The following is a 57,671-nucleotide window of genomic DNA, read 5'->3' as shown; positions in this document are numbered from 1 at the left end:
GTCAGCATTAAACGTGATATCCACAGTATTGTTGCTCAATGCCATATTTTTAAATTGTAAAATATCAGCACTTAGTGGCATGGCTGGCGATTTACCAGTGAGCTTAATCGAACCGTTTTCTAAGGTGATTTTTTGTAGATGAGAAGGTGTGGTAAAAAATTGCCAATTCAATCTAATTTGCGCTGATTTTGCCGATACTGTGGCTTTATCTTGTTTAGGATTAACGAGGAGATCATGAACAATGACTTGTTCGGGTTGCATAAGATCATGCTCAATACCTGAGAAGCGAATATCATAGTCAGTGTATTGTGTCAGCCATTCACTGGTTTTTTGCGCGCCCCACTGAGTCTGAATAAAAGCGTAAATTATAATAATAAATAAAATAACGATAAGTATCAGAGATACCAAACTTTTCATCAGCCAGCGCATAACCTTTCTCCTGTTTTATACTCCATCAAAACAGTATACAGTTATGCCTGAAAACTAAGCGATGCTCAAGTATTCGTCACTATATAAAGCAAGATTATTTAACTGCTTATGCATTTATTATAGTGGATATCTTGTTCCTCAATTCGATAGTGGGTTGAGTATTTTGCTTTTGTAAATAGGTTTCAATATTACTCAATATATCGTTTATATAATTCTTATCCAATTGTTTTTTATCATTTAATTCTTCTTTTATTAACTTATTGCCATAGTTAATAAGTTGAGAAATAAGTTCATTAGGTTCAAGGCTGCCGGAATGATAAGTATCGTAAAAATTAGGGAGAATACCCGCTTGCGTTGGTAAATATTGAAACTGATACGTTAGAAATCCCTCTTTATCTTTATCTTGCTGATTATTAAGGCAAGGATTTTGTAAAAATGTCACTAAGTCTTCTTTAATATGTTCTAAGTTAAACTCAGGAATAGACTTATTTCCTAAATATGTAAACTTATGATTTGTATTAAATAACGATAAAATAGAATCTTTTAAATAAGTTAAAAATTGTCCTATTGTTTTTATATGATAACTTTCAGTTGATGGATGATTTTTAAGATATTGAAGTGCTTTATTATTAACAATATTAAGTGGCGTTGGCATAGTCGCTCTCTTTTGTAGATAACATGAGTAAACATATTAATTATCGCAATTTGAAGAGGAATGCTTGTGTAAAAAGACCCTGTTTTAGCGTAAAAATAAAGCGCTATTTTTTATTATGAAGATAGCGCTTTATTATTATGTTGCTAATTAATGATTATTTTTCTGGTGGAAAAATAAGATTTAAAATAATGGCAGTTAAACCACCAGCAGCAATACCTGAGGACAGCAATGTTTTTAGCCAATCAGGTGCAAACTGCAAGATTTGAGGTTGCTGTGAAACGCCCAATCCTACTGCAAGTGAAATCGCAAGGATCATGATGGCTCGGCGGTTTAGTGCTTCTTTGGAAACAATACGTACACCAGATGCAGCTATCGTACCGAACATAACTAATGTGGCTCCACCTAATACGGGTTCAGGAATTCTTTGCACAAATTCTGCAACGAATGGAAATAAGCCTAAGATAACGAGCATTGCGGCAACAACATAACCTACATAGCGACTTGCAACGCCTGTTAATTGAATAACGCCATTATTTTGACCAAAACAAGAATTTGGGAAGGTATTGAAAAATGCCGAAACCATAGAGTTAATTCCATTAGCCAATACGCCCCCTTTAATACGTTTCATATACAAAGGACCACTAACGGGTTGCTCTGAAACATCTGAAGTTGCTGTAATATCCCCAATGGTTTCTAGTGATGTGATCATAAACACCAGCATTAAAGGAATAAGTAAATGCCAGTCAAATGACAACCCATAATAAAAGGGTTCAGGAATAGTCATAAAAGGTGTTTCTTGATGTTCTGCTGGTGTGGGCAACATATCTAAAGCCCAAGCAAGAACATAACCCACAGCCATTGCAATGACCAAAGAAGCAACGCGTAAATAAGGATTTTTTTGTCGATTAAGTAAAATAATAACAATAAGTACAGAGCCTGCTAATAACAGGTTTTGTGGTGCACCGAAGGTATTATTTTCAATGGCTGAATAACCACCACCAATAGAGGTTAATCCAACTTGAATTAAAGAGAGACCGATTATCATCACTACGACACCAGAAACTAAAGGTGTAATGATGCGCCTTGCTAAATGAAGTACACGAGAAAGGATGATTTCGGTTAATGAGGCGACCATTAATGTACCAAAAAGTGCCGCCATCATCGTTGGAATATCCGCCCCTCCATTTTTTAGCGCTAATCCGCCCATAATCAAAGGTGCGACAAAATTAAAGCTAGTACCTTGAATTGATAACAATCCTGAACCTATTGGTCCCCATGCCCGAATTTGAATAAGAGAGGCAATGCCTGATGCAAATAAAGACATGCTGATAATGCGTTGAGTATCGTGTGCAGGTAATCCTAATGCTTGGCAAATGAGGATCGCAGGTGTGATAACCGCAACAAACATGGCTAAGAGATGTTGGCAAGCAGCAAAAAGTGTTTGTGGTAATGGCGGTTTCTCTTCTAAAGCAAAAAGAAGTTCGCTATTTTTTTTAATTGAAACGTCACTATTTTTAGGCAAATTTTGATTTTCTGAAGTAACCATGGTGTGAATTTCTTATTCGACAAAAACGGTATTTTAATGATCTGCGCCACAAAAGCAATCGTTTGCGTAAAAATGATGTTATCAAAATGCATAAGAGGCGCTCACATTTTTATATGTTTTAACTTGTGTTTGTCTCCGTTTTTTTTTCTAATCGGGGATACCTGCTTTTGGCGTTGTTTATGGATGAACTTAGCGTCGTAGTATTTTTATATAAAATTAACAAATAAGACGGGGTACATAAATGTATCATCTTGATGTTTATGGCACGCTGGTTGCGGCCACTTTGGTTCTCTTGATCGGACGTAAGTTAGTGAAATCTGTTCCTTTTTTAGAACGGTATACGATCCCAGAACCCGTTGCAGGTGGGCTACTTGTTGCAGTTCTTCTATTAGCATTCAAATCTTTTATGGATTGGGAAGTAAGTTTTGACCTCTCATTAAAAGATCCATTAATGCTGGCATTCTTTGCAACAATTGGTTTAAACGCAAACCTCGCAAGCTTAAAAGCGGGAGGAAAAGCGCTTTTTATTTTCATCTTTGTTGTTGTTGGACTGTTGTTAGTACAAAACACAGTCGGTATTGCATTAGCAGAAATGTTAGGTCTTGATCCATTAATGGGATTACTTGCTGGCTCGATTACATTATCGGGTGGTCATGGTACAGGGGCTGCTTGGGGTAAAACCTTTGTTGAAAATTATGGTTTTATGAGCGCGTCTGAAGTGGCGATGGCTTGTGCTACTTTTGGTTTAGTGTTAGGTGGATTGATTGGTGGCCCAGTTGCACGCTACTTAATCAAAAATATCCCAACGCCAGGATTAGGCGCCGATGACCATGAAATGCCAACAGCGTTTGAGAAGCCGACAACAGGCCGAATGATCACTTCAATGGTTTTATTAGAAACTATTGCGATGATCTCTATCTGTTTAATGGCAGGTACGTTCCTTTCTCAACTGTTAGAAGGTACAGCATTCTCATTACCGACCTTTGTGTGCGTTCTGTTTATTGGCGTTATTTTAAGTAATAGCCTTTCAATGCTTGGGTTCTACCGTGTTTTTGATAGAGCGGTATCAGTCTTAGGTAACGTGAGTTTATCGTTATTCTTAGCGATGGCATTAATGAGCTTGAAATTATGGGAGCTTGCATCACTGGCGATACCAATGTTGGTTATCCTTGGTGTTCAAGCAGGTGTAATGGCACTGTATGCCATTTTTGTCACTTTCCGTGTCATGGGTAAAAACTACGATGCGGCGATTTTAGCAGCAGGTCACTGTGGTTTTGGTTTAGGTGCTACACCAACGGCGATTGCAAATATGCAAGCTGTAACAGACCGTTTTGGACCGTCTCATCTTGCGTTCTTGGTCGTACCTATGGTCGGTGCATTCTTTATTGATATTGTGAATGCAATAGTGATTAAACTGTATCTGATGCTACCGTTTTTTACGCCTATAGTTGCAGGGTAGTTTGGTTGCTATAAATTAAAAGAGTTTCAAAAACGTTAAAGAGCACCTCAATGTTGAATATCGACATTGAGGTGTTTTTCTATATGTATTTAACTTACGAATATTTCAAGATCAACCCAAAGCGAGATTAAACGCACGCTAAGCCATGCAAAAAAGTAACCTTAAGCTTGGCTATATTGTGTCTTGGCAGGCAGCCAGCGTTCGATTAAGGCTTGAGAATGCTTAGGGTAGTGTTGATGTAGATAACGAGCGATACGCTGAACTTCAGGAATAAGTCCTTGGTCGCGTAACAAATCAGCGACTTTAAATTGTGCATTACCCGTTTGCTTAGTGCCTAAAAGCTCACCGGGGCCACGGATTTCGAGATCTTTTTGTGCAATCACAAAACCGTCATTGCTATCTCTTAATACTTGCAATCGCAAACGTGCTGTTTGTGTGAGTGGTGTTTTATATAACAAGACACAATGAGAGGCGACAGCGCCTCGGCCTACCCGTCCACGTAATTGATGTAACTGTGCGAGTCCCAGTCGTTCTGGATTATCAATGATCATTAAACTTGCATTAGGTACATCAACACCGACTTCAATCACTGTTGTCGCAACTAAAAGTTGAAGCTCATTTTCTTTAAATGCAGCCATTACTGCCTGTTTTTCTACGGGTTTCATTCGCCCGTGTACCAATCCCACTTTGATTTCAGGCAGTGCAATTGTAAGTTCATCATAGATAACTTGAGCCGCTTGCGCTTCCAGAACATCAGAATCTTCAATTAAGGTACATACCCAATAGGCTTGTCGATTTTCTTCTGTGCAAGATAGCCTGATGCGTTCAATAATGTCATTACGGCGAGTATCAGGGATAGCGACAGTGGTAACAGGTGTGCGCCCAGGCGGTAATTCGTCGATGATAGACGTGTCCATATCAGCGTAGGCTGTCATCGCTAATGTTCGAGGGATCGGCGTTGCTGTCATCACCAATTGATGAGGATGAAAGCCTTGCTCTTCACCCTTTTTCCATAAGGCGAGGCGTTGATGTACACCAAATCGGTGTTGTTCATCAATAATCACTAAGGCTAGAGAGTGAAATTTAACTTGTTCTTGGAAAATAGCATGCGTTCCAATAATGATGGAAACGTCACCATTAGCAATGGCGTTTTGCTGTGTTTCACGCGCTTTTCCTTTCTGTTTTCCTGCTAACCAACCCACTTGAATACCAAAAGGCTCAAACCATTTTTTAAAGGTTAATGCGTGTTGCTCTGCCAACAATTCTGTTGGTGCCATTAAAGCCACTTGTTTGCCATTAGCAACAGCACGCAATGCACTTAGTGCAGCAACTAAAGTCTTACCTGAACCTACATCTCCTTGGATCAATCGCATCATCGGATAGTCTTTTTCTAAATCTGTTTCTATTTCATGGACGACACGTTGTTGTGCATTCGTAGGGGTAAAGGGGAGTGACGATAGAAATTGTTGGCGTAACGTAGAGGTACTTGGCATAAACAATGGCTCTGCGCGATAAGATTGTGCGCCAGCTCTTGCATTGAGCATACCTAGATTGTGGGCGAGTAATTCTTCAATAATTAGCCTTTTTTGCGCAGGGTGCTGTCCTTTCTCAAGCTCCACAAAAGCGATATCAGGTGGAGGATTATGCAGAGTACGTAATGCCGTGGCTAACGGAGGTAAACCATGAATAAATTGTTCGGGCAATAATTCGTTAATAGTACAGGTATCGAGTAATTCTAAGGCTTGCTCTATTAATTTGCGTAGTGATGTTTGGCGTAAGCCTTCTGTTGTTGAATAGATGGGAGTGAGCGTTTCTTGCAGTTTAACTTCCGAACCTGCAACTTTGATTTTGTATTCAGGGTGAATAATTTCTGGGCCACGGCTTCCCCGTTTAACTTCTCCATAAGCAGTGACTTGTTTACCTTGAGCAAGGTTATTTTTCATTGCGGCAGTAAAGTTAAAAAAGCGAAGGGTTAAAATGCCAGAGCCATCAGAAATTTGGCAGGTCATCATTTTTCGTCGACCAAAAGTGACTTCGGTTCTTAGAATTTCACCTGAAACAGTGGCTGGAATGCCGGGAAGCAGATCGCTGATAGCATAGAGGTGTGTTTGATCTTCATAACGTAAAGGAAGGTGGAGTAACAAATCCTCAATAGTCACAAGCCCTATTTTTGCCAGCTTGTCTGCCTGACTTGCACCTACGCCGTGAAGAGTGGTTAAGGGGATTGCATCAAGCAGTTTTCCTTTCATGGGATCAATACTCCGTCTTTTTTAATTTCCTAAGTTGTTTTTGCGTCATTTGCATTTCTGCCCACCATGACTCAGGTGCTTCAATCTCACCGCTACCATTAATATAAGGGCGAGGCAGTCCTTTTCGACGAGAAACTTCTGCCAATACTGGGTATCCGCCTTCAAAGAGAAGAATTTGTTGTTCTTCTTCTGTTAAGGTGCTTTCTGTTCGATTATACATACCCGCAGCCTGACGTTGGCGTTGTGCTTCATATAAAATTAGCGCACTGGCGACAGAAACATTTAGGGATTGTACCATTCCCATCATCGGCACAATAATATCTTGATCTGCAAGCGCGATAGCATCTTGTGAGATGCCCGTTTTTTCTTGCCCCATAATAATACAAGTTGGGCGTGTGTAATCAATCTCGCGGAAATCAACCGCTTTATCTGAGAGATGAGTCGCAAGAACTTGCATACCTTGGGCGCGAAAGGCGCTAACTGCATCTGTAATAGTAGGATGAGTTTCTACATTGACCCAACTGTTACTCCCAGCCGCAGGTGAAACTAACATCCGCATTTTTTCTTCAGGCCAAATAGCATGAATTTTAGGAATACCTACAGCATCAGCTGTTCTTATAACAGCAGCAACATTATGGGATTTATGCACTTCTTCAAGGCAAACGGTAAGATCAGGTTGCCGCATCGCCATCATTTGGCAGATGCGGGCATATCGAATTGAATTCATGACTAGTTTTTATTACGGCTAACGCGCAGAACGTCTGGCATGATGCGAAGTTTACGCATGATATTGGCTAATTGAATTCTGTCTTTCGCGGTTAAGCGAATAAAAGCACAATACACGCGACCATCTTTCTCTTCTGTATTCATACTTTGAATACTCGAGTTTGCATCATTAATAGCTGCGGTTAAGTTTGCTAAAGCGCCTTGGTGGTTAATCATATCAACTTTAATTTCAGTGATGAAATCACTGTTGATCTCTTTATCCCACTCGACAGGCATGAATTTTTCAGGCTCTTTTTGGTAACCACGAATATTACGACAAGATTCATGGTGAATAACCAAACCTTTACCTGGGCTAATATGTGCAATGATAGGATCACCCGGAATAGGGCGACAACACTTAGCGAAAGAGATCAATACACCATCAGCACCTTTAATTGGGAGTTTAGGTGTTTCATCATTAGATGTTTCTGTTGGTGCGTTTTCATCTTGATTTTGACTATCAATCAATAAATTACGCGCAACAACAACGCTCATAGTATTACCTAAACCAATTTCAGCCATTAAGTCGTCGATTGAATGAAGCTTCATACGCTTCAACTCGCGCTCAATATTTTCAGCTGAAATATCAGTAAGCTTGTGCTCACCTAATGCGTGATTGAGTAAACGACGACCTAAATTAATAGAGTCTTCACGTTTTAGGTTTTTCAGAAGTTGTCGGATTTTAGAGCGAGCTCTTGAACTGACGACAAAGTTTAGCCACGCTGCATTTGGTCTTGCACCTGGTGCGGTAATAATTTCAACCGTTTGTCCAGTACGTAGCGATTGTGAAAGTGGATAAGGTTGTCTATCAACCCTAGCACCCACACAGGCATGACCGATATCTGTGTGTACGGCATAAGCAAAATCGACAGGAGTTGCACTTGTTGGTAATTCAACAATGCGACCTTCTGGCGTGAAAACGTAGATTTCATCAGGAAAGAGATCTGATTTTACGTTCTCAATAAATTCAAATGAGCTACCTGCGCTTTGTTGCAATTCAAGTAAACTTTGCATCCAGCGTTGGGCTCTAACTTGTGCAGTTGTGCCCGGTTGTTCACCTTGCTCTTTATAAGCCCAATGTGCTGCAACCCCCATTTCTGCCATTTGATCCATATCTTCAGTACGAATTTGTACTTCAACTGGCACTCCATGAGGACCAATTAGTGAGGTATGAAGAGATTGATAGCCGTTGGCTTTTGGGATTGCAATATAGTCTTTAACTCGACCGGGACGAGGCTTATAAAGACTGTGCATTTGACCTAAAACGCGATAACAGGTATCGACTTCTTTCACGATAACGCGAAAGGCGTAAATATCCATGATCGAGTGAAAACGTTGCTCTTTTAACAACATTTTCCGATAGATAGAGTAAAGGTGTTTTTCGCGACCGTTAACTTTGCATTCGATATGCGCTTCTGTCAGGCGACCTTCAATTTCAGAGAGGATTTTATTAATCATCTCTTTACGGTTGCCTCGAGCTGCTTTAACGACTTCTTTGATTACACGGTAGCGATTAGGATGTAGCGCCTCGAAACCCAGCTCTTCAAGCTCTGTTTTGATATGGTGTATACCTAAACGGTGTGCAAGAGGGCTGTAAATTTCGAGTGTTTCTCGAGCAATACGGCGACGTTTATCTGGGCGTAATGATCCCAGTGTGCGCATATTGTGAGTTCGGTCTGCCAGCTTGATCAAAATGACGCGGATATCTTTTACCATCGCCATAATCATCTTACGGAAGTTTTCAGCCTGAGCCTCTTTTTTATCTCTAAACTTCAATTTATCAAGTTTAGAGACTCCTTCAACAAGATCGGCGACCGTACTACCAAAGAGGCTTTCGATATCTTGGAAGGTTGCAGGTGTATCTTCGATAACATCATGCAACAGCGCCGCCATCAGCGTTTGGTGGTCTAATCGCATATCTGCAAGAATACACGCAACCGCAACAGGGTGAGTAATATAAGGCTCACCACTTGAACGAGTTTGCCCCTCGTGGGCATTTCGGGCGACGATAAAGGCTTTTTTAAGTTGTTCGACTTGCTCCGATGGCAAGTATTTTTGAACGATTTGATTCAGGCTTTCAAACAGGTACAAGGCAGACCTACCCCTATTTTATAAAACGATTAACGACGACCTTCCGCAATCGCTGAAACAGCTTGTAATTCTGCTGCTTCTTGCTCTTGCTGCTCTTGACGTTCACGAGCATCAAGAATTTTACCGTTAATCAGGCCTTCTTCGATTTCACGTAGCGCGACAACAGTCATTTTATCATTTTCTTCTGGAACTAAAGGATCTTTAGCGCCAACTTGTAACTGACGCGCACGACGTGCTGCGACCAGAACGAGGTCAAAACGGTTACCAATTTTCTCTACAGCGTCTTGAACGGTTACGCGTGCCATATTTGTGTTACTCCACCATTAACGAAATGACTGGGCATAATACTGAAAGTTAACTCAGTCTGCCAATAATTTGCTGATTAAATCACCATGTCGTAGCGTTTGACGATCAAGGCGTAATTTTTCTGAACGAATAATTGATTGTAAATCAGCAAGCGCGGTATTGAAATCATCATTAATCAGCAAATAATCATACTCATTAAAATGTTCCATTTCCGATACAGCTTGTGACATACGTTTTGTAATCACTTCTTCGCTATCTTGCCCACGTCCACGAAGTCGGCGGTAAAGCTCTTCTTTTGACGGTGGCAGAATAAAAATACTGCGAGCTTCAGGCATCGCTTTACGCACTTGCTGTGCGCCTTGCCAGTCAATATCTAAAAAGACATCGACACCACTGGCTAAGATTTCTTTGATAACTTTGCCGGAAGTTCCGTAATAATTACCAAAAACACAAGCATGTTCGAGGAAATCCCCGCTGTCTATCATGCTTTTAAATTCTTCTTCAGTAACAAAGAAGTAATGTTCACCATGGCTCTCTCCCGGTCGCATTGGGCGGGTTGTATGAGAGACAGAAACCTGCGTGTCATATAAAGGCTGTGTTTTTAACAGCGCTTGAATAAGACTTGATTTACCCGCACCGCTTGGAGCGGAAACAATATAAAGTGTTCCTTGGATCATGATGACTTTCTGAATTTGACTGGAGAATTAAGTATAAATACATGTTTAGGGAGCAAATCCCCTATATAGTATACACATACAATGAATGACATACAGTGCCCATGTTTAATACAGGGCCATTTTTTTCTTATTACATTCTATTTTCTTATATAGAAACAAGAGAAAAATTAAACTATGTCAATATTAACATACAATTAAAGGCTCAGTGATAGGAATTACCTTTTATCACAATAGCGAAAAGAGATTATATTTTGAGATACCCCACAGAATCAAAAAGAACCGCTGTCGTTAAAACAGCGATTCGTTAATCTTGATTCTCGTAATTAAAGACAGGTAAGCCCAATTTATAACGAATAGCGAGAAGTCGAGCTGTTAACCCAGCAATTAGGGTAATGATGATAATGACGTCTCTTGGTAACGGTGTATAAAACAGTAATCCCATATAAAGCCACGCAGCACCAAAAGCGATACCGGCATAAATCTCTTTTTGGAAAACCAGAGGAATGGTATTACAAAGCATATCTCTTAATACACCACCAAAAGCACCTGTAATCACCGCGGCAATAGCAGCAATAATTGGACCATAGTCCATATCGAGTGCGATTTGTGCGCCGATAATAGAGAAAACCATTAGGCCAATGGCATCTAAGATAAGAAAGAGTCGCTGTAAGTGTTTCATCATAGGTGCAACCCACATGGTGATAACAGCAGCACATGCAACAGTGACGATATATTCGGGGTGTTTTACCCAACCCAGCGGGTAATGGCCGAGTAGAATGTCTCTGACAGATCCACCACCAATAGCAGTTGCAGAGGCAATAATAATTACGCCAAAAACATCCATTTTACGACGACCAGCAGCGAGTGCACCCGTCATAGCTTCTGCTGTAATACCAATAATATAGAGAACACTAAGTAACATGATTTTCTAATTTTCTGACTATTTAGTGAGGATAGAATAATTACCTTGCGAAAAAGTCTCGACTGAATTTTTTTAGTGCCAGGTAAAATTAATTAGTTTTTATAATGTGGAAATTTATTTCCCGATAAGGATAAATATGTCTTTTCAGGAACATCAGATTACGTTTGATAGCCGTCATCATCAGCTAACTAATATAAATGTTTGGACGCCAGATAGCCAGTGGTTAGTCTATGATGTACGTCCCAATGGGGGATCTTTTACAGGTCTAACCATAGAAAAAATTCATGCGAAAACAAAACAGCAACAGATCATTTACACAGCAACACAAGGGGCACATGCAGGGGTTGCGACAGTAAGCCCAACAGAACCCGTACGTTATGCTTTTATTCATGGGCCAGAAAATCCAGATAATGAATGGCATTATGACTTTCATCATCGTCGTGGTGTGATTGTTGATGAGTCAGAAAATAATCGTGCATTTAATATTGATGCGTGTTCATTGACTTCACCTTATCAAGCGGGTGCATTGCGTGGCGGTACGCATGTTCATGTTTTTAGCCCTGATGGCACTCGTTTAAGTTTTACTTACAATGATCATATTATGCACGAACTTGGTGGCGAATATGATCAACGTAATGTGGCTGTCGCTGTACCTCTCAAAGCGGTTAATGTCACCAAGAAACACCCTCGTGAATATGATGGTGAATACTTCTGTACAGTGATAAGCCAAACCGTGGCGCATCCACAAAAGGGAAGCGACGAAATTAATAAAGCTTATGAAGAGTGTTGGATTGGTACTCAAGGTTATACAAAAGCGGATGGTTCACAACAACGTTGGGCTATTGCATTTATCGGCGATACCGTGAGTGAAAATGGTGATAAAGTTTCTGATATTTTCTTAGTGGATTTACCTGATGATAATCATGCTTTTAGTATTGAAGGTGATAAACCACTAGCAGGAACCGACACAACAATGCCAGCAGTGGCTAAAGATATTTACCAAGTTCGCCTAACAAATACAGCAAATAGAAAATATGCAGGTGTTTTAAATCAGCCTCGTCACTGGTTAAGAAGCTCGCCACAAGGCGATGCGATTGCTTTTTTAATGAAAGATGATAACGGTATTGTGCAGTTATATACTGTTTCGCCAAGTACTAAGGAAGTGAAACAAATCACCTCACAACCATGGGATATTCAGTCTGCCTTTACGTGGAATAGTAACGGACAATATCTCACCTTTATTTGTGATAATAGCGTGATGCTATGTAATGCGAAAACGGGTGAGTTAACTCGATTAACAGAAAAAACAGCACAAGCACCGAGTAGTGACGCTGTCGTATTCTCTCCAAATGACCACTATATTGCATTTATGCGTGATGTTGACAGTTATCGTCAGATATTTACAGTAGAGACTGGGTTGTAAAACTTTACAATATATTGAGAAGGTATCTTAAATAATAAGATACCTTCGTATTTAATAAAAAACTAATAATTTAAACATGAATTAAAATATTTATTTGTTTTGATTTATTTTATTGTTTTTCCTATTTTTATTTGTTGTGCTAAGTTAATAAACTTTAGTGAGATAATAACTAGTAATATTTAAAAGTAATTTATTATTAATGGAATGATATATAAAATGGAATTGAATTTATGCTGGTGGAATATGGGATTATCTCCACCAATAAGATCAAGTAAGAAAATAAATATAGAAGATATTGGATTAGCAAAACAATATCTTGGGAAAATGATAAAAAAAGAGCACTGGATATAGTTGCACTTTGTGAGATTTCTAAAAAAGAAAACCTAGATTTTAAACAATTAGCATGTGAATTAAATATGGAATACATTGATTTATCAGGAAGAATAGGGCGTATATTTATTGATATATCTATAATGTATAAGATGAGTAAATTAGAGTTTATCTCAAGTAAATTTTTAACTAAGCTTCAACCTGATAATAGAACAATAAGAGTCGGTGTAAGTGTTGTATTTAAAGAGATTGAAAATCAAAAAATAATCACATTCTTTTTATCTCACTGGCCATCAGTACTCAGTGCTGATGATAAAATCAGACGTATAGCCGCCCAAGAGTTGAGGAATAGTATTGATAAGCTATTTGAAAACCAAGGGAAAGAGGCTCAAATTATTTGTATGGGAGATTATAATACAGAGCCTTATTCTGATTCGATGATTAATACATTATATGCAACGAGAGATTACCACATAATAAAAAAGAAAAGAGAGTTATTATTTAATCCATTTTGGTATCTTTTGTCTGATAAGAAAACAAATAATTTAGGTACGTATTATTATAATTCAGCTTCAATGAGTCGATGGTATGTTTTTGATCAAATGATCTTCTCTTCATCATTTTTATATGGAAAAGAAGATTGTTTTAAGTTAGATCTCGAGCAGATTGATTTTTATCGGATACTCAATGATGACAATCACTGCCTTGATGATATTTTCTTTAAAAAGTTTGATCATTATCCAATATTTTGTAGGATTTCACATGAACGATGAAAATAATTTTTTTGAAAAGATAAAGGCTTCATTGGATAGGGCATCATCTATCATTGATATAAAAAAACAAATAGAAAATAAAATGAGCATAGTTATCGAAAAACTAGAAATGATCACTAATAATAAAATTAAAATATTATTTAAAGATAATCATCATTATTGCCCTAAATTTATTAATAGTGAAAGGCTTATTTATATCGATAAAGTAAATGTAAGTGATGAGTCTGGTTTTATACTATTTGGTTATAGTTTTAGTAAAATTAATGGTTTTCCTATTGAAATAGAAACTGAAATGGAATCTTTTCATGCGGAAGATATCGATGATTTATTACATATTATTGTGAATATCATTGATAGAGAATCGATAAGAATTATGGAGCTTGTTCATCATCCCCTAAAAGATAATTCAAGTAAAAATAATGTGATTTGATAAAAAAACCGGCATTGTTTTCACAATGCCGGTTTACGTATTTTGAGCTTTACAACTTATTGTAAAACAGAAATATCTGCGACTTTTAAGAACAGTTCACGCAATTGACTTAACATGGTTAAACGGTTGATACGAATAGCCTCGTCTTCATCCATTACCATGACTTTATCAAAGAAGTTATTGACCACATCACGTAATGAGGCCAGTTCAACTAATGCTTCTTGATATTTGCGTTCTGCAAATAAAGGTGCCAATTTATCTTGTAATACAGAAAGATTAGCCGCTAATTGAACTTCTTCTGGTGCTTTTAAGACGGAAGCTAAAACGGTGTCATTCAGTTTTACATCAGCTGATTTAGCTAGGATATTAGAAACACGTTTATTGGCTTCTGCTAATGCAGAGGCTTCCTCTAATGTGCGGAAATAAGTTACTGCTTTAACACGAGCATTGAAGTCAGCAGGTTGTGTTGGACGACGTGCTAATACTGCTTGAATAGTGTCAATGCTGTAACCCAGTTCTTGATACCAAGAACGGAAACGACCTAACATAAATTCGACCACATCACTGACCACATTTTTATTAGTCAGTTTGTCACCGTAAAGGCGAACCGCTTCTTGAGTCAGCTCTTCAATATCTAACGGTAAATCTTGCTCAACGATAATACGTAAAACACCCAGTGATGCACGACGCAGAGCAAATGGGTCTTTATCTCCTTTAGGATGTTGACCAATACCGAAAATACCCGCAAGTGTATCCATCTTCTCTGCAATAGCGAGGGCGCTAGCAACAGGATTAGAAGGTAATTCATCACCCGCGAAACGAGGCTGATATTGTTCTTTCAATGCAACTGCGACTTCTTCGGCTTCACCATCATGACGCGCATAATGCATACCCATAACACCTTGGGTATCTGTGAATTCGAACACCATATTGGTCATTAAGTCACATTTTGACAGTAAACCTGCACGGGTTGCTTTATTAACATCAGCACCCATTTTGCCCGCAATAAAGCCAGCTAATGCTTGAATACGGTCAGTTTTATCACGCAGTGTGCCTAAATCTTTTTGGAATAATACGGTTTCAAGGCGTGGTAAGTTATCTTCTAAACGTTGTTTACGGTCAGTTTTAAAGAAGAACTCGGCATCAGCTAAGCGAGGACGTACCACTTTTTCGTTACCGCTAATGATCTGCTGTGGATCAGAAGATTCAATATTAGTGACGAAAATAAAGTTTGGTAATAATCCACCTTGTTTGTCATAAACAGGGAAGTATTTTTGGTCACCTTTCATGGTATAAACCAGTGCTTCAGCAGGGACTTCAAGGAATTTTTCCTCAAATTTTGCTGTTAACACAACCGGCCATTCAACCAATGAAGTGACTTCTTCGACTAAGCTATCGCTTAAATCTGCAATACCGCCAAGTTTTTCAGCCGCAAGGCGAGCGTCATGAAGAATAATTGATTTACGCGTTTCGTAATCAGCAATCACTTTTCCGCGCTCATACAGAATTTCAGGATATTGATCCGCATTATCAATAGTGAATTCAGCTTCACCCATAAAGCGGTGACCACGAATAACGCGATCGCTTTGGATACCTAAAATTTCACCATCAATAACAGTATCACCTAATAATAAGGTGACAGTATGAACAGGGCGTACAAAGTGAGTTTCTTTATTGCCCCAGCGCATTAATTTTGGAATTGGTAATTTTGATAACGCATTGCTTACCATGCCAATCAGTAATTGGTTAACCGCTTCACCTTTTACTTCTGCACGATAAAATAACCATTCGCCTTTATCTGTTGATAAGCGCTCTGCTTGATCAACAGTAATGCCATTACCTCTTGCCCAACCTTCAGCTGCTTTTGTTGGTTTACCATCAGCATCAAATGCTTGAGCAATCGCAGGACCACGTTTTTCAATGGTTCTATCTGCTTGTGATTTTGCCATATTGGCCACTTTAATGGCTAAACGGCGAGGAGCTGCAAACCAAGATACATCACCATGAGTGATATTTGCGTTATCCAGTTCAGCAGTAAAATTAGCAGCAAAAGATTCGGCTAAAGAACGAAGCGCTTTCGGCGGTAATTCTTCTGTGCCGATTTCCACGAGGAAAGTCTCAGTTGTCATGATAGCCTCTTACTTTTTACACATAGGGAAACCAAGCGCTTCACGAGAAGCATAATATGCTTCAGCAACTGCTTTGGTTAAAGTACGGATACGTAAAATATAACGCTGGCGTTCTGTCACAGAGATAGCTTTACGTGCATCCAATAAGTTAAAGGTGTGTCCTGCTTTTAAAATACGTTCATAGGCAGGTAAAGGCAGAGGTTTTTCTAACTCTAACAACTCACGAGCTTCTTTTTCATATTGCTCAAAGCAAGAAAACAGGAAGTCTACGTCTGCGTATTCAAAGTTATAGGTTGATTGCTCAACTTCGTTTTGATGATAGATATCACCATAAGTGGTTTTACCTAATGGGCCATCACACCAAACTAAGTCATAAACGCTATCAACACCTTGAATATACATGGCAAGACGTTCTAAACCGTAAGTGATTTCACCCGTAACAGGTTTGCACTCTAATCCACCAACTTGTTGGAAATAGGTAAACTGCGTTACTTCCATGCCGTTGAGCCAAACTTCCCAGCCTAAGCCCCAAGCACCTAAAGTTGGGTTTTCCCAGTTATCTTCAACAAAACGAATATCATGAATTGTTGGGTCTAAACCTAATTCTCTTAATGAGCCAAGATAAAGTTCCTGAATATTATCAGGTGATGGCTTAATGATAACTTGGAATTGGTAATAGTGCTGTAAGCGGTTAGGGTTTTCACCGTAACGTCCATCTGTTGGACGACGAGAAGGCTGTACATAAGCCGCAGCAATAGGCTCTGGACCTAATGCTCGTAAACAAGTCATTGGGTGCGATGTGCCTGCGCCCACTTCCATATCTAATGGTTGGACAATGGTACAGCCCTGGCGAGCCCAGTAATCCTGCAGTGTCAGGATAAGACCTTGAAAGGTTTTGGTATCAAACTTTTGCATGTTATATCCGCATGGCGATACATAGAATAAAAAGAAAGGTTTCAGTATACCTTCTAGACGAAAGATATACAGCAAGGAATGCGGGCAATTTTCCCTCGATCAAAAAAATAATCCCTTAATTGAGTTTATGACTATGCTCAAAGAATTAGATTGAATTTTTTTTCACCTATTTACATGTATATTTATACAGTATATAAAATGGTGCTATTAAAAGTTATTGGTAACAAGGAATGAAAAAATGAATAAGCGGCGTTGCGATTGGGTAACCAGTGATCCTGAATATTTGGCATATCATGATGAAGAATGGGGTAAACCTGAACGAGATAAGTACAAACTTTTTGAAATGATCTGCCTTGAAGGTCAACAAGCAGGGCTATCTTGGTATACCGTGCTTAAGAAAAGAGAAGGTTTTCGTCGTTGTTTTTTTGATTTTTCACCTGAAAAAATTGCCAAAATGACAGATAAGGATGTTGAGGCCTTATTGCAAAATCCCGCAATTATTCGTCATCAAGGAAAAATTAACGCCATTATTAATAACGCACGTATTTTTATGGCAATGGAAGAACAAGGTGAAGACTTTAGTCAGTTTATTTGGCAATTTATTGATAATAAACCCATTATTAATCAGTGGAACGATATTTCTCAGGTACCCGCATCAACTGACATCTCAGATAAAATGGCTAAAGCCTTAAAGAAAAAAGGCTTCAAATTTGTTGGCACAACAACTTGCTACGCTTTTATGCAAGCCGTTGGTATGGTAAATGACCATATTCTCTCTTGTTTTTGTCGCCAAGAAGAGAATAAAAACACCAATAAAAAGTAAAATATGAGTTGAGTTATCTTTAATTTGAGATGTAATTGGATTTATATTTCAATATTTTTATCTGTATTAATATTGTTGTTTTATGATTTCGATTATAACTATTGATGCAGATTAAAGCTCGCGGTATGGTGTTTCTTAACGAGAAAACAACATAGAAGATACCTGCAAAGATGACTCAACTATCACAATTTGGGCAAAAGTTTGCTCAGCATTCAGGCATTGCTCGCTTGATGCAAGACTTAAATGAAGGTATTCGCACACCTGGCGCAGTGATGCTCGGGGGGGGAAATCCTGCTCATATTCCTGAAATGGATAATTATTTTCGTCAATTACTTAAAGAGATGACAGAAAATGGCTCATTAAGTGATGCGGTTTGTAACTATGATGGCCCACAAGGTAAAGATGCCATGTTACAAGCGCTGGCGGCATGTTTAAAAGAGAAGCTAGGCTGGAATATTTCGGCGAAAAATATTGCACTAACTAATGGCAGCCAAAGTGCTTTTTTCTATCTGTTTAATTTATTAGGTGGTACAACCAAGGATGGGAAAAAACGTAAAATTCTTTTTCCAATCGCCCCTGAATACATTGGTTATACTGATTCTGGATTAGAAGAAGATCTGTTTGTTGCGAATAAGCCAACAATAGAAATGTTACCGAATGGGCAATTTAAATATCATGTTGATTTTGCTCATCTTGAAATCAGTGATGATATTGCGGCTATTTGTGTTTCAAGACCAACAAACCCAACGGGTAATGTTATTACAGATGACGAAGTTGAAAAGCTAGAGGCTTTAGCTAAACGGCACAATATCCCTCTGATTATAGATAATGCTTATGGTGTCCCTTTTCCGGGTATTATTTTTACTCAAGCAACACCTCGTTGGAATGACAACACTATCCTTTGTATGAGTCTATCTAAGTTAGGCTTACCAGGAGCGCGTTGTGGCATTATTATCGCCAGTGAAGAGCTGATTTCAGCCATTACAAATGTTAACGGCATTATTAGCCTCGCACCCGGTGGAATTGGGCCTGCAATGGCATTAGAAATGCTAAAACGCGATGATTTAATGCGGTTATCCCAAGACGTGATAGGGCCTTTTTATCATCAACGAGTACTTGAAACTATTCATATTATTCGCCGCTATTTACCTGAAGAACGTTGTCTTATTCATAAGCCTGAAGGTGCAATCTTTTTATGGCTTTGGTTTAAAGACTTACCTGTTTCTTGTGAAGAGCTTTATCGTCGTTTGAAAAAACGTGGCGTATTAATGGTGCCGGGACATTACTTCTTTCCGGGATTAGAAGATTCATGGGATCACGCTCATCAATGTATGCGAATGAATTACGTACCTGAGCCTGAATTGATTGAGAAAGGAATAAAAATTCTGGCTGAAGAAATCGAGAATATCTATCAGCCAGTGAATATCTAATAAAAATGCCCCTTCAGCGAGAAGAAGGGGCAAAGACAATAACGAGGACTTTTGAGCATAAGTTTGACGGAAAGAAATTGATTACTAAAAATTTAGCAATCCGTCTCAATCTAAATTTCTTAGCACGAGAGCTATTAAAACAGATATTTATAAAATCTATGGCTTAAATAAGAGCCATTCATTGCCTTAATTATCCCCCTGCTAAGCCAAATGTGGATTTTGATAACAAACTTGGCTCAACTATTTAATATATTTATTATTTTTACTACAAAGTCCATATGATAAGTGCCATCAATTGTGGTGTTATGATGCGTAAAAACATTGCTAAAGGGTAGACTGTGGCATAGGAAAGCGCGGCAGCTCCACTTGAGCTATGAATTGAGTTTGCGAAGGCTAATGCAGGGGGATCGGTCATTGAGCCTGCTAACATTCCGCAGAGACTTAAATAATTAAGCTTAAAGAAGACTCTGGCGATCACACCAACAATTAATAACGGTAATAACGTAATCAAAATACCGTAGCCAATCCAACTCAAGCCTTGACCATTAATGAGTGTTTCAACAAATTCACCGCCAGAGTTTAGCCCTACCACCGCAAGAAACATGACAATACCCAGTTCTCGCAATGCCAAGTTTGCACTTGGAGGCATAAACCAATAGAGCTTACCAAATGTACCAATACGCCCTAAAATTAAGGCAACGACAAGGGGACCACCAGCTAATCCCAGTTTAAGCGCCACAGGAATGCCGGGAATAAAAATAGGAATAGAGCCAAGTAAAACCCCTAAGCCGATACCAATAAAGACAGGGAGCATTTGAACTTGTTCTAATTTCTGACGAGCGTTACCTAACAGGACTGTAATAGCTTCAATAGATTCAGGACGTCCAACGACATTAAGAATATCCCCGAATTGCAACATACTATTATTGCTTGGAATAAGTTCGATACCTGCGCGGTTCAATCGAGTCACTACAACATCGTATTTTCTTTTCAGATCCAGATCTTTTAAACGCTTACTGAGTACAGAATCATTCGTTACAACGACCCGCACTGATTGCAGTAAATTTGTTGATGTTGAAAGTGAAGCATCGACCTCTTCACCAAGTACTAGGCGTACTTTATTGAGATCTTCTTTTGAACCCACAATATGCAGTAAATCTCCCAACTGAATAATCGTTGATGGCATAGGTACCATAATGTTATCTCCACGCTTTAAACGGGAGCAGACGATGGCGTCCTCATTGAGCAGAGGAATATCTTGCATTAATAAGCCATCTAAATTGGGATTTTTAATCGCAATATTAATGGTATGTAGTGCATCTTTAGTGCTGTGTTGTTGGTTGCTAAAAGCTTTTGCTTCTTCATCAATGTTGATTTTAAAGAACACACGAATAAGCCACATTACTAGCAGAATGCCACAGATCCCCATAGGATAAGCCATGGCATAGCCCATCCCCATTTGCCCCACAGATGTTGGGTCAACATGTAGATCTGTCAGTATTTGTTGTCCTGCACCTAAAGAAGGGGTGTTGGTAACAGCACCCGAGAAAATACCCAAAATAATAGGCAAAGGAACGTCAAATAGACGGTAAATAGACGCGGTTATGATTGAGCCAAGAAGAATAATTAATATGGCAAAGGCGTTTAGTTTTAAGCCCGAAACACGTAGTGAGGAAAAAAAACCAGGGCCGACTTGGATACCAATAGTATAAACGAAAAGAATAAGCCCAAATTCTTGAATAAAATGAAGGGTTTGTGCATTAAGAGATAAGTTATAGTGTTGAGCAAAGTGGCCAATAATAATTCCACCGAAAAGAACACCACCTATCCCTAGGCTGACCCGATAAATTTTGATATTGCCAATCCAAAGACCTAGAGCGCCTGCTAATGACAACATCACCATTGTTAATGCAATATCACTCATAAAAAAGATCCTGTACCCAAAAACAAAAATGAGAAAATTTGAGCTAAAACGATAAACCTATTTTGGCAAAAAACGATGAAAGTCGCTGTGTCTTATCGCACAGATTCAACATATATAGAGATCAAAAAAACAAGAAAGATAAATATAGAGTGAAAGTATTTATTTAAAATAATGAAGGTTGAATTTTAATATCATCGAAACATAATAATTAATAATATTATTATGCTTTTTTTTATTGGATAAAGTGAAACTTTCTTATACTAGAATTATTTATTTAATGACTAAAAAATTAAGCTTTTTTATATCATCTTTCTCTTGTCCTATAAGAGAAAACAGGTTTAACTATATGATAAAAAGCGTTGACTACAGATCTCGTTTTATAGGTGCCCTATGATATTCAGAACGACAAGTAAAAATTTAACATTAGTCACATTTTTGACGACATTACTGACAGGTTGCTCAAGTGTTATGACTCATGCAGGCCCGAATAAAGAACTTTATTCAGGGACAAAAAATAACATGACAATGCTAAAAGATGATGAAACTGGATGGGCAATGAAACCATTGGTTATTCTCGATCTCCCTTTTAGTGCCGTATTAGATACTTTATTATTACCTTATGATTATTATACTCAGGGTGATGATAAAAGTGATAATTCACCTAAAGAGCGCATAAAAAGATTGGAAAGCACAACTGTGAATAATAGTCATGAAAATAAGAATTAATATCAAGTTAATGACTAAATAATAAATAAGTAATTATATTTAGTCATTATCTGTTTATTTGATTATTTATTTAGCACTGTTTCTTCTTTAGGGCCAAACATCTTATTCAAACTATTAAGCTCTTGCATTTCCTTGTCACATATTACTTTTTGGTCTGCCAAAGGCGCTGTCATTATCTGCTTTTTGCTTTGCTCGAAGTTAGCCTTAATCTCCGGCATATTATGTTTTAGATCTTCTCTTTGAGAAATGTACTGAATAAATTTATCCGCTTCTTTAAAGTACACTCGGCAAGCATGAGCTGTAGATGCTTGAGCTGGAAGTGTGGTTGACAATAAAAGTAGTGCGACACCCCACCAACATTGTTTCATTCTCTAAACTACCTACCTTATTTGACATAAGGTAATTATATAAAAAGCACACTAATTAGACGATAATAATTAAGAATAAATTTGTTATTTTTTTTCATGTTTTATGGACAACGTAAAGAAAGCCATAGTAAAACGAGGAAAGAAAGGTGAGCTTGTTACAATAAAGCTAAAACTCACCTCGTTTTTATGATAAAAAAGTTAAAAATCAACCGTTTTGGTTGAAAACCATACGAACAGTCAGGAGATACTAAAAAAGTATTGACGGAGTGGGTTTCTGGCAGTAAGATGCACCTCGTTTTCGGCGAGTAGCGCAGCCTGGTAGCGCAACTGGTTTGGGACCAGTGGGTCGGAGGTTCGAATCCTCTCTCGCCGACCATATTAAGAAACCCCGCTTTTAAAGCGGGGTTTTGTCGTTTTAGTCTTACCAAAATACCTTGCTCTTATTTTTGATTTCGCCATAAATGGTGTTTTCTCTCGATCATCTCACTTCTATCTCATCTCTATCTTGCATTCCAAACACGCATTCTGCTCAGAAGCAGAGAACCGTGGAAATATTTTCCAAATTAAGAGAAATATTGGCTGGAAATGATTTTGGATTTAGCCGATCCAATAACGTTGTTTCGCCCTTAAATTGTTTTAGAAACGCCTAAGAATGTTGAAAGAACATAAATTTTTCACTATGAAAGCATGAAAACCATTAATAACAGACTAAATTTCATAGTCTTATCTAGTTAAGTGGTTTGTTAAGAGCCAAAAATTGATATTTTTCACTCTATTTGCCTGATTAAAACTAAAATCAGGATCGTCTAGCAAGGTGATTATTTTTCTTCCATAACAGAATAAAGCACCAAGTTCTTTGTTTCATTTCAAAATATTCGTTCAATATTTAAGCGGTTAATCACAAATTATGGCTTTTTTTAAAATAGTCATTTCACTTAAGGATTTCTTAATGTGTGGTTTTATTGACTAGATATTAGCCAGAGACTTATTTTTTTATTCTGAGTTTGTTCGATATTCGTTTCATTTGTGTTTATAACTTGTTCTTTTTACCTTCTAACACCTTATTGACGTAAGGGAATACAGTTGGTTAATTGAACAATGACAAAATAAAAAGGTATTCCGTTTTTAAACAGGAAACCAAAACACAACAGAACAATTTCGGAGAGTAATGATGAAAAGCTCCAAAAGACAGACAGGAATTTTGACCGCTACAATCGGATTGCTCGCATTAGCTGTTTCTGCGGGTGTGCAGGCGAAAACATTGGTGTATTGCTCTGAAGGTTCACCTGAAGGATTTAACCCTCAGTTATTTACCTCTGGAACAACCTATGACGCAAGTTCAGTGCCTATCTATGACCGTTTAGTTGAATTTAAACTGGGTACAACAGAAATTATTCCGGGCTTAGCTGAAAGCTGGGATGTAAGCGATGATGGAAAAGTGTATACCTTCCATTTGCGTAAAGGCGTGAATTGGCATAGTAGTAAAACCTTTAAGCCAACGCGTGAATTTAATGCGGATGACGTGATGTACACGTTTATGCGTCAAATGGATCCAAAACATCCTTACCATAAAGTCTCTGGCGGAAGTTATGAATACTTCTCCGGCATGGATATGAACAACATGATCGAGAAAATCGAGAAAGTTGATGATCATACCGTTCGTTTTGTTTTAACTCGTTCAGAGGCACCTTTTATTGCTGATATGGCAATGGACTTTGCATCCATATTATCTGCTGAATATGCGGATAATATGATGAAAGCAGGTACACCTGAGAAAGTGGATCTAGATCCTATCGGTACAGGGCCTTTTCAATTACAGCAATATCAAAAAGATTCTCGTATTCTTTATAAAGCCAATGACCAATATTGGGGTAAAAAACCAGATATTGACCGTTTAGTCTTCTCTATCACACCTGATGCCTCTGTACGATATGCAAAACTGCAAAAAGGTGAGTGTCAGGCAATGCCTTTCCCAAATCCTGCTGATATTGCGAAGATGAAACAAAATAGCGATATCAATCTATTAGAACAACCAGGCTTAAACGTGGGTTATATCTCTTTTAACGTTGAGAAAAAACCATTGGATAACCAAAAAGTTCGCCAAGCATTAAGTATGGCGGTGAATAAAGACGCCATTATTGAAGCGGTTTATCAAGGTGCAGGCCAGAAGGCGAAAAACCTCATTCCTCCTACAATGTGGGGTTATAACGATGACATCGTTGATTACGAATATAACCCTGAAAAAGCGAAAGCACTGCTAAAAGAAGCTGGTCTTGCAGATGGTTTTACTATCGATTTATGGGCAATGCCAGTACAGCGCCCTTATAACCCAAATGCCCGCCGTATGGCTGAAATGGTACAAGCGGATTGGGAAAAAATTGGCGTTAAAACCAAAATTGTAAGTTACGAGTGGGGCGAATATCTCAAGCGTGCTAAATCTGGCGAACACCAAGCAGTCATGATGGGTTGGACTGGTGATAACGGGGATCCTGATAACTTCTTCGCTACGCTATTTAGTTGTGCGGCAAAAGAGCAAGGATCGAACTATTCAAAATGGTGCTATAAGCCATTTGAAGATCTGATCCAGCCTGCACGAGTAGCCGCCGATCACGAAAAACGTGTTGAACTCTACAAACAAGCTCAAGTTGTTATGCATGATCAAGCACCTGCTCTGATTATTGCTCACTCGACTGTTTATGAGCCAGTGAGTAAAAAAGTAGAAAACTATGTGGTTGATCCATTAGGCAAACATCACTTCGAGAATGTCTCTCTTAAATAATAGCAATACCTAATCGTTGGGTTGCTTTAAGTACGGTGTCTTTCTTTATGAAAGACACCGTTATTCAATAATAACGAATACATTCAGTACACTGTGAGCGCAGGGGACTTTCTCCCCTGATTTATCAGCGCTATCTTTTAGCTGATGTTTGAAAAGAGAATTAGGATATGCTGCAATTTATCCTTCAACGTTTGGGACTTGTGATCCCTACGTTTATCGGAATTACATTATTGACGTTTATTTTCGTTCATCTTATTCCCGGTGATCCGGTAATGATTATGGCGGGTGAGCGTGGACTTTCTCCAGAACGACATGCTTATTTAATGGCTGAATTGGGACTGGATAAGCCTTTATGGCAACAATATCTCAATTATCTAAATGGTATTCTCCACGGTGATTTAGGTATCTCATTAAAAAGCCGCATTCCTGTATGGGATGAATTTTTACCTCGCTTTAAAGCTACTTTAGAACTTGGCGTTTGCGCCATGATTTTTGCAGTTTCGGTTGGGATCCCTGTTGGCGTTTTGGCCGCGGTAAAACGTGGTTCTATCTTTGATCACACCGCGATTAGTGTGTCATTAGCGGGTTACTCCATGCCAATCTTCTGGTGGGGGATCATGTTAATCATGCTAGTGTCTGTAAAATTAGACCTAACCCCAGTCTCTGGGCGTCTGGCTGATAGTGTCTTTTTAGATGACAGTAATCCACTCACTGGATTTATGCTGATTGATACCTTTGTGTGGGGTGAGGAAGGGGATTTCTTAGATGCAGTTCACCACATCATTTTACCTGCCATTGTATTAGGAACCATTCCTTTAGCTGTTATCGTGCGTATGACGCGTTCTTCGATGCTTGAAGTATTAGGCGAAGATTATATTCGTACTGCTAGAGCAAAAGGTTTGAGTCGTGCTCGCGTCATTCTTATCCACGCATTACGTAATGCGATGTTGCCTGTTGTCACCGTTATTGGATTACAAGTTGGAACTATGCTGGCTGGTGCAATTTTAACAGAAACTATTTTCTCATGGCCGGGATTAGGACGCTGGTTGATTGATGCCTTACAGCGACGCGATTATCCCGTTGTTCAGGGTGGTGTGCTCTTAATTGCAACGATGATTATCTTTGTCAATCTGCTGGTTGATGTTCTTTATGGCATTGTGAATCCTCGTATTCGCCATAAAAAATAAGGAATGCATAATGACTGAAAATAAAGTAACACCGGTCATCAGTGCACCGGCTCCCATGACGCCCTTCCAAGAATTTTGGCACTACTTTAAACAAAATAAAGGTGCTGTTGTTGGGTTAATCTATATTGTAATTATGTTGCTTATTGCATTACTGGCGGGCTTTCTTGCACCTCATGCCCCTAATGAGCAATTTCGTGATTTCTTATTAGCGCCTCCTGTTTGGCAAGAAGGGGGAAGCTGGCAATTTATTCTCGGTACTGATGATGTTGGTCGCGATATTCTTTCTCGCTTAATGTTTGGTGCTCGACTTTCATTATTGGTGGGCTGTATTGTTGTCGTGCTATCACTTATCTTAGGAATTATTCTAGGATTGGCCGCGGGTTATTTCGGTGGTCTTGTAGATATCGGCATTATGCGTGTCGTCGATATCATGTTGGCATTACCAAGTTTATTATTGGCATTAGTGTTGGTAGCTATTTTTGGTCCTTCTATTGTTAATGCTTCTATCGCACTGACCTTTGTTGCTTTACCTCACTATGTTCGATTAACGCGAGCCGCTGTTTTAATTGAAGTTAACCGCGATTACGTTATTGCTTCTCGTGTTGCGGGGGCGGGCTCAATGCGTCAAATGTTTATCAATATCTTACCTAACTGTCTTGCCCCTTTAATTGTTCAAGCCTCTTTAGGTTTTTCTAATGCCATCTTAGATATGGCGGCATTAGGCTTTTTAGGAATGGGCGCGCAGCCACCGACACCTGAATGGGGAACCATGTTATCTGATGTATTGCAGTTTACACAGAGTGCGTGGTGGGTTGTGACGTTTCCTGGTCTTGCTATTTTGTTTACCGTATTAGCCTTTAACTTAATGGGTGATGGTTTACGAGATGCACTTGATCCGAAATTAAAGCAGTAACGGAGTAAGAACATGGCATTACTAAATATTAATCAATTATCTGTTCACTTTGGTGATGAAGATACTCCGTTTAAAGCGGTAGACCGAATAAGCTATCAGGTTGAAGAAGGGCAAGTTGTGGGTATTGTCGGTGAGTCTGGCTCTGGTAAATCAGTCAGTTCATTGGCAATTATGGGGCTTATTGATTTTCCGGGACGAGTGACGGCACAAGAGCTTTATTTTGATGGCAGAGATCTGATGAAAATCTCTGAATCAGAGCGACGAAATTTGGTGGGTGCAGAGGTTGCAATGATTTTCCAAGATCCGATGACAAGCTTGAATCCTTGTTTTACGGTTGGCTATCAAATTATGGAAGCGTTAAAAGTCCATCAAGGAGGAAGTCGTAAAACACGTAAACAACGTGCTATCGATCTCTTAACGCTGGTGGGTATTCCTGATCCCGCTTCTCGCTTAGATGTCTATCCACACCAGCTTTCAGGGGGAATGAGCCAGCGTGTGATGATCGCAATGGCGATCGCTTGTCGCCCTAAATTATTGATTGCAGATGAACCTACCACAGCACTGGATGTGACTATTCAGGCTCAAATCATAGAGCTTTTGCTCGATTTACAAAAACAAGAAAATATGGCGCTAGTGTTGATCACCCATGATCTAGCATTAGTGGCAGAAGCCGCAGACACCATTATTGTGATGTATGCGGGGCAAGTGGTGGAATCTGGAAAATCATCAGAAATTTTTAAAGCGCCTCGTCATCCTTATACTCAAGCATTATTAAGAGCACTTCCTGAGTTCGCGAGTAATAAAGCGCGATTAGCATCGCTATCGGGTGTTGTACCAGGACGCTATGATCGACCAACAGGTTGCTTACTCAATCCTCGTTGTCCATATGCTCATGATGAATGTTATAAGGTTGAGCCTGAATTAAAAGAATTAGGAACGCATCGTGTGAAGTGTCATACACCGTTAGATAATGCAGGGGAACCTACCCATGGTTGAAGTTAATCCAAATGTATCAACTCCTTTATTAAAAGCGGTTAATTTAGCGAAGTATTACAGCGTAAAAGGTGGGCTTTTTTCAAAAGAGAGAACAGTTAAAGCCCTTGATGGTGTTTCTTTTGAATTAGAACGCGGTAAGACTTTGGCTGTTGTTGGTGAATCAGGATGTGGTAAATCCACATTAGGTCGATTACTCACGATGATTGAGGTTCCTACTTCAGGCGAGCTTGCTTATCGTGGGCAAAATCTGTTAATTAAAGATAAATCGGCTGAGAAGCTACGTCGCCAAAAGATCCAAATTGTGTTTCAAAATCCTTATGGATCATTGAATCCGCGTAAAAAAGTAGGGCAAATTTTAGAAGAGCCTTTATTGATTAATACAACACTGAATGCCTCTGAGCGTAAAGAAAAAGTATTATCAATGATGGCAAAAGTGGGGTTAAAAACAGAGCACTATAGCCGATATCCTCATATGTTTTCTGGTGGTCAACGTCAGCGTATCGCTATTGCACGAGGCTTGATGCTTGATCCAGACATTGTGGTAGCCGATGAGCCTGTTTCTGCGCTGGATGTATCCGTTCGTGCTCAAGTACTGAATTTGATGATGGATCTACAACAAGATATGGGGCTCTCTTATGTTTTTATTTCTCATGATCTCTCGGTTGTTGAGCATATTGCAGATGAAGTTATTGTAATGTATTTAGGGCGTTGTGTAGAAAAAGGAACAAAAGCTCAAATTTTTGAAAATCCACAACATCCTTATACACAGGCATTATTATCAGCCACACCAAGATTGACGCCTGAATTAAGACGAGAGCGTATTAAATTAACGGGAGAATTACCGAGCCCATTAAATCCGCCACCGGGTTGTGCTTTCGCTGCTCGTTGCCGTCGCGCATTTGGGCCATGTAGTCAATTACAGCCAACATTAAAAGAGTATAATGGTCAGCTTATTGCTTGTTTTGCGGTGGAGCAAGATAACGCGATAGTTTAAATAAAATAAATTTATCTCATAAAATAAGAACAATATACTGATTTATATTGTTCTTATTTTTTTATTAATAATATTTAATTAATCTTAACTAAATAATCTAATAATGATTTTATAGATATCAAATATTATATTTATATGAGTTTTTTAAAATATAAACTTCAATGATATTAAAGGAAAATAATATTTTTCACTAAGAAATATACTGCGGTTAGCATTGCACTTTAACTTGAAGTTAAGGTTTTAATGGCATTTAATTTTATATGTTCTAGTGTTTTTTAGTGAATCGTATCTTTTTATTAAAATAAAGTAGATTTATTGTAAATAACCAAGAAAAAAGAATATTTAATTTTTATTTTACTATTTTTATCTTATAACTATACTCAAATAATAATAATTATATATTTATCTACTTTCATTTTAATGGATAATCGCTTTTTATAACGTTATTTTCTTTATTGAGAGTGATACATAATCACAAAAATACAGTATAATCACTCTGATCAGACATGTATATTGGAAATAGCAACGATGAAACCTCATCTTAAACATTCATTAACAATAAAACAGATGGCCGCTGTTGCGGGCGTTACGTTGGTGACTATTGCTATTTTTATCAGTATTCAACTTGTTTATTTGATAGATCAACGCCGTGAAGATTATCAAAATCAGCTTTTTAATGCTGGTGTAAGTATCCAGCAACCACTCGCTGATGCATTGTTACGATCAGATTTGAACGATGCTAAACAACAGATTGTTACACTAAAAGCGACGGGTATTTTGGGTAAAGCGATTGTCATGCAACCCGAAAATGTACAAGTGATGAGTTTAGATTTCGCACCTAAGAAAGAAGTCTCTGAATTCTCAAGTTGGCTTTTTGGTATTCCCGTTGAAGCTGTTATTCCTTTACAGCCATTAGGTATTACTTCAACAGATGATAAGTCCTATAGTGGTCATCTCATTTTACAGGCTGACACAAATCGTTTTTATCGTTTTGCCAGTAATACTGTTGCCTTGATGCTAACAACATATCTGTTGATGGGGCTTATTCTGACGGTTGCTATTAGCTGGTGTATTAATCGTATTGTTGTAAAACCTTTACGCCAAATCGCCGTCAGCCTCAATAAAGATAGCCAAGTTTCAGCGTTATCTTGTCCAAAATCACATTGTGATGATGAGATTGGTTTGCTGGTTAAAGGATATAATCATCAAAAATCTGATCAAAAATTGCCGAAGGTCTGAACCTTCTTACGCCATAATGAGTCTAATCACTATAGTGATTTCATTTCATGTTTCTGTGGTGATAAAGATGATAATACAAAAAATAGACATCCAACATCTAACATGTCTTTTGGCACTTATTGTTAAACCTCATAAGTGGTTTAATACCAAGGATTAATACAACAGAGGTTCACATGCAGGGTGTAATGACACGAATTTTATTGGGAAGCGTTATGTTCGGCGCTGTTATTTGCCAAGTTCAAGCGGAAGCTTTGCAGCCTGATCCAGCTTGGCAAGAAGGGCGACTAGCAAATGGTTTTCAGTGGCAAATCTTACAAACACCGCAACGCCCAAATGATAGAATACAGATCCGTTTATTAGTCAATACAGGTTCTTTATCAGAAAAAAGCAGTGAAACGGGTTTTTCATCCTTGGTGTCCAAACTCAACGTTTTGGAAAATACAGGCTTAACGCCAGAGAAACGCGATAATCTATGGAAAAATGCGTTAGATCCTGACTATCCGTTACCTCCAATGATCGTTTCATACGATTTTACTGTTTATAATCTAAGTTTACCGAACAACCAGCCTGAGCTATTAAAGGATGCTTTTGCATTATTAGCAGGTATTGCTAAACCTGCTGAATATACCGAAGATGCGGTTCGTAATGCGGTTCAATCACCGCTTCCTATTGCAACATTTCCTCTCAATATTGAAGATCCTATTTGGCGCTCACGCCTTGAAGGCTCAAATCTAAAAGGCCACAATCCAGGAAAACCGGTTAATCAATCTGTAAATACTAAAGAGCTGTCAGATTACCAACAACGTTGGTATACCCCAGATATGATGACACTTTATGTTGCAGGTAATGTTGATAATCGAGTATTGACTGAAAGTATTAATCAGGCATTTTCAACTCTATCAGGAAAGCGTGTAACACCAGTTCCAGTGCCTGTTCTTGCCGATATGAAACCTGAAACGTTATATGTGCAAGAGCCTATGCGTGCAAAAGACCAAATTTCTTTAATTTGGGATTTAGACTGGTCGCCAGTAAAAGACTCTGACACATTAAATAAATATTGGTTAAGTGATTTAGCTCGTGAAGTAATTTTTGTGCATTTGGGTCGTAGCCTTGAACAACGTAAGGAAAACGACAGTACTCAAATTAACATTGATTGCCGGGTACAATATCAGCGTGCAAGTTGTTCTTTAAATATTGATACCGCAACGGCTCATATTCCTGCATTAGCATCATGGGTGGGAGAAGAATTGGGGCGCTTGCGTAACCAAGGTATCAGCGATGAGTTATACCAAGAGCTTCAACAAGAAAAACAACTTCAATTAACTCAGTTGTTTGCCCGTTATGCAAAAACCAGTACGGCGATTTTAATTAATCAGCGTCTGTTATCACAACAAAGCAATATTATTGATATTCCACCTGAACAATATCAGCGTTTACGCCAAGCATTTTTAGCTGGTTTAACAAAAGAGACATTAAATCAGGAGCTTTCAAGAGTTTTATCTGAAGATATTACTTTTGTATTAACGCAAAGTGGTGAAACACCAACGGTGAATTTAGGTGAATTGCGTATTCAATTTGAAAAGCAAGTTCATCCAGAAACGGCAAATACACCTGCGCCTGTTGCAACTAATACTACACCAAATAAAGCAGTTGAAACTCCAGCTTTAACAACTCCAGCGGTAGCCACAACACCGACGAGGAAACCGTAATAAAACAGAGATAGGCTGATATTAAAAATTTATCAGCCGTAAAATAAACAAAAAGCCAAAAGTGTTATTGATACATTTTTGGCTTTTTGATTTTAAAGGCGTTTAAACGCTTCTTTAACAATGGTTATCAGATCTTCACGGTTATTTTTTTGGGTTGTAAAGCCAGCAATAGCGATTTGTTTTTCAGGTAAATAATAAGCTACCGAACCCCAATAACCAAGATGATAGTAAAGTGTGCCTAGGTCAGTTTCTTCGGCCATTAAACCTAAACGATAATTTTCAGCACCTGTATGTGAACCTTGCCATTTCATCTCTTTTAAGGTTGATGGATGCAAGTAAACTCTATCTTCGAAGAGGTCAGCTGTAAATTTAGCTAACTCAAGGGTTGTCATCACAAGCCCGCCACCGCCAAAAGTATCCATTGAAGCATCAATATGAGTACCTTCATGTTCTCCTGTAAACTGTCTAGCACGCGCTTTAGGATGCTTAGGTTGTAGTTCTAAATCTTCCCACCACGTTTGTGGTAGATCTAAGTCTTGAAAATGCAATAGATCACGAACGGCGGTTGCCATATTTTTTCTCATAAACTGAGAAAGAATATCACCTAATAAAATATATCCTGTGTCCGAATAAATGAAACGTTTTCCAGCTGGAATGATGGGAAAGCCTTGTTGAGCATAGCGCGCTATTTGTTCTTCTCGTGTCCATTTATGAGAGGGATCTTTAATCACATCTTCAAGATAAGCTTCATTTGCATGATCGAATAACCCACTGCTATGGCTTAATAAATGGCGTAGTGTAATAGTTTTAAGATCATACCCTAGCTCTAATAATGTCTGTTGATAATTAGCACTTAAATATTTAGTTATATCATCATCAAGGGATAGAGCATCTTGTTCCCATAAACGTAAAAAAGCGGCTGCGAGAAAGGTTTTTGTATTACTAGCGATTCGAAAAGGCGTATCTACAGTTAATTTTTTCTGGGTACTTTCATCTGCAAATCCGTGCGCCATACCAAAAGGGTATGGAATACCTGCACCTGTAATATAGATAGCACTTGCTGAAGGTAAGGCATGAAAAGCATCAGTCATTGATTGAACCATAGTTACTTCCTTATCTGTCAGGAAAATAAATCAGCAAAAAGGGTGTACTTGGCACCCTTTATTTATATTGCAGAAATTCTCTATTTACTTTTTGTTGCTGCTCGTAATTCTGTTACTGTTTTACCGCCTATTCCCCAGTTATCCGTTTCAACTTCATCAATTACTACAACGGTAGTTGCTGGGTTTTTGCCTAATACATCAACCAAAAGTTGTGTTGCTCCCGCAATGAGTTGTTCTTTTTGCTCTGCGGTTGCACCTTCGCGTGTAATTTTAATATTAACGTATGGCATTGTTTTTCCTTATTACGTTATTTATAGGCGGTTAATGCAGGGAATTAACCATATAGTTTTATCATAAAGTTAAGATGTTGATTGCGTTTCAGACAACTGTTCTTTGCGCATATTCGGGCCATCAGTGGCGATCCACGCGGCACAAAAGAGTGTTAATCGGGCAAAAAAGTAGAAGAAAGCCATTAAACCTATCACTGAACCAAATGCGGCACCTGAAGGCGAGCTTGCAATTTTTGGTAGCATCCATGTCATAACAGATTTCAATATTTCAAAACCAATGGCAGCGATAAGTGTACCTTTAATAAGCGAAATTCGTTTTGGTTGATGGCGAGGTAAGATCCACAATATCCATAAAAAGAGTAAATAGTTTGCAGTAATGGAAATAGTTAAGCCAATTGTTGTCCATGCTGGTGTTAGCCATTCAATACCGTCTAACCCCAATGTGTGAACAATCATTCTTTGGGCTGAACCTGCCACAGAAGTTAGCGTAATAGTGACAATTAACGCAAAAAGTAAGCCAATTAGCGCTAAAAAGTCGCGAAAGTAGCGGAAATAGATTTTCTCTTGCTCTTCTTTATTTCTTTCCCAAACGGGGCGTGATTGAGCCAAAATGGCTTGGCGTAAATTACCCACCCAATTAACACCAGAATAAAGTGCAATTGCTAAACCAGTTAAACCAACGGTTGTACGCTGGCGAACTGCGGTATCAATACTTTGTTGAACTGTGGATGCAAGCGTTGGATCGTCAATGCTATTTGCGACACCTGTAATTAATTTAGCGAGTAAATCTGGATTTGAGGCCAAAACAAAACCCGCACAGGCAAAAGAAAGCATTAATACTGGGATTAATGATAAAAATGAAAAGTAAGTAATAGCTGCGCCGAACTGATTTCCCATTCTGTCAGTGAAACGTTCTGCTGCACGAATAAGGTGTGCAATAAAAGGGATATTGGTGACGAAGTTACTGATTTTTATCCCAATTCCAATGGCTTTTTTTCCACCATGAAGCCCTTTTTCCAGCCCTTTTTTTATTGGCTGAGTCAGTTGAGTTTTTTCACTTACTGTTTTTTGTTGCTGCTCTTCTGACATATATCCTCTTTAATTAGATCAGTCCATTTTCAATAAATTAATGTTACTACTATAGTTTTCACTCAAAAATATCATAGCTTAATTTCTATTACACACCTTATGCTTATTGTAATTAGCCGCTGATTTAGGAGATGTATTTGTTTGTTCTGGCTTAAGTGTAGATGATGCTCTATTAAAAGGTGTAGATAATCTTGTACTTAATAAAGGATAAAAAACCAATACAGCAATTCTGAAATTAAGTTTAGTTTAATAAGAGAATGGCTACTCACTTATTGTTTTATTCTGTATTTCACAGTCAAATAAGGAGTAGGCATTAATTATTGATGATAACTACTTTGTCAGTAGATTTAATTCTTCTTCAATTGCTTTTAAATCAGCTTTTTCTTCAGCTAGTTTTCTTTCTTGTTTAGCAATTTTATCTGCATCACCTTTAAGTTGTGCTTCTTTTAATTCAAGCTCACGCTCTTTAACGTCAAGTTGTTTTTCACGTAATTCAAGGCGTGTGTTTTCAACCACTTTTTCAGGTGTGCAATAGCGTTCAACATTTTGTAATGCTCGCTCCAAGCCTTGGATGCGATATTGATTACCATGTGCTTTTGCATATTCCATCTGCTTTTGGATATTCTGTTTTTTTATTTCACAACCATTGGTTGATTTATCGGCATAAGCATTACTTGCGAGTAAGCTTAAGGTTATGGCAGTAAAAAGTAATTTTTTCATCTTTCTATCCTATTTAAACTTAAGTGAAATATGGGCTTATCATAACGGCTGAATACTAAGACACAACGTTTCTTTCGCTTTCAATGAAGAAGTTCGGCTTTTTCTGATACACTGAGTTTAATCACTATTTCTGAGTAAATTAATTACTAAGCTATACTTATTTCTAACGGAAGATAAAGAATGCTGAGCTATCGCCATAGTTTCCATGCTGGCAACCACGCCGATGTTTTAAAACATATTGTTCAAACACTCATCATTGAGTCTTTAAAAGAGAAAGAGAAACCTTTTCTTTATCTTGATACTCATGCTGGCGCTGGACGTTATCAATTAACCAATGCTCATGCGACTCGCACTGGCGAATATTTAGAAGGGATCGCACGCTTATGGCAGCAAGAAGAAGTGCCTGAGCTTATTTTGCCTTACCTTGAAGCGGTTGGAGAATTAAACGCAAGTGGGGAACTGCGTTATTATCCGGGATCACCTCTATTAGCGAGCAAATTACTAAGAGAACAAGATTCCTTAGCGCTAACAGAATTACATCCAACGGATTTTCCTTTATTACGTACCGAATTCTCTCGTGACGAGCGAGTTAGAGTTTCTCGTGAAGATGGTTTTGGCCAATTAAAATCTAAGTTACCTCCGCCAAGTCGTCGTGGATTCGCATTAATTGATCCACCTTATGAACTCAAACAAGACTATTCTGCTGTTGTTAAAGGTGTTGTTGAAGGCCATAAGCGCTTTGCGACAGGAACTTATGCGATTTGGTATCCTGTTGTTCACCGTCAGCAAATCAAACGCATGTTAAAAGAGCTTGAAGCAACAGGGATCCGTAAGATTTTACAAATTGAATTAGCAGTAAAACCCGATAGTGATCAACTAGGGATGACTGCATCAGGCATGATTGTGATTAATCCGCCTTGGAAATTAGAATCACAAATGAAATCAATACTCCCTTGGTTACATAAAACCTTAGTTCCTGAGGGTATTGGACATACATTAGTTGAGTGGGTTGTACCAGAATAAGCATCTTTATTATTGTTTTTGCCTATTACTGTAAAAGCTAAAATCTGACGTGCTATGTTTTAAATTTTGTCATAATAGACATCATGATATGACAGACTTAGCCTGTGAGTTACCTATTTTTCTACAGATAAATGGATCAGAGAAATGACGAGCAAACATTACGATTACATCGCCATCGGTGGCGGTAGTGGCGGTATTGCATCAATTAATAGAGCGGCAATGTATGGCCAAAAATGTGCATTAATTGAAGCGAAAGCGTTAGGTGGCACTTGTGTTAACGTGGGTTGTGTACCTAAAAAAGTGATGTGGCATGCAGCACAAATTGCTGAAGCTATTCATCAATACGGTCCTGATTATGGTTTTGATACCACAGTGAACCGTTTTGATTGGGATACACTAATTAGTAGTCGTTCTGCTTATATTGACCGTATTCATCAATCTTATGACCGTGTCTTAGGTAATAACAAAGTTGATGTTATCCAAGGGTTTGCTCGTTTTGTTGATGCCAATACGATTGAAGTTAATGGCGAAAAGATCACGGCTGATAATATTCTGATTGCAACAGGCGGTCGTCCTGTTCAACCTAATATTCCAGGTGCTGAGTATGGTATTAATTCTGATGGCTTCTTTGAATTAAAAGCTTTACCAAAACGTGTTGCTGTTGTTGGCGCAGGTTATATCGCTGTTGAACTTGCCGGTGTGTTAAATGCTTTAGGTAGTGAAACGCACCTATTTGTGCGTAAACATGCGCCACTGCGTAATTTTGACCCATTAATCGTTGAAACACTGTTAGAAGTGATGGAAACCGAAGGGCCTAAGTTACATACACACGCTATTCCTAAAGCCGTGATTAAGAATGCAGACGGAAGTTTAACGCTACAACTGGAAAACGGCACAGAGCAGACAGTTGATACATTAATCTGGGCAATTGGTCGTGAGCCAGCAACGGATAACCTGAATCTGGCGGTAACGGGTGTCGAGTTAAATGAAAAAGGCTATATCAAAGTCGATAAATTCCAAAATACCAATGTAAAAGGAATTTATGCTGTTGGCGATAATACAGGTGCAGTTGAATTAACACCGGTTGCTGTTGCCGCAGGGCGTCGTTTGTCAGAGCGTTTATTTAACAACAAACCTAACGAACACTTAGACTATTCAAATATCCCAACAGTGGTATTTAGTCATCCAGCTATTGGTACTGTTGGTTTAACAGAGCCTCAAGCGGTTGAGCAGTACGGTGCTGATCAAGTCAAAGTGTACAAATCGTCTTTCACAGCAATGTATAGTGCTGTAACTCGTCATCGTCAACCATGTCGTATGAAGTTGGTTTGTGTTGGTGCAGACGAAAAAATTGTTGGTATTCATGGTATTGGGTTTGGTATGGATGAAATGCTACAAGGTTTTGCTGTGGCTCTGAAAATGGGCGCAACGAAAAAAGACTTTGATGATACTGTGGCAATCCACCCAACTGCAGCAGAAGAATTTGTTACGATGAGATAAGCTATTTTCATTTATATCGCTTAAGCTTATTTTTATTATTATGTAAAAAGCTAGAGTTAACCCTCTGGCTTTTTTTATTGAGAATGACCCGTCCTGAATAAGGTTGACACTTTTCCAATCTGAAATTGGAGAGTGTAATGAAACCAATCACTAAACGAACTCAACGCGATTATTCTCTCGCTTTTAAATTACAGCTTGTTGACCAAGTTGAAAAAGGCGAAATAACCTATAAACAAGCCCAAGATCGCTATGGTATACAAGGATGCTCTACTGTTTTAGTTTGGCTTCGTAAGCATGGTAGGTTAGATTGGTCAAACGGTACCCCTGATACTTTTTATAGAGGTTCAGCTATGACCCAATCTTCTGAACAACAAACGCCGGAACAACGCATTAAGATCCTTGAAAAGGAACTTGAAGAGGCTCGGCTTAAATCCGATTTCTTCGAAGCAGTGGTTAAAGTCATGGATAGAGACTTTGGAGTTCGTTTGTCAAAAAAGCGCAAAGCCGAGTTATTAAAGAAAAAACGGTTAAAAACCTCACCGTAACAATTGCTTGCCGTTTTATGCAGATCAGCCGACAGGCTTATTACAAGAGACTGGATAGAACTGAGGAACGAAAGAAAGCCGATTCGGCCATCATTGATGTTGTTAAATCTGAACGAGTCTTACAACCTCGACTGGGTGGGCGTAAATTACATTTTATTTTAAAGCAAAAACAGATGGTTATTGGTCGTGATCGGCTATTTTCTTTATTGAAGGAACATCAGTTACTGGTGCCTAATAAACGGGCTTATCATCGAACAACCTTAAGCCATCATCGTTTTTATCGGCATCCAAATTTAATTAAGTCAGGGTTTATCCCCACACAACCAGAACAGCTTTGGGTAGCAGATATTACCTATTTATCGACGTATGAAGGTGATACTTATTTAAGTTTAATTACGGATGCGTATTCACGAAAAATCGTGGGATATCATTTAGATAACAATATGAAAACAAGTTCAGTGAAGAAATCGTTGGTTCAGGCGTTAAAAAAACGGACTTCGACAACTTCGTTAATCCATCATTCAGATCGAGGGATACAGTATTGTTCTTCGGAATATCAGGAGATACATAAAGAGCATAATATTCAATGTTCTATGACTGATGGGTATGATTGTTATCAAAATGCCTTAGCAGAACGAATTAATGGAATATTAAAAATGGAGTATCTACTGATAAAACCGAGTAATCTGGAACAAGCAAGAAAATTAGTAGAAGAATCAATCCAACTCTATAATGAAAAACGGCCACACTTATCGTTAAACTATAAAACGCCCGATGAAGTACATCGAGCGTTTTATGCCTGAAAAGTTGTCAACCTATATCAGGACTAGTCAGAATTTGTACTTACCCCAGTTTTATTTCGAACTCGAATATCCTCTTTTCTACGTATTTTCCAAAAAGTATATTCGTCTACTTACTGACCCATAAACCAGTTACTAGATAAAATTACTTATTTTGTAAAAATAAGGCTATTAGATAGTCAGATCATCTTTTTATTTTATGCAATTGTGCGATAGATTTTGCTTGTTTTGTAAACAATGCTTTACAGCCCCTCCTTGTCATTTGTATCAAAATGTTAATTATTTAAACAATTTCTTTTTCTATTAAAAATTTATTCCATTCTTAATATCTTCTTATTTATCAATTGATAATAAACGCAAGGATTTCATCGCTAGCTCATTAAATGATGAATTTCTATGAAAAAAAATGGTTAAAGTAACCATGTTGTATCTATGGATATTGTTATCTTAAGAAATGATTAACAAATAATTATAATTATTAACAATATAATGAACTATGGTATTATTCAGTTTTAAAGAAATAAATGAACAACATTATAAATATAAATAGTAAATCCATTACTGAGGTAGAAGATGAAAATTTCAAGGAGAAAGCTGCTTTTAGGTGTTGGTGCTGCGGGTGTTTTAGCCGGTGGTGCTGCGTTAGTTCCAATGGTTCGCCGTGATGGCAAATTCGTTGAAGCTAAATCTAGAGCATCATTTGTTGAAGGTACAGAGGGTGCGCTGCCTAAAGAGTCTGATGCAGTGATTATTGGTGGTGGTATCCAAGGTATCATGACTGCTATCAACCTTGCAGAACGAGGCATGAGTGTCACTATTTTAGAAAAAGGCGAGATTGGCGGTGAACAATCAGGCCGAGCATACAGCCAAATTATTAGTTATCAAACATCACCAGAAATTTTCCCATTACACCATTACGGGAAAATCTTATGGCGTGGAATGAACGAAAAGATTGGTGCTGATACCAGTTATCGTACACAAGGTCGAGTAGAAGCCCTTGCAGATGAAAAAGCATTTGATAAAGCGCAAGAGTGGATCAAAACAGCAAAAGAAACGGCTGGATTTGATACACCATTAAATACGCGCATTATTAAAGGTGAAGAGTTATCAAACCGCCTTGTTGGAGCTCAAACACCATGGACTGTGGCCGCTTTTGAAGAAGACTCAGGTTCTGTTGATCCAGAAACAGGTACGCCTGCATTAGCACGCTACGCTAAACAAATTGGCGTAAAAATCTATACCAACTGCGCGGTAAGAGGCATCGAAACTGCTGGTGGTAAAATTTCTGATGTTGTAACAGAAAAAGGTGCAATTAGAACATCTCACGTTGTTCTTGCTGGTGGTATTTGGTCACGTTTATTTATGGGTAACATGGGCATTGATATTCCAACGCTGAATGTTTACTTATCACAGCAACGTGTATCAGGTGTTCCGGGTGCACCTCGTGGTAACGTGCATTTACCAAACGGTATCCATTTCCGTGAGCAAGCCGATGGTACTTATGCTGTCGCACCTCGTATTTTCACAAGCTCTATCGTGAAAGATAGCTTCTTGTTAGGGCCTAAGTTCATGCACCTATTAGGTGGTGGTGAGCTGCCATTAGAATTCTCTATCGGTGAAGATTTATTCAACTCATTCAAGATGGCAACATCTTGGAAATTAGATGAAAAAACACCGTTTGAACAATATCGTGTTGCAACAGCAACGCAAAATACTGAGCACTTGGATGCTGTATTCCAAAGAATGAAAGCTGAATTCCCAGTATTTGAAAAATCACAAGTTGTTGAACGTTGGGGCGCAGTAGTTAGTCCAACATTTGATGAATTACCTATTATTTCTGAAGTCAAAGAATACCCTGGCCTAGTTATCAATACTGCAACCGTATGGGGTATGACCGAAGGCCCTGCAGCTGGTGAAGTGACTGCTGATATCGTTACAGGTAAGAAACCTGTTATTGATCCAACACCATTTAGTATGGATCGCTTTAAAAAGTAAATAACCCCTTGTTTTACTGTAAATTAAACATGTTAAGGAGTTTTCATGCGTTATAAAAGTTTACTTGTTGCCTTGCCTTTTATTTTTGGTGTAGCAAGCGCGAATGCGGAAGGTGTTGTACACCATAAATTAAACGGTATGCCTATTTCTGAGTCTGTTGAAGTAAGTGCAGGTAACAACCTTGTTTTCTTAAGCGGTAAAGTACCGGCTAAGAAATCAGCAGATGCACCAGAAGGCGTATTAGCGTCTTATGGTAATACTGAAGAACAAACTATCAGTGTATTAGAACAAATCAAAACTCACTTAAATGAACTTGGCCTAGATATGAAAGACGTTGTGAAAATGCAAGTCTTCCTAGTTGGTGGCGAAGAAACTAAAGGTGAGATGGACTTTAAAGGCTTTATGGACGGTTATTCTAAGTACTTTGATGCTTCTAAAACTGACCAACTACCAGCTCGTTCAACTTTCCAAATCGCAAAACTGGCTAATCCAGCATGGCGTGTAGAAATTGAAGTTATTGCAGTTCGTCCTGCAAAATAAGAACGATAGCTTTTACTCAATTTTGAAGTAAAACATAATCAAAGAAAACGCTAGAGAAGGGTAACTTTCTTTGGCGTTTTTTTATGGTATCGACATATTATGGCGATATGTCGATAAAATGCGTTTTTATAAACATAATAGCGAGACATGTTTATGGTATCGACATATTATAGCTATATGTCGATATAAATGAGTTTTATAAACATATGAGCTGGCCTCCTAAAATACTCTATAACGATCTGCCATTATTACCACCAGCTCTGGAACTCATTGAAACACGTGAAATATTGAAAGCGTGCATCAATGCGCGCTCAGCAATTGCTGAATTAAAAACAGCAGGAGAATTAATTCCTGATCAGGAATTATTGATAAATATCCTTCCAATATTGGAAGCAAAAGACTCTTCACGTATTGAAAACATTGTAACAACCAGTGATCAGCTTTTTCAGTATATTGATCACCAAGTCGGTGCTGATCCTGCAACTAAAGAAGCACTTCGTTATCGTACTGCCCTTTATGATGGTTATACTCATCTTGAAACTTATCCACTTTGTACCAACACGGCGATAGCAATCTGCACCAAATTACGCGCAATACAAACTGATATAAGAAAAACTCCTGGTACCGTATTACGTGATCAGAATAATCATGTGGTGTATACGCCACCAGAGGGTGAAGAATCTATTCGTAATTTACTGTCAAATTGGGAGCGTTTTATACACAATGAAGATGATTTAGACCCATTAGTAAAAATGGCTATTGCACATTATCAGTTTGAATGCATTCATCCATTCCCTGACGGGAACGGTAGAACAGGGCGAATACTTAATATTTTGTATTTAATTCAAAGCGGATTACTTACATTACCCATTCTTTATTTATCTCGTTTTATTTTGGAGAAGCGTGATGATTACTACATGCTTTTACGTAAAGTGACAGAAGAAGGTGATTGGGGATCTTGGATATTATTTATGTTAGAGGCTATTGAAAACACATCTCAATGGACAACAAGTAAAATATTATCTATACGTCAACTAATGGAAGAAACAACAGATTATGTACGTGAAAACCTTCCTAAAATATACACTCATGAGCTAATCCATGTCCTTTTTACGCAGCCATATTGTCGAATTGATAATCTTGTTCAACAGGGTATAGCTAAACGGCAAACTGCATCAATATATCTCAAGCAATTGGTTGAGATTGGAGTATTGGAAGAAATGAGTATTGGTCGTGAAAAACTGTATCTCAATGCCAAATTATTACAAGAGTTGAATCAATAACGTTTTTTATTGCCTCGATAACTTAGAGGCAATAAAGGAATAATTGACTTCATAATATATGTTTTAACTACTTTCACCTTGAATAAACTTCACTGGAATAACAGAGATGTTATCTGTGATTGTTTTATTCTCAATTAATGCACTAATCACTTCTACGCTTTTTTCAGCCAGTTTTTCAAAGGGTTGCTCAATACAGGTTAATTGGCTCAGTGTTTGGTTTAACCAAGGACTACCATCGTAAGCAACTATTTTTAATTGTTCTGGAATGGCAATATTTCGTCTTGTTGCTTCATTAAATAATGCCATGGCGGGAATATCAGCAGCAAAAATAGCATCGATCTCTGAATGCAAAGAAAGTATTTTTGTTGCAAAAGAGTGAAAATAGTCTTTCTCTTCTTCTTTCCAATTTACTTTACAAGGAATAGGTTTAATACCTGCCTGAATGAGCGTTTCTTTAAAAGCTAAACAGCTTTGATATGAAGGGGTTGATGATAAATAACTTGAATTATCTTCAATATAGAGGATTTTTTGGCAACCTTTTTGAATAAGGTGTTCTGCTGCTAATCGACCACCAGTATGGTGATCGGAACACACTAATGGAATATCACGAAGATGACGGTCTAGCGTTACCACCGGTCTTTGAATATGCTGATATTCACTATCATCCAATAACAGATATTCTGCAATAATACCGTCGATCTGACCGCGTTTAAGCATATCAAAAAATATACGTTCACGTACTTTGCTATTTTGTGTTGCACATAACATCATGCTATAGCCATTTTCAGCGAGTTTATTTTCAATAAAACGTGTCACTGTCGCAAAATAAGGGTATTCAAGGCTATTAATAATGACACCAACAACAGCACTCTTTTGTTGATATAAATTTCTTAGCCAAGTATCTGGAATATAATCTAATTCCTCAACCGCTTTTTTTATTTTTTCTCGTGCAGCTTGAGACACATAGCCACTGTTATTTAATGCTCTGGAAACAGTGCTTGCTGCGACATTGGCTTTTTTTGCGACATCACGGATCCCGGCCATTGAATATGCTGTTGCTCCTTTCAATTAGTTGATGACCTAATATATCTTAATATGATTATGACAAACCCATCTTTATTGAGGTAATTGTGTTTTTTTAGTATGAGCTATTTCACATTTTAGTATGTTAATTACCTTACCCTCTCTTTTAGTGCCTATAGTATCTTATATTAATTATGGAACAGTTCCATATTTGCTAATTACCTTAGTGAGGTGAATATGTCTAATACTTGGTGGAAAGATGCCGTGGTCTATCAAATTTATCCCAAGAGTTATTATGATAGTAACGGGGATGGTGTCGGCGATTTAGCTGGGATCACGGAGAAATTAGATTATATTCAGTCACTTGGTACAAACGTTATTTGGTTATGTCCGATTTTTAAATCACCAATGAAAGACAATGGTTATGATATTGCTGATTATTCTGTTGTCGATCCTATCTTTGGCGATAATAACGCATTAGATAAACTTATTAGCGAAGCTAAAAAACGTGATATTAAAATTCTATTAGATTTAGTATTAAATCACTCTTCTGATGAGCATCCTTGGTTTAAAGCGGCAATTGAAGATCCTAATAGCCCATATAGCGATTATTATATTTTTAAACAATGGGATAAGCCGACTCCTCCTAATAATTTACGCACTTATTTTGATTGCTCCGTTTGGAGTCGTGTTGGAGAAACTAATCGTTGGTATTTCAATTCCTTTGGCCCTGAACAACCGGATTTAAACTGGGAAAACCCACAATTACGTAAAGATATTATCAACATGATAAATGTCTGGATCAAAAAAGGTGTTGCAGGATTTCGTATTGATGCGATTGGTAATTTAAAAAAATCACCTGAAGCTTTATCTGAATATCAATTTGAACCTGATAAAGATGATGGTTCAGCGTCTTTAGTGCCTTGGGTATTAAATCAACCTGGTATTGATAAGTTTTTAACTGAATTAGTCGAGAATACTTTTAAGCCTGCAAATAGTATGACGGTTGCAGAAATTGATGTACCTGAAAAAGATTTACGCGCTTATGTTGGCGAGAATGGTTATTTTTCCATGGTATTTGATTTTAGTATCGCTGATTTAGATATTCGTAATGAGAAACCATTTACCATTAATCCAATCACAGGTGAAAGATTAAAACCTGTATTTATTAAAAGTCAGCTAGATACTCAACGCGTAGGTTGGGGAGCACCTTATTTAGAAAATCATGATCAGCCTCGTTCATTAAATAAATTTCTTCCTAAAGGAGCGATTAATGTAACTAGTGCCAAAATGTTAGCGACATTTTTATTAACTCAACGAGGAACACCTTTTATTTATCAAGGGCAAGAAATTGGCATGACTAATTGCCCAATGACATTAGAAGAACATGATGATTTGCATGTTTTTAAATTACATGAGTGGGGCAAAAAATTAGGTTATAGCGACGAGCAAATAATTGAATACTTTAATGACCGCAGCCGTGATAATTCAAGAACACCTTTTCAATGGGATCGTGAAATAAATGGTGGTTTTAGCACAGGAAAGCCATGGCTAAAAGTTAACCCTAATTATGTGGATATTAATGCAGAGCAAGAGACACAAGATAAACATTCTCTTTTCGCTTATTATCAACAATTAATTGCATTAAGACGACATTCAAAGATCAGTGATATTTTGGTCTATGGTGAATTCTCGCCGTTGGTTTCACCAGAAAATGTGATTGCTTTTAAGCGTACTGATGATGGTAACTCAGTCAATATTTACTGTAATTTTAGTGGTGAAGAAAAAGCACTTACCATTAAAGCTAAAGATATTTATTTGCATAACAGCCCAATAGTGGAAGATGCACAAGGTGGCCTTATTCTTCAACCTTATCAAGCAATTATTTTTGCTTAATTTCCTCTATTTAATTGAAACTAAAGCGCCTTGCTTTTATAAGGCGCTTTATGATTTGCGACCTTTATTTCGTCTGTTTCAGCCAATCTGCAATAAATTCTGCAATAGCCTCGGGTGCGTTGATATCTAGTAGTGGAAAATCCACACTTAAATCACAATCACTGGCGACGGCAATAACGTGCTCATCAAGTAAGTCATTAAAATCACGTTCGTTGATATGGCGATAGAGCGCAATTTTAGGAATAGCTTCACCTTTAAAGCCTTCGACTAAGATTAAATCTAGCTTACTCGTATCAAAACGAGATGCGAGGTAATACAAATCTAATTCTGGTAGTTCTGGAGTCTCTGTCATTAATGCCCAACGTTGTTGGCTTGCGACTAATGTCTGATCTGCTCCTGCTTTTCTGAGTTCGTAACTGTCTTTTCCGGGCTTATCCACATCCATATCATGATGAGTGTGCTTGATCATGCCTACACGAATTTCTCTTTTGCGTAATTCTGGAATAAGCTGTTTTAGTAGTGTCGTTTTACCCGTTCCACTCCACGCCGTGATCCCTAAAAGGGGTAAATCTACTTGTGCCATATTTTTCATTCCTATTTTTTTAATTTGTTGGCTTTTTCAATATCGTCAGGGGTATTTAAATTAATAAAAGCACTTGCTTGATCCGCGAATAAAACAGAGTGCGCATTTATCTGTTTCATAAACAACATTAATTTTCGATCACCTTGTGCTAAATAAGTTTCTAGCATAGGAATAATACGACGATTTAGCAGTGCTAAGGTTGGATGTTCTCTTTCACCATCATCAACATAAACGGCTAATGCTTCGCCTCTTTGCTCATAGAGTTTTTCAACTAAATTAAGAGGAAAATAAGGGACATCGCAAGGTACAAAGGCAACCCAAGGTGTTGAAGCTTGCTTTAATAACGTGAGCATGCCAGCTAAAGGCCCTGAAAATCCTTCTATTTCATCTGTAATAACAGGATATTGGCTTTGGCGATATTGTTCTAAATTTCGGTTAGCACTAATCAGTATGCTATCAACTTGCGGTGCTAGTTTTTGGGCAATATGGCGGTATAAAGGCTGTCCATGTAGAATTTGAAGCCCTTTATCAGCCCCTCCCATTCGTGTTGCTTGGCCACCCGCAAGTATACCGCCTGTAATATTCTTCATTTTCATATTCAATATTTGTGAATAAATTGGCTAAATTTTCCGAACGATTTTTATCAAGGAAAGACGATATACTAATAAAAAATATCGACTTAATGAGATTTCATGTAAAGCGACAGCAATTTTTATCAAAAAAGCGTAATCTTTACGCATATTGACAGAGGTTTCCTTTTTCTATCGGATAATAATTGGTACTTTGTTGTTGTAATTAATAATAAGGATTTTTTGTATGAAATGTCACCGTCTTAATGAAGTTATGGAATTATTGCACCCAGTTTGGGAAGAAAATTCTGATTTAAACTTAATTCAATTATTGCAGAAACTGGCTGATGAAGCGGGTTTTAAAGGTCAATTATCTGATCTGACTGATGATATTTTGATTTACCATCTGAAAATGCGCGGTTCAGCGCCAACAGATGTGATACCAGGACTGAAAAAAGATTACGAAGAAGATTTTAAAACCGCCATTTTACGTGCTCGTGGCGTGATTAAAGATTAAATTCAGGATAGAAAATGGAAATGTCTGCCTCATTTAATTTTCAGGGACTTTCACCTGATAACATTTGGGACGCGTTAGTTAAAATCGGTTTTTATCCTGAGTCAGGGTTAACGGAATTAAATAGCTATGAAAATCGTGTTTTTCAATTTATGGATGAGCATCGACAACGTTATGTGGTGAAATTTTATCGTCCTCAACGCTGGTCGTATGAACAAATAAAAGAAGAACATGAATTTGTTTTAGCATTAAAGGAGGCCGAGGTATCCGTTGCTGCCCCTTTAATGATTAATAGTGAGACAGTTCATTTTTCTGATAATGGCTTTTATTTTGCAATATTCCCTAGCATAGGGGGAAGAGCATATGAAACTGATAATTTATTTCAGCTAGAAGAAGTAGGACGCACATTAGGGCGCATTCATCAAATAGGCAGAAAAAAGAGTTATGAGTACCGACCGACAGTTTCTATTGCAGAATATCTGATAGCGCCAAAATTAGAATTTGAAAGTAGTGCGTTAATTCCTAATAACCTCAAACCTCAATTTATAGAGGTTATAGATAAACTTATTCATGATGTGCGTCCTAGAATAGAGGACTCTGCATGGCAAATATTACGGCTACATGGTGATTGCCATCCCGGTAATATATTGTGGCGTGATGAAGTTGTAATGGTTGATTTTGATGATTCCCGAATGGGATCTGCGGTACAAGACTTTTGGATGTTATTAAATGGCTCACGGCAAGAACAGGTTATACAGTTAGATACGATCCTTGAGTCTTATTATGAATACCAAGATTTTGATTTACGTGAATTGTCATTAATTGAACCACTAAGAGCAATGAGAATGGTGCATTATCTCGCGTGGGTATTAAAACGCTGGAATGATCCTGCTTTCCCTCGTGCTTTTATTTGGTTTCAAGAGCAAGATTTTTGGTTTAAACAATTAGCCTTATTCAAGGGACAAGTGGAGCAGTTAAATGAGCCTCCTTTACAACTTAGCCCAATGTATTAATTCTTAGGAGACGATGAGAAATGAAAAAGATTTGGCTGGCGTTAGCAAGTATGGTGTTAGCATTCAGTGTTTCTGCTGCTGATTTTTCTGAAGGAAAACAGTATACGAACCTTTCTAAACCTGTTGCATCAGCGCCTGATGTTGTTGAGTTTTTCTCTTTTTATTGCCCACATTGTTATCAATTTTCTGAAGTGTATAAAGTCAATAGTACTGTTGAAAAGAATGTCCCAGAAAATACTAATATTGTCCGCTACCACGTTGATTTCTTAGGACCTTTAGGTAAAGACTTAACACGTTCTTGGGCTGTAGCAATGGCCTTAGGTGTTGAAGATCAAGTTTCTCCAGTTTTATTTAAAGGTATTCAAGAAACTCAATCTATTCGCTCTGTTGACGATATCCGTAATGCCTTTATTAAGGCTGGCGTTAAAGGCGAAGATTATGATGCAGCAATGAATAGTTTTGTGGTGAATTCTTTAGTTAGCCAACAACAAAATGCTGTCGCTGATTTCCAAATCAATGGTGTTCCTGCCATGATCATTGGTGGTAAATATAAAATGAAAAATGATGGTATCAGCGCAAAATCACCAGAAGAGTATGCAAAAACATATTCTGATATTGTGAATCAATTATTGCTGAAAAAATAATATAGGCTTAATTTTTTCCTATATAGACTAAGTAAAAGTATATAGATTCTTATATGAAAAATAGCACTCAAGAAATAGGAGCGCTATTTTTTTTACTTTCATATTTTTGTCATAATATAACTATCCACATTAATAAAAAATATTGAGATTAATTTATAATATCTTAATGATTTCGCTAAGTGATTGATTTTTTAATTGTGTTAATAAATTTAAAAGGAAGCTAACTTATTAATATAGAGAGAGTTACAAAACTACTCACAGAGTTATCCACAGGTTTTCTGATGTTGTCTAAAAAATAAATCCTTAATAAAAAAAAGATGGTACTAATATGAACGTTAATATTTATGATGAATAAATAGCTCTATCTTAAATACTTTCTAAATTACACAGTAAGTTTACTTTTTAGTCTTTGTTTTTAATTGAAATCAGATTAATGGATATGGCTTCTGATAAAAAAGTACTTTAATTAATATTAAGTTATCATTCATACTTATTCTTTCTGTTAAGTTCGGTTAATAATAAATAATTGAGTATTTAAGCCGAATTTCTGCATTTAAGAACAGGTAAAATTCGTCTATTGGGCTGTGATGTGGCATTCTAGTCATATCAACGAACCTCAGAACAATGATGAACAGATTATGGTCCAGATAGCAGAAAACCCCTTTATCCTTGTAGATGGCTCTTCATACCTTTATCGTGCCTATCATGCCTTTCCACCGCTAACCAATAGCCAAGGTGAGCCAACGGGTGCGATGTATGGTGTGTTGAACATGCTGCGTAGCTTGATAATACAGTATAAGCCAAGCCATGTTGCGGTTGTGTTTGACGCTAAAGGTAAAACATTCCGTGATGAGTTGTATGAGGAATACAAATCTAATCGTCCTCCAATGCCAGATGATCTGCGTGAACAAATAGCGCCTTTACATGAGATGGTGCAAGCAATGGGTTTACCCTTGTTATCTATTTCAGGTGTGGAAGCGGATGATGTTATTGGAACATTGGCACTAAAAGCGGCGGCTGATGGGCGTGATGTCCTAATAAGCACCGGCGATAAAGATATGGCGCAATTAGTGACGCCAAAGATCACGCTGATTAACACCATGACCAACGTTATTTTGGGTCCTGATGAAGTTAAAGAAAAATATGGCGTTCCTCCTGAACTGATTATTGATTTCCTCGCATTGATGGGCGATTCATCGGATAACATCCCTGGTGTCCCTGGTGTTGGTGAAAAAACCGCACTAGGTCTTTTACAAGGGCTTGGTAGTTTAGATGATATCTATCAACAGCTTGATAATATTGCAACATTGAGTTTCCGTGGTGCTAAAACACTTGGCGCTAAAATGGCAGAGCATGAGAAAGTGGCAAAACTTTCTTATAAGTTGGCAACGATTAAAACCGATGTTGAACTCGATAAAACGTTTGATGATTTAGTGGTTAATGAGCCAAATTTAGATCAATTATTAGAGATGTTCACGCGTTATGAATTTAAACGCTGGATAAGTGATCTTCAAAATGGTGGCTGGTTAGCACAACGCAGTACACACAAAGTTGCAGTGCCTTACACCTCAGAAGCCGTTAACCCCAAAGAAGCACCTGTATCAGCTAATTTTCCTGTTATTACACAAGAGAATTATGAAGCTGTCTTAACGCATGAAAGTCTGGCGCGATGGGTTGAGCTTCTCAAAAAAGCACCTGCATTTGCATTCGATACAGAAACGGATAGCTTAAATAATATTGATGCTCGTTTAGTGGGATTATCATTTGCTATTGAGCCGAGTAAAGCTGCTTATATTCCACTACGTCATGAGTATTTAGATGCGCCAGACCAACTTCCTGTTAATGAAGTGCTAGCGGCATTAAAACCCATTTTAGAAGATAAAAATATTTTAAAAATTGGGCAAAACTTGAAGTTTGATCGTGGCATTATGGAAAATGAAGGTATCGAATTAAACGGTATTCATTTTGATACGATGTTGGAGTCTTACGTATTAAATAGCGTGAGTAATCGACATGATATGGATACTTTGGCTGAAAAACATTTAAACCATAAAACCACGACATTTGAAGAGATCGCGGGTAAAGGTAAAGGTCAACTCACCTTTAACCAAATTGAGGTTGAGCAAGCGACGTTATATGCGGCTGAAGATGCCGATATCACTTTATTACTCCATCAAGCGCTATATCCTCAAATAGACGCTATTGAGCCTCTTAAGCATGTTTACCGCGATATCGAAATGCCATTAGTTCCTGTGCTTTCTAGAATGGAACGCAAGGGAGTATTAATTGATGCTCAAGTGTTAGCTGTTCAATCTCAAGAAATTACACAACGTTTGGCTGAAATTGAAAAAGAGACGTTTGCGTTAGCTGGACAAGAGTTTAATCTCTCTTCACCTAAGCAGTTACAAGAAATTTTATTTGATAAATTGCAATTGCCAGTTATCAAGAAAACCCCGAAAGGGGCGCCATCTACCAATGAAGAAGTATTAGAAGAATTAGCACATAGCCATGAATTACCTCGCTTAATCTTAGAGCATCGTGGTCTTGCGAAACTGAAATCTACCTATACTGATAAATTACCATTAATGGTAAATAGTAAGACGAAGCGTGTACATACTTCATATCATCAAGCAGTGACGGCAACGGGGCGTTTATCTTCTCGTGATCCGAATCTTCAAAATATTCCAGTGAGAAATGAAGAAGGGCGTCGAATTCGCCAAGCATTTATTGCGCGTGAAGGTTTTAAAATTGTTGCTGCCGACTATTCACAAATTGAATTACGGATCATGGCACATTTATCGCAAGATAAAGGTTTGTTAGATGCCTTTGCTCAAGGTAAAGATATTCACCGTGCAACTGCATCTGAAGTGTTTGGTATACCTTTAGAAGACGTCACCTCTGAGCAACGTCGTAGTGCGAAAGCGATCAACTTTGGTCTTATTTATGGCATGAGCGCATTTGGCTTATCGCAACAGATTGGTGTTGAGAGAAGAGAAGCTCAGCGTTATATGGATCTCTATTTTGAACGTTATCCAGGTGTCTTGGACTATATGGAGCGCACACGTAAACAAGCGTCTGAACAAGGCTATGTTGAAACGTTAGATGGTCGTCGCCTCTATTTACCAGAAATTAATTCAAAGAATGCAATTCGTCGTAAAGCTTCAGAGCGTGAGGCGATTAATGCGCCAATGCAGGGTACAGCTGCGGATATTATCAAAAAAGCTATGATTGCTGTGGATAATTGGATTTGCAATGAATGTCCTGCTGATGTGCATATGATTATGCAAGTACACGATGAGTTAGTGTTTGAAGTGCGAGAGTCTTACCTAGAGAACGCAAATATCATGATCCATAAATTGATGGAAAGCAGTATGGAATTAGCTATTCCGTTGAAAGTGGAAGTGGGTATTGGTAATAACTGGGATGAAGCACACTAGTTTTTAAATACTATGTTTAATTAGAAAAGGGCGCAGGATTGTGCCCTTTTTGTTTATGCTTTAGTGTTTGGCGCAAGCTCTGACTCTTCAAATTCAAGAAAGTCTTCATGCAAACCTTGGATTAATCTATCCGTTGTTGTGCCTTTGCCATCGAGTTCCATCAAAGACCAACCTACCTTGTCATTCACGTCATAAAGATAGTTTTGATCAAGCATATCAATCACCTTGCCAATAATTGATTTACCATAGAAATGCAGCAATACCTTAAGTTCTTGATTATCAAGTTGGGAAGTAAGCTTTTGATATACTTCGGTTGCTTCATCAGAGTAAATATCCATTTCACTGATATTTTCCTCAATATCACGATAGATATCGGTGAGTCCTTTTAGTACAAGGAATCGTGCGAACTGCGGAATGTTTTCTTGTAATTCACTATTTGCCCATGATTTTGGGTTTGTTGCACCGGCTGCTTTGAGTTGTTCATATAAATCCTTAAATCGACTATTTTCCATTTTTACCTCAATTGATGTGCTAATGAGTTTTAAATCCATTGTATAAGGAATAGAGAGAAAAATAGTGGGAGTCTATCTATATTAGGGCAGAAAAAAGAAAAGCTCGGTTAATTACCGAGCTTTTTTATGTCAAAACTTATCAACATGTGAAAAAGAGATAAGTGAATAATTAAGCAACTTGCGAGTCTATCAGCTTGCTTAATTTTTTCTGTTTTTTCTCAATCCGTTGGCGTTTTAACGGAGATAAATGGTCAATAAAGAGTTTGCCATCAAGATGGTCTAACTCATGCTGAATGCAGCCTGCAAACAAATCAGAGGCTTCAAGTTCAATTTCATTACCATTTCTATCCAATGCCTTAACCTTTAAGAAGCGGTAACGCTCTGTTGGGGCAAAAGAATCTGGAATAGATAGACACCCATCCATCATATCCATCACTTCATCTTCAGTGCTGATAATTTCAGGATTGATAAGTGCAATCGGTTGATCTCGGTTTTCAGAAACATCAATTACAACAATGCGTTTAGATACATTAACCTGAGGTGCTGCTAAGCCAATACCTCGTTCTGCGTACATGGTTTCAATCATGTCATCGATTAATGTGCGTATTTCGTCATCTACTTTTTCCACTGGTACTGCGACTCTGCGCAGACGCTCATCTGGAAAACGCAGGAGCGTTAATACAGCCATGGATACCTCATTTTATCGCTAATTACATATTTACTACGGTCTCGCAATAAGCGTATCACAAAATCATTAAGGATAAACCGCACCTTTTGTGTGATTTGTTCTATTTTTAATCATATTCACGTAAGTGATTAAAGTCTCATAATTATGTAATTAAACTACATTTATTTATGGTTTGAATACATAAACACATAGCTGAATCGTGTCTGCATGTGAAAAAAAATTACAAAAGGGCTTTTATTAACCAATAAAATAGAGTACATTATCTCTCGTAGGGTACAGAGGTAAGATGTTCTATCTTTCAGACCTTTTACTTCACGTAATCGGATTTAGCTGAATATTAGCTGCCCCAGTCGACTTTATTTCGACTGGGGCATTTTTTTATCTAAAATTCACTGAAGTGGTTTGTGCGAGAAGTGAAAGGGAAAAGTGATTTCCCTTTTATCAATAGAAGATCAGAACGCTATCGTTGAGAAAAAAGAAGATAATTAAGCGTTGTCATCATTTTTAGGCTGTTCTTCTGAGCTTGAAAACCATTCATTAAGTGTGTTACGTAGCTTATCAATGCCAATTTTTTTCAATGATGAAAAGTATTCTACGCGGATATCGCCTACTTTATTTGCCAGCTCTTCACGTACGCTCATTAACTGCTTTTTACGCGCGCCTGATGCGAGTTTATCCGCTTTAGTCAGTAAAACGAGAGTAGGAAGCTCTGAGCCCACAGCCCAGTCAATCATTTGCATATCGAGATCTTTTAATGGATGACGAATATCCATTAAAATAACCACACCTTTTAAGCACTCTCTTTTTTGTAGGTATTCACCTAAAGAGCGTTGCCATTTACGCTTCATTTCTTCAGGAACTTGGGCATAGCCGTAGCCTGGCAAATCGACTAAGCGTAAGCCTTCTTCAATTTGAAAAAGGTTGATTAATTGCGTACGGCCTGGGGTTTTACTGGTTCTGGCTAATCCATTTTGTTGGGTTAACGCATTTAAAGCACTGGATTTACCGGCATTAGAGCGACCCGCAAAGGCAATTTCAATTCCTGTATCTGGTGGTAAATGACGGATATCAGGCGCACTGATGATGAAATGTGCTTTTTGGTAATTAAATTGGGTCATTATGGTATAAACCTCTCTGAAATAATGCGGCTTTTCATGCATACTCATTTCAATTTTGCATGAAAATGAATATCTAAAATATTTATTTGCTCTATTTTGGCGCAATTTAATGACTTATAACAGTGCTTAAAAATTAAAATTTACCCTGTTATAACGTAATTAGACTTATTGAGCGTAAATAAAGGTAAATGATTGGCACTATTTACCTCAGCGAATTAGAATCGCTGCATATAAAGTAAGTTGTAGACTATTAAAGTAAAGGATCCCTGCATGTTAAAACGTTTTCTTGTCACCTTCGTTACCGCTTGCACTTTAACAACAGCGACTTTTGCAATGGCAACGGGAGAAACCTTCGTTAAATTAGTCACCTCTGAAGGCAATATTGAAATATCACTGGATAATAAAAAAGCCCCAATTACAACGAAAAATTTTATTCAGTATGTCGAAGATGGGTACTATAACGGCACCACTTTTCATCGTGTTATTCCTGGCTTTATGGTTCAAGGCGGTGGTTTTACTGCTGATTTACAGCAAAAACAAACCAGAGCGCCAATTAAAAATGAAGCCGACAATGGATTACGCAATGTAAAAGGTTCTATTGCCATGGCTCGCACATCAGATAAAGACAGCGCAACCAGCCAATTCTTTATTAATGTGGCTGACAATGCATTTTTAGATCACGGTCAACGTGATTTTGGCTATGCCGTATTTGGTAAAGTTGTGAAAGGAATGGATGTAGTTGATAAAATTTCACAAGCTCCAACTCGTAATATTGGACCTTACCAAAATGTGCCAGTAAAAACGGTCACTATTTTATCTGCGGAAGTCGTAAAACAATAAACGCATTATTAGGATAGGATATTTACTTATTCTAATAAGATAAAATGCATATAAACCGGAATGAATATTTTCATTCCGGGATTTTTAGTACAAAAAAAATCTTTTTGATCCTTCCTTTTTTCGTGTGATCTCCTGCAATAAGTATTCACTACGCTATTAATCACTCTATTCATCATCAATTACCGTCATTCTTGTTATTGCGCAATAAATCAGCAGGTTTTCTTGCTTACTATTCATATTTTACACCTGTGCTATGATAATCGGCTTTGTTGTACCCAAGTCGGTTAAACAACGAGCTATTTTGGCAAATCTACACTCGCTTTAAAATAGTAATAAAATAGATAATGATAAGAAAATCAGTCGGATAGGCTAATATGCTGTTACTTATTGATAATTACGACTCGTTTACCTACAACCTCTATCAGTATTTCTGTGAATTGGGTGCTGAGGTTGTTGTTAAGCGTAACGATGAGATCGGACTTAAAGAGATAGAAAAGATGATGCCAGCACATCTTGTTATCTCGCCAGGACCTTGTACTCCTGATGAAGCAGGGATCTCTCTTGAGGCTATACAGCGGTTTGCCGGTGAAATTCCTATTCTTGGCGTTTGTCTTGGACATCAAGCGATAGGACAAGCTTTTGGTGCATCAGTTATCAGAGCACGAGAAGTGATGCATGGTAAAAATTCATTAATACATCATAATCAACAAGGTGTTTTTAAGGGACTTAATCGGCCTTTAAATGTGACGCGTTACCACTCTTTAGTGATTGATGCGACGACATTACCCGTACCTTTTGAAGTGACGGCATGGAGCCAACATGATGGAAATGTTGATGAAATTATGGGAATTCGCCATCGTACTCTGCCAATTGAAGGGGTTCAATTTCACCCAGAAAGTATTTTAAGTGAACAAGGGCATGAGCTATTAAATAATTTCCTTAAATATTAAATGGATAGCATTTAAATAGCGAAATAACGCCTTTTTATACAAAACCACATTTGATTTTTTATTCATATTTAGTGATTATATTTTCATATTGAATATGAATAACGATCAGGTGGGGTAATGACAAAGCAAAGCATCAACCGGGCAACTTACGATCAAGTAATGTTGCCAATTTATTCACCCGCAGAATTTATTCCTGTCAAAGGGATGGGTAGCCGTGTTTGGGATCAGCAGGGAAAATCGTATATTGATTTTGCTGGTGGTATTGCTGTTTTAGCACTGGGGCATGCTCATCCTGCTCTTAATCAAGCCTTGAAAGAACAAAGCGAACAACTTTGGCATGTTAGTAATATTTTTACTAATGAACCAGCATTGCGTTTAGCACAAAAATTAATAGATAACACATTTGCAGAACGTGTCTTTTTTGCCAATTCAGGCGCAGAAGCGAATGAGGCAGCATTTAAGTTGGCTCGCCATTATGCCATCACTCGCCATAGTCCTTATAAAACTAAAATTATTGCTTTTCACCATGCATTCCACGGCAGAACACTGTTTACAGTATCTGTTGGTGGGCAACCTAAATATGCAGATGGTTTTGGCCCTAAGCCTGCAGATATCGTGCATATTCCTTTCAATGATTTAGAGGCGGTTAAAGCTGTTATTGACGACCATACTTGTGCTGTCGTATTGGAACCTGTGCAAGGTGAAGGTGGTGTCACGGCAGCAACACCTGAGTTTATGAGGGGGCTACGTGAATTGTGCGATAAGCATCAAGCTCTGCTTGTTCTTGATGAAGTACAAACAGGTATGGG

The 57,671-nt window shown here is 38.0% G+C and carries 52 protein-coding genes and 1 tRNA gene (2 of these 53 running past the window's edge); 30 read left to right on the top strand and 23 right to left on the bottom strand.

All coding sequences use genetic code 11. From position 1 onward, the window contains the following. The 3 genes from ACWPWK_RS08975 to ACWPWK_RS08965 form a co-directional block, all read right to left on the bottom strand. On the bottom strand, positions 1 to 429 hold the start of the coding sequence (locus ACWPWK_RS08975) for an AsmA family protein (protein ID WP_109374339.1). 1,248 nt of this gene lie to the left of the window's left edge; the window shows 429 of its 1,677 coding nt (coding positions 1-429); its start codon is at positions 427 to 429; the stop codon falls past the left edge of the window. 106 nt (positions 430 to 535) lie between these two features. Further along, complete coding sequence (locus ACWPWK_RS08970) at positions 536 to 1,084, bottom strand: hypothetical protein (RefSeq protein WP_109374338.1); 549 nt, start codon at positions 1,082 to 1,084, stop codon at positions 536 to 538. Positions 1,085 to 1,238: 154 nt separating this feature from the next. Next, positions 1,239 to 2,630: a uracil-xanthine permease family protein gene (locus ACWPWK_RS08965; RefSeq protein ID WP_109374337.1), complete on the bottom strand. Its 1,392-nt coding sequence runs from the start codon at positions 2,628 to 2,630 to the stop codon at positions 1,239 to 1,241. Positions 2,631 to 2,871: 241 nt separating this feature from the next. On the opposite strand from ACWPWK_RS08965, the gene gltS reads away from it, so the two are divergent. Then, positions 2,872 to 4,089 carry a sodium/glutamate symporter gene (gltS, locus tag ACWPWK_RS08960; protein WP_109374336.1) on the top strand — a complete coding sequence of 406 codons (1,218 nt, stop codon included), beginning with the start codon at positions 2,872 to 2,874 and terminating at the stop codon, positions 4,087 to 4,089. Positions 4,090 to 4,250: 161 nt separating this feature from the next. Here gltS and recG read toward each other — a convergent pair whose 3' ends face one another. The 6 genes from recG to ACWPWK_RS08930 form a co-directional block, all read right to left on the bottom strand. Continuing rightward, positions 4,251 to 6,338 carry an ATP-dependent DNA helicase RecG gene (gene recG / locus ACWPWK_RS08955; RefSeq protein ID WP_109374335.1) on the bottom strand — a complete coding sequence of 696 codons (2,088 nt, stop codon included), beginning with the start codon at positions 6,336 to 6,338 and terminating at the stop codon, positions 4,251 to 4,253. Positions 6,339 to 6,342: 4 nt separating this feature from the next. Further along, complete coding sequence (gene trmH / locus ACWPWK_RS08950) at positions 6,343 to 7,065, bottom strand: tRNA (guanosine(18)-2'-O)-methyltransferase TrmH (RefSeq protein ID WP_109374334.1); 723 nt, start codon at positions 7,063 to 7,065, stop codon at positions 6,343 to 6,345. Between the two features lie 2 nt (positions 7,066 to 7,067). After that, positions 7,068 to 9,194, bottom strand: a complete 2,127-nt coding sequence (gene spoT / locus ACWPWK_RS08945; RefSeq protein ID WP_109374333.1) for a bifunctional GTP diphosphokinase/guanosine-3',5'-bis pyrophosphate 3'-pyrophosphohydrolase — start codon at positions 9,192 to 9,194, stop codon at positions 7,068 to 7,070. A gap of 29 nt (positions 9,195 to 9,223) precedes the next feature. Next, positions 9,224 to 9,499 carry a DNA-directed RNA polymerase subunit omega gene (gene rpoZ, locus ACWPWK_RS08940; RefSeq protein WP_006534607.1) on the bottom strand — a complete coding sequence of 92 codons (276 nt, stop codon included), beginning with the start codon at positions 9,497 to 9,499 and terminating at the stop codon, positions 9,224 to 9,226. Between the two features lie 54 nt (positions 9,500 to 9,553). Further along, entirely contained in the window at positions 9,554 to 10,177 is a 624-nt protein-coding gene (gene gmk, locus ACWPWK_RS08935; RefSeq protein WP_006534608.1) for a guanylate kinase, read from the bottom strand. 304 nt (positions 10,178 to 10,481) lie between these two features. After that, entirely contained in the window at positions 10,482 to 11,099 is a 618-nt protein-coding gene (locus ACWPWK_RS08930) for a trimeric intracellular cation channel family protein (RefSeq protein ID WP_088494339.1), read from the bottom strand. Positions 11,100 to 11,235: 136 nt separating this feature from the next. Here ACWPWK_RS08930 and ACWPWK_RS08925 point away from each other — a divergent pair, with 136 nt between their 5' ends. The 3 genes from ACWPWK_RS08925 (at position 11,236) to ACWPWK_RS08915 (ending at position 14,055) form a co-directional block, all read left to right on the top strand. After that, a complete protein-coding gene (locus ACWPWK_RS08925) occupies positions 11,236 to 12,522 on the top strand; it encodes a DUF3748 domain-containing protein (protein ID WP_109374332.1) in 1,287 nt (428 codons plus the stop codon). A 299-nt stretch (positions 12,523 to 12,821) separates the two neighbouring features. Continuing rightward, positions 12,822 to 13,625, top strand: coding sequence for an endonuclease/exonuclease/phosphatase family protein (locus ACWPWK_RS08920; RefSeq protein WP_454209237.1), 804 nt, complete (start codon positions 12,822 to 12,824; stop codon positions 13,623 to 13,625). Next, positions 13,615 to 14,055: a hypothetical protein gene (locus ACWPWK_RS08915; protein ID WP_109374330.1), complete on the top strand. Its 441-nt coding sequence runs from the start codon at positions 13,615 to 13,617 to the stop codon at positions 14,053 to 14,055. The genes ACWPWK_RS08920 and ACWPWK_RS08915 overlap by 11 nt, the downstream gene beginning before the upstream one ends. A 56-nt stretch (positions 14,056 to 14,111) precedes the next feature. On the opposite strand, the gene glyS is transcribed toward ACWPWK_RS08915, so the two are convergent. Together glyS and glyQ are read right to left on the bottom strand one after the other, a co-directional pair. Next, entirely contained in the window at positions 14,112 to 16,184 is a 2,073-nt protein-coding gene (gene glyS, locus ACWPWK_RS08910) for a glycine--tRNA ligase subunit beta (RefSeq protein ID WP_109374329.1), read from the bottom strand. A 9-nt stretch (positions 16,185 to 16,193) separates the two neighbouring features. After that, complete coding sequence (gene glyQ, locus ACWPWK_RS08905) at positions 16,194 to 17,099, bottom strand: glycine--tRNA ligase subunit alpha (protein ID WP_004246832.1); 906 nt, start codon at positions 17,097 to 17,099, stop codon at positions 16,194 to 16,196. Positions 17,100 to 17,337: 238 nt separating this feature from the next. Here glyQ and ACWPWK_RS08900 point away from each other — a divergent pair, with 238 nt between their 5' ends. Together ACWPWK_RS08900 and ACWPWK_RS08895 are read left to right on the top strand one after the other, a co-directional pair. Next, positions 17,338 to 17,922, top strand: a complete 585-nt coding sequence (locus ACWPWK_RS08900; protein ID WP_109374328.1) for a DNA-3-methyladenine glycosylase I — start codon at positions 17,338 to 17,340, stop codon at positions 17,920 to 17,922. Positions 17,923 to 18,092: 170 nt separating this feature from the next. Then, positions 18,093 to 19,352, top strand: coding sequence for a valine--pyruvate transaminase (locus tag ACWPWK_RS08895; protein ID WP_109374327.1), 1,260 nt, complete (start codon positions 18,093 to 18,095; stop codon positions 19,350 to 19,352). Positions 19,353 to 19,617: 265 nt separating this feature from the next. Here ACWPWK_RS08895 and ACWPWK_RS08890 read toward each other — a convergent pair whose 3' ends face one another. Beyond that, positions 19,618 to 21,276 carry a putative transporter gene (locus ACWPWK_RS08890; protein ID WP_109374326.1) on the bottom strand — a complete coding sequence of 553 codons (1,659 nt, stop codon included), beginning with the start codon at positions 21,274 to 21,276 and terminating at the stop codon, positions 19,618 to 19,620. A 390-nt stretch (positions 21,277 to 21,666) separates the two neighbouring features. On the opposite strand from ACWPWK_RS08890, the gene ACWPWK_RS08885 reads away from it, so the two are divergent. Continuing rightward, positions 21,667 to 22,002, top strand: a complete 336-nt coding sequence (locus ACWPWK_RS08885; protein WP_109374325.1) for a YceK/YidQ family lipoprotein — start codon at positions 21,667 to 21,669, stop codon at positions 22,000 to 22,002. A 62-nt stretch (positions 22,003 to 22,064) separates the two neighbouring features. Here the strand turns inward: ACWPWK_RS08885 and ACWPWK_RS08880 are convergent, their stop codons facing one another. Beyond that, positions 22,065 to 22,370, bottom strand: coding sequence for a DUF5339 family protein (locus ACWPWK_RS08880; RefSeq protein ID WP_109374324.1), 306 nt, complete (start codon positions 22,368 to 22,370; stop codon positions 22,065 to 22,067). Between the two features lie 299 nt (positions 22,371 to 22,669). Here ACWPWK_RS08880 and ACWPWK_RS08875 point away from each other — a divergent pair. The 8 genes from ACWPWK_RS08875 (at position 22,670) to ACWPWK_RS08840 (ending at position 32,187) form a co-directional block, all read left to right on the top strand. Further along, positions 22,670 to 22,746 (top strand) — tRNA-Pro (locus ACWPWK_RS08875). 795 nt (positions 22,747 to 23,541) lie between these two features. Continuing rightward, positions 23,542 to 25,149, top strand: coding sequence for a dipeptide ABC transporter periplasmic-binding protein DppA (gene dppA, locus ACWPWK_RS08870; protein ID WP_109374323.1), 1,608 nt, complete (start codon positions 23,542 to 23,544; stop codon positions 25,147 to 25,149). A 167-nt stretch (positions 25,150 to 25,316) separates the two neighbouring features. Beyond that, entirely contained in the window at positions 25,317 to 26,336 is a 1,020-nt protein-coding gene (dppB, locus tag ACWPWK_RS08865; protein WP_109374322.1) for a dipeptide ABC transporter permease DppB, read from the top strand. Positions 26,337 to 26,346: 10 nt separating this feature from the next. Further along, positions 26,347 to 27,249 carry a dipeptide ABC transporter permease DppC gene (gene dppC, locus ACWPWK_RS08860; RefSeq protein ID WP_109374321.1) on the top strand — a complete coding sequence of 301 codons (903 nt, stop codon included), beginning with the start codon at positions 26,347 to 26,349 and terminating at the stop codon, positions 27,247 to 27,249. Between the two features lie 12 nt (positions 27,250 to 27,261). Then, positions 27,262 to 28,245: a dipeptide ABC transporter ATP-binding protein gene (dppD, locus tag ACWPWK_RS08855; protein ID WP_109374320.1), complete on the top strand. Its 984-nt coding sequence runs from the start codon at positions 27,262 to 27,264 to the stop codon at positions 28,243 to 28,245. Beyond that, positions 28,238 to 29,239, top strand: a complete 1,002-nt coding sequence (gene dppF, locus ACWPWK_RS08850) for a dipeptide ABC transporter ATP-binding subunit DppF (protein WP_109374319.1) — start codon at positions 28,238 to 28,240, stop codon at positions 29,237 to 29,239. Before dppD ends, dppF begins: the two co-directional genes overlap by 8 nt. Positions 29,240 to 29,767: 528 nt before the next feature. Next, on the top strand, positions 29,768 to 30,478 hold the full coding sequence (locus ACWPWK_RS08845) for a HAMP domain-containing protein (RefSeq protein WP_109374318.1): 711 nt from the start codon (positions 29,768 to 29,770) through the stop codon (positions 30,476 to 30,478). Between the two features lie 185 nt (positions 30,479 to 30,663). Beyond that, on the top strand, positions 30,664 to 32,187 hold the full coding sequence (locus ACWPWK_RS08840) for an insulinase family protein (protein ID WP_244313534.1): 1,524 nt from the start codon (positions 30,664 to 30,666) through the stop codon (positions 32,185 to 32,187). A 92-nt stretch (positions 32,188 to 32,279) separates the two neighbouring features. Here the strand turns inward: ACWPWK_RS08840 and ACWPWK_RS08835 are convergent, their stop codons facing one another. The 4 genes from ACWPWK_RS08835 to ACWPWK_RS08820 form a co-directional block, all read right to left on the bottom strand. Then, positions 32,280 to 33,290 carry a serine hydrolase domain-containing protein gene (locus ACWPWK_RS08835; protein ID WP_109374317.1) on the bottom strand — a complete coding sequence of 337 codons (1,011 nt, stop codon included), beginning with the start codon at positions 33,288 to 33,290 and terminating at the stop codon, positions 32,280 to 32,282. Positions 33,291 to 33,370: 80 nt separating this feature from the next. Then, positions 33,371 to 33,580 carry a 2-hydroxymuconate tautomerase family protein gene (locus tag ACWPWK_RS08830; RefSeq protein ID WP_006534633.1) on the bottom strand — a complete coding sequence of 70 codons (210 nt, stop codon included), beginning with the start codon at positions 33,578 to 33,580 and terminating at the stop codon, positions 33,371 to 33,373. A gap of 69 nt (positions 33,581 to 33,649) precedes the next feature. Beyond that, a complete protein-coding gene (gene yhjD, locus ACWPWK_RS08825; protein ID WP_109374316.1) occupies positions 33,650 to 34,669 on the bottom strand; it encodes an inner membrane protein YhjD in 1,020 nt (339 codons plus the stop codon). A 330-nt stretch (positions 34,670 to 34,999) separates the two neighbouring features. Continuing rightward, a complete protein-coding gene (locus tag ACWPWK_RS08820; RefSeq protein ID WP_109374315.1) occupies positions 35,000 to 35,389 on the bottom strand; it encodes a DUF1090 domain-containing protein in 390 nt (129 codons plus the stop codon). 180 nt (positions 35,390 to 35,569) lie between these two features. On the opposite strand from ACWPWK_RS08820, the gene ACWPWK_RS08815 reads away from it, so the two are divergent. The 6 genes from ACWPWK_RS08815 to fic all read left to right on the top strand — a co-directional run bounded on the left by ACWPWK_RS08815 (position 35,570) and on the right by fic (position 43,075). Next, a complete protein-coding gene (locus ACWPWK_RS08815) occupies positions 35,570 to 36,412 on the top strand; it encodes a 23S rRNA (adenine(2030)-N(6))-methyltransferase RlmJ (RefSeq protein ID WP_109374314.1) in 843 nt (280 codons plus the stop codon). Positions 36,413 to 36,556: 144 nt separating this feature from the next. Further along, the gene (gene gorA, locus ACWPWK_RS08810; RefSeq protein WP_099075969.1) at positions 36,557 to 37,912 is read left to right on the top strand and encodes a glutathione-disulfide reductase; all 1,356 of its coding nucleotides are present in this window, start codon (positions 36,557 to 36,559) and stop codon (positions 37,910 to 37,912) included. A gap of 137 nt (positions 37,913 to 38,049) precedes the next feature. Then, positions 38,050 to 39,260 (top strand): IS3 family transposase gene (locus ACWPWK_RS08805; protein WP_454208151.1). Its coding sequence is split into 2 segments (ribosomal slippage): positions 38,050 to 38,392 and positions 38,392 to 39,260, totalling 1,212 coding nucleotides; the frame shifts between segments, so codons are not numbered across the junction. A 570-nt stretch (positions 39,261 to 39,830) separates the two neighbouring features. Further along, a complete protein-coding gene (locus ACWPWK_RS08800; protein ID WP_109374227.1) occupies positions 39,831 to 41,252 on the top strand; it encodes an NAD(P)/FAD-dependent oxidoreductase in 1,422 nt (473 codons plus the stop codon). A gap of 45 nt (positions 41,253 to 41,297) precedes the next feature. Then, the gene (locus tag ACWPWK_RS08795; RefSeq protein WP_006534642.1) at positions 41,298 to 41,792 is read left to right on the top strand and encodes a RidA family protein; all 495 of its coding nucleotides are present in this window, start codon (positions 41,298 to 41,300) and stop codon (positions 41,790 to 41,792) included. A 206-nt stretch (positions 41,793 to 41,998) separates the two neighbouring features. Beyond that, positions 41,999 to 43,075, top strand: coding sequence for a protein adenylyltransferase Fic (fic, locus tag ACWPWK_RS08790; RefSeq protein WP_109374228.1), 1,077 nt, complete (start codon positions 41,999 to 42,001; stop codon positions 43,073 to 43,075). 63 nt (positions 43,076 to 43,138) lie between these two features. On the opposite strand, the gene ACWPWK_RS08785 is transcribed toward fic, so the two are convergent. Beyond that, positions 43,139 to 44,119, bottom strand: coding sequence for a LacI family DNA-binding transcriptional regulator (locus ACWPWK_RS08785; protein ID WP_109374229.1), 981 nt, complete (start codon positions 44,117 to 44,119; stop codon positions 43,139 to 43,141). A 216-nt stretch (positions 44,120 to 44,335) separates the two neighbouring features. Here ACWPWK_RS08785 and ACWPWK_RS08780 point away from each other — a divergent pair, with 216 nt between their 5' ends. Next, the gene (locus tag ACWPWK_RS08780; RefSeq protein ID WP_109374230.1) at positions 44,336 to 45,994 is read left to right on the top strand and encodes an alpha-glucosidase; all 1,659 of its coding nucleotides are present in this window, start codon (positions 44,336 to 44,338) and stop codon (positions 45,992 to 45,994) included. A 64-nt stretch (positions 45,995 to 46,058) separates the two neighbouring features. On the opposite strand, the gene mobB is transcribed toward ACWPWK_RS08780, so the two are convergent. Both mobB and mobA read right to left on the bottom strand, forming a co-directional pair. Further along, positions 46,059 to 46,577, bottom strand: coding sequence for a molybdopterin-guanine dinucleotide biosynthesis protein MobB (mobB, locus tag ACWPWK_RS08775; protein ID WP_109374231.1), 519 nt, complete (start codon positions 46,575 to 46,577; stop codon positions 46,059 to 46,061). 11 nt (positions 46,578 to 46,588) lie between these two features. Continuing rightward, complete coding sequence (gene mobA / locus ACWPWK_RS08770; protein ID WP_109374232.1) at positions 46,589 to 47,173, bottom strand: molybdenum cofactor guanylyltransferase MobA; 585 nt, start codon at positions 47,171 to 47,173, stop codon at positions 46,589 to 46,591. Positions 47,174 to 47,393: 220 nt separating this feature from the next. Here mobA and ACWPWK_RS08765 point away from each other — a divergent pair, with 220 nt between their 5' ends. The 4 genes from ACWPWK_RS08765 (at position 47,394) to polA (ending at position 52,754) form a co-directional block, all read left to right on the top strand. After that, positions 47,394 to 47,663, top strand: coding sequence for a YihD family protein (locus ACWPWK_RS08765; RefSeq protein WP_023583277.1), 270 nt, complete (start codon positions 47,394 to 47,396; stop codon positions 47,661 to 47,663). A gap of 14 nt (positions 47,664 to 47,677) precedes the next feature. Then, on the top strand, positions 47,678 to 48,673 hold the full coding sequence (locus tag ACWPWK_RS08760) for a serine/threonine protein kinase (RefSeq protein ID WP_109374233.1): 996 nt from the start codon (positions 47,678 to 47,680) through the stop codon (positions 48,671 to 48,673). Positions 48,674 to 48,693: 20 nt separating this feature from the next. After that, on the top strand, positions 48,694 to 49,317 hold the full coding sequence (dsbA, locus tag ACWPWK_RS08755) for a thiol:disulfide interchange protein DsbA (RefSeq protein ID WP_109374234.1): 624 nt from the start codon (positions 48,694 to 48,696) through the stop codon (positions 49,315 to 49,317). A gap of 638 nt (positions 49,318 to 49,955) precedes the next feature. After that, a complete protein-coding gene (polA, locus tag ACWPWK_RS08750; protein WP_109374256.1) occupies positions 49,956 to 52,754 on the top strand; it encodes a DNA polymerase I in 2,799 nt (932 codons plus the stop codon). A gap of 53 nt (positions 52,755 to 52,807) precedes the next feature. Here polA and ACWPWK_RS08745 read toward each other — a convergent pair whose 3' ends face one another. Together ACWPWK_RS08745 and def are read right to left on the bottom strand one after the other, a co-directional pair. Next, positions 52,808 to 53,266 carry a hypothetical protein gene (locus ACWPWK_RS08745; protein ID WP_109374235.1) on the bottom strand — a complete coding sequence of 153 codons (459 nt, stop codon included), beginning with the start codon at positions 53,264 to 53,266 and terminating at the stop codon, positions 52,808 to 52,810. Positions 53,267 to 53,435: 169 nt separating this feature from the next. Next, positions 53,436 to 53,954: a peptide deformylase gene (def, locus tag ACWPWK_RS08740; RefSeq protein WP_109374236.1), complete on the bottom strand. Its 519-nt coding sequence runs from the start codon at positions 53,952 to 53,954 to the stop codon at positions 53,436 to 53,438. A 286-nt stretch (positions 53,955 to 54,240) separates the two neighbouring features. Between def and ACWPWK_RS08735 the strand changes: the two genes are divergently transcribed. After that, complete coding sequence (locus tag ACWPWK_RS08735) at positions 54,241 to 54,288, top strand: hypothetical protein (RefSeq protein WP_438361642.1); 48 nt, start codon at positions 54,241 to 54,243, stop codon at positions 54,286 to 54,288. Positions 54,289 to 54,439: 151 nt separating this feature from the next. Here ACWPWK_RS08735 and yihA read toward each other — a convergent pair whose 3' ends face one another. Beyond that, positions 54,440 to 55,072: a ribosome biogenesis GTP-binding protein YihA/YsxC gene (gene yihA, locus ACWPWK_RS08730; protein WP_109374237.1), complete on the bottom strand. Its 633-nt coding sequence runs from the start codon at positions 55,070 to 55,072 to the stop codon at positions 54,440 to 54,442. A 270-nt stretch (positions 55,073 to 55,342) separates the two neighbouring features. Between yihA and ppiA the strand changes: the two genes are divergently transcribed. The 3 genes from ppiA to argD form a co-directional block, all read left to right on the top strand. Further along, positions 55,343 to 55,912, top strand: coding sequence for a peptidylprolyl isomerase A (gene ppiA / locus ACWPWK_RS08725; RefSeq protein WP_069369599.1), 570 nt, complete (start codon positions 55,343 to 55,345; stop codon positions 55,910 to 55,912). 374 nt (positions 55,913 to 56,286) lie between these two features. Continuing rightward, positions 56,287 to 56,862, top strand: coding sequence for an aminodeoxychorismate synthase component II (locus ACWPWK_RS08720; RefSeq protein WP_100159719.1), 576 nt, complete (start codon positions 56,287 to 56,289; stop codon positions 56,860 to 56,862). A gap of 117 nt (positions 56,863 to 56,979) precedes the next feature. Further along, positions 56,980 to 57,671 carry the 5' portion of a bifunctional acetylornithine/succinyldiaminopimelate transaminase gene (gene argD / locus ACWPWK_RS08715; protein WP_109374238.1) on the top strand. 523 nt of this gene lie beyond the right edge of the window, so 692 of the gene's 1,215 nt are visible here — the first part of the coding sequence; its start codon is at positions 56,980 to 56,982; the stop codon falls past the right edge of the window.

The organism is Proteus sp. Marseille-Q3619, from assembly GCF_965283115.1.
This window is presented reverse-complemented; position numbering and strand designations above follow the sequence as displayed.

What these genes read in the sequence shown, in the direction of transcription:
- ACWPWK_RS08970 (WP_109374338.1), bottom strand. Translation starts at nt 1,084, where the DNA reads ATGCCAACGCCACTTAATATTGTTAATAATAAAGCACTTCAATATCTT.
- ACWPWK_RS08965 (WP_109374337.1), bottom strand. Translation starts at nt 2,630, where the DNA reads ATGGTTACTTCAGAAAATCAAAATTTGCCTAAAAATAGTGACGTTTCA.
- gltS (WP_109374336.1), top strand. Translation starts at nt 2,872, where the DNA reads ATGTATCATCTTGATGTTTATGGCACGCTGGTTGCGGCCACTTTGGTT.
- recG (WP_109374335.1), bottom strand. Translation starts at nt 6,338, where the DNA reads ATGAAAGGAAAACTGCTTGATGCAATCCCCTTAACCACTCTTCACGGC.
- trmH (WP_109374334.1), bottom strand. Translation starts at nt 7,065, where the DNA reads ATGAATTCAATTCGATATGCCCGCATCTGCCAAATGATGGCGATGCGG.
- rpoZ (WP_006534607.1), bottom strand. Translation starts at nt 9,499, where the DNA reads ATGGCACGCGTAACCGTTCAAGACGCTGTAGAGAAAATTGGTAACCGT.
- gmk (WP_006534608.1), bottom strand. Translation starts at nt 10,177, where the DNA reads ATGATCCAAGGAACACTTTATATTGTTTCCGCTCCAAGCGGTGCGGGT.
- ACWPWK_RS08930 (WP_088494339.1), bottom strand. Translation starts at nt 11,099, where the DNA reads ATGTTACTTAGTGTTCTCTATATTATTGGTATTACAGCAGAAGCTATG.
- ACWPWK_RS08925 (WP_109374332.1), top strand. Translation starts at nt 11,236, where the DNA reads ATGTCTTTTCAGGAACATCAGATTACGTTTGATAGCCGTCATCATCAG.
- ACWPWK_RS08915 (WP_109374330.1), top strand. Translation starts at nt 13,615, where the DNA reads ATGAACGATGAAAATAATTTTTTTGAAAAGATAAAGGCTTCATTGGAT.
- glyS (WP_109374329.1), bottom strand. Translation starts at nt 16,184, where the DNA reads ATGACAACTGAGACTTTCCTCGTGGAAATCGGCACAGAAGAATTACCG.
- glyQ (WP_004246832.1), bottom strand. Translation starts at nt 17,099, where the DNA reads ATGCAAAAGTTTGATACCAAAACCTTTCAAGGTCTTATCCTGACACTG.
- ACWPWK_RS08900 (WP_109374328.1), top strand. Translation starts at nt 17,338, where the DNA reads ATGAATAAGCGGCGTTGCGATTGGGTAACCAGTGATCCTGAATATTTG.
- ACWPWK_RS08895 (WP_109374327.1), top strand. Translation starts at nt 18,093, where the DNA reads ATGACTCAACTATCACAATTTGGGCAAAAGTTTGCTCAGCATTCAGGC.
- ACWPWK_RS08890 (WP_109374326.1), bottom strand. Translation starts at nt 21,276, where the DNA reads ATGAGTGATATTGCATTAACAATGGTGATGTTGTCATTAGCAGGCGCT.
- ACWPWK_RS08885 (WP_109374325.1), top strand. Translation starts at nt 21,667, where the DNA reads ATGATATTCAGAACGACAAGTAAAAATTTAACATTAGTCACATTTTTG.
- ACWPWK_RS08880 (WP_109374324.1), bottom strand. Translation starts at nt 22,370, where the DNA reads ATGAAACAATGTTGGTGGGGTGTCGCACTACTTTTATTGTCAACCACA.
- dppA (WP_109374323.1), top strand. Translation starts at nt 23,542, where the DNA reads ATGAAAAGCTCCAAAAGACAGACAGGAATTTTGACCGCTACAATCGGA.
- dppB (WP_109374322.1), top strand. Translation starts at nt 25,317, where the DNA reads ATGCTGCAATTTATCCTTCAACGTTTGGGACTTGTGATCCCTACGTTT.
- dppC (WP_109374321.1), top strand. Translation starts at nt 26,347, where the DNA reads ATGACTGAAAATAAAGTAACACCGGTCATCAGTGCACCGGCTCCCATG.
- dppD (WP_109374320.1), top strand. Translation starts at nt 27,262, where the DNA reads ATGGCATTACTAAATATTAATCAATTATCTGTTCACTTTGGTGATGAA.
- dppF (WP_109374319.1), top strand. Translation starts at nt 28,238, where the DNA reads ATGGTTGAAGTTAATCCAAATGTATCAACTCCTTTATTAAAAGCGGTT.
- ACWPWK_RS08845 (WP_109374318.1), top strand. Translation starts at nt 29,768, where the DNA reads ATGAAACCTCATCTTAAACATTCATTAACAATAAAACAGATGGCCGCT.
- ACWPWK_RS08840 (WP_244313534.1), top strand. Translation starts at nt 30,664, where the DNA reads ATGACACGAATTTTATTGGGAAGCGTTATGTTCGGCGCTGTTATTTGC.
- ACWPWK_RS08835 (WP_109374317.1), bottom strand. Translation starts at nt 33,290, where the DNA reads ATGGTTCAATCAATGACTGATGCTTTTCATGCCTTACCTTCAGCAAGT.
- ACWPWK_RS08830 (WP_006534633.1), bottom strand. Translation starts at nt 33,580, where the DNA reads ATGCCATACGTTAATATTAAAATTACACGCGAAGGTGCAACCGCAGAG.
- yhjD (WP_109374316.1), bottom strand. Translation starts at nt 34,669, where the DNA reads ATGTCAGAAGAGCAGCAACAAAAAACAGTAAGTGAAAAAACTCAACTG.
- ACWPWK_RS08820 (WP_109374315.1), bottom strand. Translation starts at nt 35,389, where the DNA reads ATGAAAAAATTACTTTTTACTGCCATAACCTTAAGCTTACTCGCAAGT.
- ACWPWK_RS08815 (WP_109374314.1), top strand. Translation starts at nt 35,570, where the DNA reads ATGCTGAGCTATCGCCATAGTTTCCATGCTGGCAACCACGCCGATGTT.
- gorA (WP_099075969.1), top strand. Translation starts at nt 36,557, where the DNA reads ATGACGAGCAAACATTACGATTACATCGCCATCGGTGGCGGTAGTGGC.
- ACWPWK_RS08800 (WP_109374227.1), top strand. Translation starts at nt 39,831, where the DNA reads ATGAAAATTTCAAGGAGAAAGCTGCTTTTAGGTGTTGGTGCTGCGGGT.
- ACWPWK_RS08795 (WP_006534642.1), top strand. Translation starts at nt 41,298, where the DNA reads ATGCGTTATAAAAGTTTACTTGTTGCCTTGCCTTTTATTTTTGGTGTA.
- fic (WP_109374228.1), top strand. Translation starts at nt 41,999, where the DNA reads ATGAGCTGGCCTCCTAAAATACTCTATAACGATCTGCCATTATTACCA.
- ACWPWK_RS08785 (WP_109374229.1), bottom strand. Translation starts at nt 44,119, where the DNA reads ATGGCCGGGATCCGTGATGTCGCAAAAAAAGCCAATGTCGCAGCAAGC.
- ACWPWK_RS08780 (WP_109374230.1), top strand. Translation starts at nt 44,336, where the DNA reads ATGTCTAATACTTGGTGGAAAGATGCCGTGGTCTATCAAATTTATCCC.
- mobB (WP_109374231.1), bottom strand. Translation starts at nt 46,577, where the DNA reads ATGGCACAAGTAGATTTACCCCTTTTAGGGATCACGGCGTGGAGTGGA.
- mobA (WP_109374232.1), bottom strand. Translation starts at nt 47,173, where the DNA reads ATGAAAATGAAGAATATTACAGGCGGTATACTTGCGGGTGGCCAAGCA.
- ACWPWK_RS08765 (WP_023583277.1), top strand. Translation starts at nt 47,394, where the DNA reads ATGAAATGTCACCGTCTTAATGAAGTTATGGAATTATTGCACCCAGTT.
- ACWPWK_RS08760 (WP_109374233.1), top strand. Translation starts at nt 47,678, where the DNA reads ATGGAAATGTCTGCCTCATTTAATTTTCAGGGACTTTCACCTGATAAC.
- dsbA (WP_109374234.1), top strand. Translation starts at nt 48,694, where the DNA reads ATGAAAAAGATTTGGCTGGCGTTAGCAAGTATGGTGTTAGCATTCAGT.
- polA (WP_109374256.1), top strand. Translation starts at nt 49,956, where the DNA reads ATGGTCCAGATAGCAGAAAACCCCTTTATCCTTGTAGATGGCTCTTCA.
- ACWPWK_RS08745 (WP_109374235.1), bottom strand. Translation starts at nt 53,266, where the DNA reads ATGGAAAATAGTCGATTTAAGGATTTATATGAACAACTCAAAGCAGCC.
- def (WP_109374236.1), bottom strand. Translation starts at nt 53,954, where the DNA reads ATGGCTGTATTAACGCTCCTGCGTTTTCCAGATGAGCGTCTGCGCAGA.
- yihA (WP_109374237.1), bottom strand. Translation starts at nt 55,072, where the DNA reads ATGACCCAATTTAATTACCAAAAAGCACATTTCATCATCAGTGCGCCT.
- ppiA (WP_069369599.1), top strand. Translation starts at nt 55,343, where the DNA reads ATGTTAAAACGTTTTCTTGTCACCTTCGTTACCGCTTGCACTTTAACA.
- ACWPWK_RS08720 (WP_100159719.1), top strand. Translation starts at nt 56,287, where the DNA reads ATGCTGTTACTTATTGATAATTACGACTCGTTTACCTACAACCTCTAT.